Here is a 57,671-nt window from a genome sequence, read left to right as displayed (position 1 = left end):
GGACATTTACCTGCCTCTTTTATTAATTTTTCATCACTTAAAAGATAAATTTGCTCTAAAACAGAAATTTTCGAATAATCAGTAATGTCCAATCCTTCATTAGTTAAAATAATAATCAAATCGTAAGAATCAAATTTTTCAAAAAAGTTATTTTTCAAAGCACCTTTGCTTAAAGATACCTTAACATCATATTTCTCAGCAATATCAACTAAATCTACAACTTTTAAAGGTTTTACAAATGAATCAAAAATATTTTCCAAACTAGAGGATGTATAATTATACTTGAAATTGATAATGTCTCTTAAATCAAAACTAGATATGATTCTATTCACTAAAGTCTCCTTATCCCCATTCGCATCAGCAATTTTATATCTCAAGAAATTATATAAGAACTGATTATCTACACAATACTTTAGGAATAGGTCTAATTTAATTGAATTATTTTGTGATTTTAAGCTATCTTCACTTAAATCATCATTTTGAATGATTTTATCATCCAAATCTGATTCTTCTTCTATATTTTCATCAGAAATATGATTATTACTGCTTATAATTTCTTCTGTTAATATTTCATCGTCTGAAATATAATCATTAGAATAAGAACTATTTGACTCAATTAAACTAGCAATATCTTCTAATTCATCGATGGAGGAGTCCTCAATATCAGTTTCATCCATTAAAATATCACTATTTTCTAAAATAATTTGCCTTTTAGAATATTTTTCTTCCAATTTCTTTCCACAAGTAGGGCAAAAATAAGCAGGGCCTTGTGGTATTGTCTTATTACAGAATGGACAAATATCTAAATTTTCAGAATTAGTCAAAATAAAAATCCCCCATTTTTACATAAATAGTATTATACCTTTAAATATACTATATAATTTATTGAATAAAATACTTTCTAAAAAAATTAATAGATAGGGGAATAAAAAAGTAAATTAAAAAAATTAGTCTTCTTTTTCAACAATAGCTGAAATATAATCACCTAAACGCTCTACAACACCAACAACAAGTGCATTACCCATCATAAAGTATCTTCTACGTTCAGTCATTGCTTTAGATTCAATATTAGTCCAATCATCTGGGAACATTTGAATTCTTTCTGCTTCAACTGGTGTCAAAGTTCTTAAATTACCTGATTTAACATCTTTAACTACATGAGAACTTCTATTTGTTGTACTTTCACTAGTTAGCATAGTTCTTGCTGGAACATCTAATTTATCAGGAAATGCAATTTTACCTTCTGAAAAATAGTAAGTTTCACCATTAGGTCGTTTACGAGGAACTTTCTTAGATCCTTTCAAATACTTCCATTTTTCTAATTTTTCACCTTCGAGATAATATTTCTCATCAACTTCTCCTTTTTCAATAATATCTCCTAAAGTGGTTACATCTTCACATTCTACTGGAGAAGTCTTAAAGGTGTAAATATTTCCATTATGCATAAGACCGGAATTATAGAAATGGAAATCAAAATCATCACTAATAGCTACAAGATCTTTAAAATCTTTCTTTTTGATTGAAGTTTTACCAAATTCATCATTAGAAACTTCTTTCCCATCTAAATTCTTATCAGTGTTAAATTGAATTGGGAAATTCTTTGCAAAAATTCCTTCCTTGTAAATTAAATCCTCATAATCTACATTATCCATCTTTTTATAATAATTAGTAGACTTATGATAAGCAAAAATAAATACTCTTCTTCTCTTTTGTGGGAATCCATACTCTGCAGCATTAATTACTCTCCATTCAACAGAATACCCATAATCATTTAATGTTCTAAGCATTACACCAAAGTCTCTTCCTCTTTGGCTAGCAGGTGATCTTAGTAATCTATCTACATTTTCTAGCAAAACAAAAGGAGGCCTTTTTTCCTCTAAAACTTCAGATATTTGCCACCAAAGAACTCCTTTTTTACCTTCAATTCCCTTTTCACCAGATAAAGAACGAGCAACTGAATAATCCTGACAAGGGAATCCTCCAACAAGAAGAGTGTGATTAGGAATTATCTTTTTATCTACAGTAGCTATGTCCTCATTTACATGATTCTCAGATTCACCGAATCTTTCAACATAGCAATCAAATGCAGCTTGTGATTTAGTGGAAGGTTCCCATTGATTTGCCCAAACAAAGTCCCAATTGTCTTCCTCTTGGACTTTTCCATCCTTAAGGCTTACATGATTGAATCCGCAACGGAATCCACCAACACCTGCAAATAATTCAACTACTGTTTTATCCATAAAAATTCCTCTTATTATATTTTATAAATTTTAATTTATATACTTATATTTAACTTTTAAATAAAAAGAACCACTGGAAGTCCATTTGAAAACTAATATTTATGTATAATTAACTATAAAACAAAATATTAAGTAAGGGGATTAAAATATGAAATTTGATACAATTGAGGAATTACTTCACTACACAGAAGCGATTAAAGGTAAAACATTTAATGAAATAGATTCAGAACACCTACTTGAAAACACCACAAATCTAAAAGGAAATAAAGGTGTCTTAGGCCAAGTTGTAGAAACCGGTTTCTATAAATATCCTATAAACACTGACCCTAGAGCTGATTTTGATAAAATTGGAGTTGAACTAAAAGTAACAGGTTATAAAAAGAACAAAAAAGGTGAAAAATCAGCTAAAGAAAGAGTTTCCCTAAGCAAAATTGACTTCAATAAAATAATCAATGAAGAATATGAATACAGCAAATTAATCTATAAAAATAAAAAAATCCTATTCATTTGGTATTTCTATGAAAAAGGAAAGGATATTGGAGATTTCCTAATAACAGATTACCAATTATATGATATGGGCCAAGATGAAGAAACAATTAAAAATGACTTTTACATCATAAAACAAAAGGTAAAAGATGGCCGTGCTCATGAATTGTCTGAAAGTGATACATCATATCTTGGGGCTTGCACTAAAGCTAGAACATCTAAAGACAGAACAACTCAACCAAACTCTACTATACCTGCAAAGCCAAGAGCATATTCACTTAAAAATTCATATATGACCGGTATCCTAAACAGTATAGAAACAACCATCAGCTTTGATACAAATGAATTTAAAACTGTTGAAGAGTATGTTTTAGATAAATTACGGCCGTATATTGGAAAAAGCCAACTTGAGATTTTAGAGGAAATAACTGGACGAACATACAAGGAAAAAATACCAAAAAATCTCAATAAAATGATAACTGATAAAATCATTGGAAAAGATGATGAACTTGCAGAAAAAGACGATTTATTCAAGAAAACAAGTTTCATTATAAAAAATTCACCTATTACTCCAAAGGGAACATATAGGGAAAGAATGTCTTTTAGAAACCTAACTTTAAGTGAATTTGAAGACACTTGGGAAGATTCCTATTGGAAGTTGTTCTTTGATGAGACAACCATATTGAATATTCTATGGAAAGAACCAAAAGCAGGATCCAAAAATGGAGAAAGAATTTTAGAAGGAGTAAATAAAATAAGTTTCAATGATGATGACTTGGATTCAATTGAAACAAGTTATAATATGGTAAAGGAAACCATTGAAAAAGAAGATGTGAGTTTATTGCCTTATCCTAACTCATTTGAAAATCAAATATTGGAAATAGGGCCAAAGGGTCAAAAAAGTGATGATGCTTATAATACTTTCTTTAATAAGGATGTGACTAAAACATGTTTCTTTTTGAATAAAGAGATATTATTTGAAAAGAATAAAAAATGACTAATATTAATTCTCTTTAGTTAAAGTTTTAAAATAATTGCTTATATCATTATTACGAACAAAGAAACTTGTGATTAATGAAGTAAAATTATCTGTACTAATTTCACCATCAGCTCTGAAAATCTTAACATATTGTCCATAATTCTTAGAATTTTCATCCCAAAGATGAATATCGTTTCTGTTTAAAAAATCCAGTTCTTCATATATTTTTACAGACCCATCACAATGAATTATCTTTTGGTTAGTAATATCATAAATAGCATGAAAATATCTACTACCTCTATATTCGATTTCTTCAAATTTAGGTAATTCTTCACAAAAGAAATGTAATTTATTCTCTCTTTTATTCCAATAAAGTTCAGTGATGGTATCATTTTCTAAAAATCGGGCTTGAGTAATATCTTTAATTTGACTTAATTTTTCCCAGTCTAACTGTTCACCAAAAACAGTCATCTTATAAACAGCATCTATTGGATTTATCGCTAAAGGGTCTAATCTAATTTTAAAAGATATATTTTCATCTTTTAATTTATAAATTTCTTTCGAAAGCCAATAATTTGAATTTCCATCACTAATAGGTAAACATAACATATATTTATTTTCACTATTATATTCTAAAATGTCATGGAATAAAACTAAACCATCCTTATCTACAGTTAATTCTTCTAAATCTTTTAAATTATAGGGTTTATTAGTAGTCTTTAAAGCAATTAATCGAATTTTAGGAATCAAATCTACAAATTCATTTAAAATGTAATATTTTTTTAATTCTAAAATAATATCCTCTTCTTTTACATTATTTAATAAAAAATTTAATTTTTGTTTTTCTTTTTCACAAAATTTCAATAATTGCTCATTTTCTATTTTTAATAAATCTTCACTCAAATCCTCTTTTGGGATATGCTGAAAAGAATATGGATGCATAGGTAAATTTAATTCCAAAAAATATTTTAAACTATTAAACATCATATCACCACCTATAACCAACTATCTAAAGAATTATGTTCGATTAAAGAAATAGGATCTTTAATCTCTAGATTCTTATGAAATTGATTTACATGTTTAAGATATCCATCAAAGTCCTTCTGTGATTTAATTGTTGTCATTGGAAAAATTGAAACTTGTTGACTCCTAGCATGATTAAAAGGACTATTAAAATTATAAGGTTCTTTCCATAATCTTTTAAAAAGAGGATAAAAATCTGCAGCTATTTTAATTTTATTCTTATTTTTAGAAACCCCAAATAAGATTTGATTAGAACAACCTAATATTAAATCTATTAGCTGAATAAGGTGTGCATTCTCTTTTTGTTCAACATCATCATAAGCCTTATGATTAGAACTGATAAATTCAATTTTATCTGTTTTTACATTAATCCGCTTATTTTTTAAGAAATGTAAAGAATGCCAGTCAAAATAATCATGCACTTGTTTTTCATCTGCAATGTCATGATAAACATTATTTATTGTAAAGTCAAAATCTTTAAAGTAAAATGATTTTGCGGATAATATGACTGTCCTAAAAAAACGATTATAAATATTTGTAGTATCCTTATTAACACCAAATGTATCAAAATCTAATTTATCTAAATCAAGATACAATATAGAAAAATATAATAATTTATCTTTATCTTCTTTATGTTTATTGTGATTTACAACGAATTTAATCCATCTTTCATATATTTTCAACTTGGATTTAGCAGTGCTTTTCTCAATTTCATTAAAATGAATCTCAAAATTATTTAGGTTATGATATTTCTCTTTACATAGATGTTTACAATCTTCAAAATCCCATGTCCAAGTTCTAAAATCTTCATTTAAACATCTTAAATCAGATAATTTTTTTGATAAAGTATGTTTATATGAAACTGGAACAAATAAACAACCAATTCCAAGATATTCTTTGCCGTTATCATCTTTGATATGTGTTTCATCTGCAAAGATTTCAAATTCCATAATAAATCTATAATTGTTATATTTAAAAAATATTTTGAGAGCATATGAAAACTATTTTAAAAAAATATTTTTAGAAATTTGAAACAAATGAGCTACTTTTAACAATTTACAATTTTTCATAAAGCATATTTTTTCGAAATCAATGAAATATTTATATGAAATCACAAATAACGAAATCAATAAAATATTACAAAATGATTAAAATATTGACCCAAAATTAAAAAATTAAAATTATAATGTAAATCACGAAATGATTATAAAATTATTATTAGATAGAAAAAAATTTATTAATCTCTAAATTAAAAGAAAATTTAACTAATGAAAAAGGGATAATATGAACTACTGTTTCAACTGTGGAGCCAAGCTAATAGAAAAAGATCAAAAGTTCTGCATAAAATGCGGAACCAAATTAGTTGAACACGAAGATAAATACAAAGACTATCTAAAGGAATCCCACAGCAAGTACAATCAAAGGGAAGGGGAATCCTATAACGATTACCTTGAAAGAATCAACTCACCAGTGAAAAATAAAATAGCTACTGAAGAGAAAGAAGAAGATTACATTGACTATGACCCTCTTAAAACATATAAGGAAAACAATCCTCAAATAAACTATCCTAAATCAGAAAGAGAAGATGATGATTCATATGAGACAATAGCTGATGAAAATAGAAGAGAAGTTATTGTAGAGGGCATGTTCGGAAAACCTTCAGTGTCCACAGAAGGAAACTTTATAGTTGAAGGAATGTACGGCCGGCCTAAATACTACATCGATGGAGACATAATCAGGGAAAACAATCAATTCGGTAGGCCAGCATATAGAATAGACGGCAACTATATAAGAGAAGGAATGTATGGAAGGCCTAAGTACTATATCGATGGCGATCTCATACGTGAAAACAATCAGTTTGGTAGAGTGGTTGGTAGAAGAAAGAAATAAAAATCACCACAACAATTTTTTAATTTAATAAACAAGTTTACCATATAAAACTATACATAAATTTTCTCCTCTAATTTTGCTTATTTTTTATTAAATCATTATAATTTTTCATTATAATTAAAATATTGACTTTTAAATTTAGAAAAGCTTTATATAATACCATATACAAAGTATTTTTAAAAATAAAGAAAAAATAAAAAAGCAAAAAGAGGTGAGAATATATGAGAAAAATAGATGAATTCAGAATGGAAATGGAAGAACCTAAAAAGATATACACAGAAGAACTGAAAAGATTTATCAAAAAATACGATTTCCTAGGTGAACCAATACTAATAGAAGATCCTGATATAGACACAGTGGATTACATATACTATTTGAATAAGCTAAATGGAACACCCGAGGATGTGTTGGACTCAGCGCTTAATGAAATATATGCCCATATGGTGAATTTTTCCATATCCAATGGAATAGATGAATTCAGTGAAAATGCATATGTTTTTTATGCCAGCGCCAGAATACCAAACAGGTTAGAGCAATTCAAGCTAGAAATGGAAGGGCCAAAAAGGATATACACAGAAGAATTAAAAAGATTTGTAAAAAAATATGATTTCCTGGGTGAAATGACACTGGTGGAGGAACAGGACATAGAAACTTTAGACTATCTCTACTATTTCAACAAGCTAAATGGGAGTGAAAAGGAAATTCTGGACTCAGCACTTTCAGAAATTTATGAGCATATGGGTGAATTTTCAAGGAAATCCAAAATTGATGAATACTGCAGAAATGCAGTCATCCTGTTTAGGTGATATTAAATTATGATTTCAATTTAAGCAAATTCTCTTTCAATAGCTCATATATGCTTTCTGCACCAATAATCTCATCATCACTGACATTCCAGCTTGAAGGATACAATATGAATGGCTTGGATTGGTCTCCACCAACACCACCATGGCTTCCAACCAATTCCTCAAATGCACATACCTCATCTGACTTCTCATCATAAAAACTGTTAACCAGAATATCCGGTGTATGCTCAAATGAACTTGTTCTTTTCAAATGTCTGACAATATTATCTCCAAACCCAGTAAGTGGATTTTCACCATCAATCTTGTCGCTATCCAGGTAGTAGGTTCCATTCTTACCAATGGCCAAGTCTCCATGTTCGGCAGAATTGACTAATATAAAGCCAACATACTCATTATTTATGATTCCTGGTATCAGTTCAGGGAAATAGCTGTTAAGTTCCTCATAAGTCAATCTTTTGCTCCATTGTGTCAAATAGATCATTGCAAGGTTTCCTGAAGCCAATACGATGACTTCAGAGTCGCTTAATTCCTGAGCTTCCTTTTCCTCTTTGGCTATTTTCTTTTCCTTTCTAGCAAATGGAGTGTAGTCACCTACAAAATGGTCATCGTTGGAAGTCATTTTTGCAAACATAGACATGTCTTCCGGAAGCAATGACTTGACAAAGTCCTCAAAGCTTTCACCATACCTTTGGGTGAATGTGGCGCCATTTGTTTGGCCGTGATCTGATTGGATAACGAATTGATAGTCTCTAGGGGAATACTTGTTTGCATCAATCAAGTGCTTGACCTGCCTGTCCATCTGCCTTAAGGCAATCCATGCATCACTATCCCTAACTCCGGAGTGGTGAGCTATCTCATCATAACCCAAATATGTTGAGTATGCAACGTCAATATCCCCAATCATCATGTCTCCAATCAATGTTGAAGTGTTGATTTCCCTCATGAAGACGTTTGTTGCAGCTCTTGTTGGAATGTAGACTATTCCACGCTTTATTCTTGGCTTGACATCCCTTAATGAATGTGTGATTTGAGACCAGATTTCACGCACCATATCCCCAAGGAACAAGGCGATGATACGTGCAAAATTGCTTGGATTGGAAAATACGGAATACCATGCCTTATTGTAGAGTTTCTTGAAGTCCATTATCTTACTGAATGTGAATATCACATTGTCAGTGTCTCCTGAAAATAGGTTTGATCTGCTTGCTCCATTATCCACAAGCAATCCATCCCCATTTGAGATTCTCTCTTCCAGTTCAGGGACTTTAGTGATTCCAGAGCATTGCATCATCTGATTGCCATTGGCCTTTTCTATCCATCTGAATGCAACGATGCCTTCATTGTTTCCATGAAGGATTCCGGCCTGACTTGCACCTGTTTGGGAAGAAAGATCAGTTTCCCACATTCTAAGAGTGTACTCCTTGCTCTCAATCATTTCCTTAACTGTAGGCATCTCTCCCCTTTCGACAGCTTCACGGAGAACTTCATAAGCAAGCCCATCGATTTCAACGATTATCACTCCAGGATAATCCTTGACTTCAGCTTTCCTTTTCTTTTTCGCATCATTAAAGACAGATCGGTAATATGAGCTGTCATCATCAATTGTTATGAGGGAAGACAGTATGGTTGTAACTGCAGCCATACCTAATGGTGCAAGTATTATTGCAGGGCCTTGGATTTCTATTCCAAACAATGGTGCGAATTCCTCAAGGAGAAAACCGTTTAGTATCAATGTTCCAAATCCAAAGGTCAAGACCAAAAACGGCATCGCTATTCTTGTTAGCATAGGCCAGAGAATTGAATTGATTAAACCGATGAATAGAACTAAAAGGAGTATGTCATCAAATGAACTTAACTTTACTCCCAATCCTAAAAAACCTATTAGGTAAATTCCCAGGACGTTTCCGATAAATACTATTAGACTTCTCTTAAAACTTCTTTTTGGAGTTTGCTTTTGGTTGATAATTTCCATATTAATCCGGCCAGATATTATTTTTAAATATTTTTCATTTGAAAATAAGTTATATAAAATATATTAGGTGAGAAAAGTATTTAAAATATATTGAAATTAGATTAAAAAAAATAGGTTTTTGGTAAAAAATAAAGTATTATCTACATGTTGTGGATTAAAAATAATATTTTTAAATTAAGATTTGATTAAATTAAAGATAGCATCGATTAAAATAATATTTTTTAATAATTTTATAATTTTATTAATCATTGATTAAATTAAATGATATTTATTTTTTGTTGGTTTTATTAATATGAGGGGACTTACCAAAAATAAAAATTAATTAAGATTTTTAATAAAACTAAATATCTCCAACAATATCATCAAATATGGAAATTAATTCATCTGTATAAGAAATTTCATTATTAAAACACTCTAAAATTGATTTAGTCAAGACAACCTCTTTAATCTGACCATTTTTCTCAAATTCATCAAATTTTAATCTTCTTAATCCAGCAGATAATCTTTTTCCATCTACTTCAACTCTTCCCTCTACATTAACATCCAAAGTTTTCTTTGTCTTATATTCTATAGTAAGTTTAGAATCTTGATAAATTTTAATATCACAAGGAATATTCTTATCATCATTATCAAAATAATAAAGACCTGAAGGTATCTCAGTAGAATCTACTTTAAATCTCTTCTGTAATCTAGATGGGGATTCTGTTTCTTCACGGAAATAAATCGGTTTATCCCCCTGTTCGACAACTTGAGAATATTTTTTCAAGTCTTTACCCTTATAAATACCTAATAAATAATATGAACCCAATTCATTATTTTTCTCTAATTTTACAGGATTTTTAATGATTCCTTCTTCATTTGATATTATAAAATCATCATGAGAAGATGAAATGAATTCATAATACTCATTATTTTCAAATAATTCATCATCAAATATTGCAGATAAATAACCTTCTTCTAAATGTGATTCAACTATCACATAAAAATGATTTTCATCAAATTGAGTGTAAGGTATAGTCACTAAACTTTGATTGCTACGGAATGTTTTCATTTCAATAAAAGGAGTATTTTCTATCAATTGCCACTTATCAGTGTTAAATTTTGCAAAAGGATAATAAACACCTTGTTTATCCACTAAACCTATAATATCTGGTGCGTTTTTAGATTCCCCTTTTGTATAAAAAAAAGTATCTGTTACTACATCATAGTTTTTATCTTCTAAAAGTTTGCTAAAAATTAAGAATTCTGGAGCTTTATTCATCCAACGATCAATAAAACCTCCAAGTAATGCTTGTTTAGATGAAGATTGTTCCCTTTTAAATTCATCCATATTATATTTGCATATAATCCAATAAATTGTTTTTTTAAAGTATTCTTCGGTTAATTCTACTTCAATTTTTTTATTTTCCAAACCCATATTAAACACTAATATTAAGTTTGATGAAATATTAATATATTTTTTTCGAAATAACCAATTATTCATTAAATGAATCTAAGATTTCAGTAACTGCTTGATCAATCCAATAGCTAGCTATAGGAGGAACAGCCTCACCTATTTGCGCTCTAATCTCAGTTGTTTTACCATTAAACAAATAATCATCAGGGAATGTTTGTAAACGAGCTCTTTCCCTATTTGTTAGTCCTTGGCGATTGTATTCATAATGATAACCACCTGTTCCGCCCCCACCATAAGCTATAACAGTTGGAGAAGGAATCAAAGGATGTAATCTTCTATAAATATTACTCATTAATCCTCTAATTTTCCATTCAGTATTTTCAACAGCTTTGAAATTATAAAAAGGAGGTATATGATGCATTCTAGCTGTTACAGTTCTATTTTTCTTAGGTAATTTATTAGTATCATCCAAAAATTGTTGTTGATCTACTTTTCTGCCATAGAATCCTAAAATTTTAAGAATTTTTTTATGTTCTTCCATAGCTAATTTAAATTCTTTTTCATCAAAACAATCTATATTATTAGCATTTAAATAATCTTTAATTATATCAAAAGTTAAATTTTTATACTCTTCTTCCCATTTAGGCCTTATTTCATTGTCGATTCCTTCCATGCATCCATTATATTCTTTCATTATTTTAACATATTTTTCATTAAGCTCTGTTAAAATTTGACCTTCAAAGGTCTCTAATGGTGTTAGAGGGTATTTTTCAAGTAAAGGATTAGTTAAATATTTATTTATAATTTTATCAACTTGTTCTCTATCTGAAATTAATTCTTTTTTAATTCCAATAATAATTAAACGTTTTCTGGATTGTGGTGCACCTATTTCACTAAGATTTAAAATTTGATTATAAACCAATTCGTATCCTTCATTTTTAAAGTCTTCTTGAATAGCTTCATAGGCTGCTCCTTTGTTTGCTGATACCATACCTACTACATTTTCAAAAATAAAGGCTTTTGGTTTAGAATCTCTTAAGATTCTAAGATATTGTTCGTATAATTTACCTCTTCTTACAGTAAACCCTGCTCTTTTATCATCTCCACGTAACACACTAAAATCCTGACATGGAGGGCCACCAGTAATAATATCAGTTTCATGACTAATTTTTAAATCATGAATATCACCACAAACCCCTACATTTTCTTCATTAGAATAATTGTCTAAAGAAACTAGAGGAATCTTATAGTGATCTGTATATGTTCTTAAATGTGGTTCTAATATTTCATTGGAAGCTATTAATTCATAATTGCCATTATGATGAAAGCCCCAATCTAATCCACCTGCACCTGTAAAAAGACTTATCATTTTTCTTGTCATAGTATCAACAATCAATTATATAATTTAATATTGTTTTTGGAAGTTTATAAATCTTAAGAGTGCAGTTGAAAACAATTATTTAAAAATAGTTTACTGTGCTTAAAAAATAAAATAAGAATTAATAATTCTTAAAAATTCCATACAAATAATAAACAAGCATTAAAAATAAAATATCAAACCAAACTTCAAAAAACCTCCTACAGGACTATCCTATAAATCCACATCTGAAGGCCCTTATAATTAATCACAATCAAATCTTCAACATTACCATAGAAATATAAGATTCCCCTTTGACCCCCCCGAATCGTACCAATTCTCCTCTATATCAAAATCCATTAGTGAATTGGTCGCATATGTGAAGTCATGCATTGATTTTCTGAGAAACTTCAATCACTCCTAATTTTAGTTTACCATATAAAACTATACATGAATTTTCTCCCCAATTTAACCTTATTTTCACCTAAATCATTATAATTTTACATATTAATTAAAATATTGGCCTTAAATTTTAGAAAATCTTTATATACTACCATACACAAAGTATTTTTAAAAATAAGGTATAATGGAGGTGAAAAGAATATGCTTAAAATCGATGAATTCAGAATGGAAATGGAAGAACCAAAAAAGATATACACTGAAGAGTTGGGAAGATTCAGCAAGAAATATGATTTTTTAGATGATTTCACCATTGTAGAAGAGCCAGATATTGATACCGTTGACTATATCTACCATTTCAACAACATAAATGGAACCAGCAAAGAGATTATAAACTCCGCACGTGATGAAATGTATAATCATATGGTTAAATTTTCAAAATCCAATGGAATCGATGATTTCAGTAGAAATGCACATATATTTATTAAGAGGTAATTAGATGGAGATTGAAGGATACCCTCAATTTCAGTTATATTTGTTGACTTTAAACCTTTTGATGTTAAAGGATCAAATAGTCCCTAAAAACTGTGATGAGTGGTGTGTTAATGCAACAATAATCAATCGAGCTTACTATAGTTCATATCTTTACTGCTTATTATGGTTAAAGAAAATTAAAAGATTCGAACCAAAACCACCATGGACATTCGAGAAAAAGGAAAAAAGAATCGGTGAACATAAGCAAGTAAGAGATGCGCTATATGACTTTGGAGAAGAAGATATTAAAAAAGAACTAAGTGATTTGGCCTCTTTAAGAAAAAAGGCTGATTACGAACCTTTTTATGATATTAGTTCAAAAGAAGTCAATGATGCGATTGAACATATGGAAAGAATATTCAGACAACTTGAATTCCAATAGCTATTTTTTTTTAAATATTTTGAAAATTACGAAATGATTTTAATATTGACTCAATCTTATTAAAAAATATCCACAAGATCATCGCTTAAAGATAATATAATAATATAAAAAAAGAGTGAATAAGAATTAACTTATTCCAATGAATCAACAACTATTCTTGCAGGATTATCATCCACAGTCAAAGGATCTTCAGTTGATGGTCCTGAACTTGCAACTAAAATAGGAGTTCCTTTTCCATCATCACAGATGTAGAAAAATCCTTGAGCGTCTAAGTAAGTGTAAGCATATGGAGTTACATTAAAGCTTCCAGCTTGGAAAGCATCCTCGCTTACTAATTTACATCCAGTAGTTTCCAAAAGTGACATGAAAGAATCAACATCAGCTACTGAATCCAATTTATAAACAATAATAGGATGATCCTCATCAACTTGCATTGTCACCATTTCATCAGTCTTATCTGTCACTTGATATCCATCAGGAATGTCAAAGGTATAGTCACCTAATGACTCATAGTCATCTGCAGCTGCAATAGCTGTCATGCTTCCTACCAATATCAAAATCATTACGCTTAAAAATATGTTTTTGAATCTCATATAATCAGTCCTTTTTTAAAGCTGGTATTAATGATAATATTTCTTTAGAAATCCGTATAAATAATTTATTTTTTTTTAAGATTAATAAGACATTGCATAATGCTTTTATGGTCTTATATTTAGAACGATTGCTTTTTGAAAAAAACGATATATATTTAGTTAACTATTTATTACGAATAGTAAATCACTTATTTAAACCAACAAAGCTTATATAAGATTAAAATCATAATATAAGCAATCAATCATGCTTTAATAAGCAATTGAAAAGAGATGATACAATGGGAATATATGAAACAATTACACTAAGAAGCCACAGATTCGATAAAATCATAGAACTATTGGAAAATGCATGCGAAAAGTCCGATGATTTCAATGAAATTCAAGAATACTTTTCACTTATAAGGTGCATAGAGGAAGAAAGAAGCGCTAATCGCTCTAAAGCAAATAAGGATTTCGCAAATGAAATGGAAATGAATCTTTAGGCACTGTTGATATGATTCGGTGAAATTATTTTAATCTCATTATAATTTAATAATATCTTTAAAAAATTGTATAAAAGTTGTAAATTACGATTTAACTATTAAATAATAATTAAAATCGTCATTAAAAGTATTTAAATAAGATAAAATTCAAAATAAACATAAATATTAGTTTATGGAGGATTTTAAATTATATTCATGAAGAAAAAAATACAGGAGATAAAGACAAAATAGAAGATAAATATTTCAAGCAAAGCATCCCTGGATTAAATCGATTATTGAATGTACTTGGCATACCTGGGGAAATTGTTAAAATTCTTCCAAATGAATATCAGAACTATAGAGATGAAACCAAAACAATGGATCTGGTATTTGATTTGAAATCAAAGGAAACCTTAAATCTCGAATTTAAATCAACATATGTAAAAAAAGAGGACATAGAAAAATCTCTGGACTATGCAACGTATCTTAGAATAAAATACAAACAGAAAACAAACAGCTACTTCATCAGCACAGTACAGAAGAAAAATAACGAATACGAAGATGAGTGGCATAACGAAAACAAGTATAAAATTCCATTAAAGACTTTTAAGGAATTCAGTGGAGAAGAGCATCTGGAAAATTTAAAAAATCTATTGGAAAAGGGTGGAATAGATGATGAAACCCAGGAACTTAATGATCTATTGCTGATTCCATTTATGGAATCGGACAAATCACCTAAGGAATTGATTGTTGAATGCATTACATTAGCAAATCAGATAAGAACTGTAAACAGAGACAAATTAAATGACATTAAAAATTTATTATTGTTTCTAGCTACCAAATATACTGATACGGATGAAGAATTTGATGAAATAGAGAGGTTGGTGAAAATGGAAGGCGGAATGATACAAAACACAGTAAAACAAATGAAAAGAATATATGGAGAAAAAGGGATAGATAGTGTTGCAATAGAACTTGAAAAAATCGGAATAGAATCAGAACTTATAGAAAAAGTAACAGATAAAGCAAAAAAAGAAATACAAAAGCAATGAAAAAAGAAATTAATATGATTAAAATAATAAAATGATTGAGATTTAAAGACTTGTGAAGAAATTACTTTTTTAGGAGATTGCATTATTTTAATCATATCGTGTTTTTGTGTGTGTTATGATTTGTGTTTTAAGAGCGATAAATAAAATGTCTTTAGCAATAAAATTGCATATTAAGGAGGGTATCGTTTTTAAAAAAAGAAATTTTAGAAATGATTAAAATTTCTTCTTTAGAAAAAATATAACGATTGTTATATTTCTCTATACTATAATATAACAATTGTTATATTTAAATGTTTCGATAAATTAATTTCATTTGGAAAAATTGTTTTAATTTCGTTATAATATTAAAAAACATTTGAAATCTCATATTTAAAAAAACTAATCCATTTAAATAAGATAAACTTTAAACTAGGGTTATTTATAGATTATCTTGGCGAAAAAATGAAAAATAATGAAAAAACAGATTTAGAAAAAACTGAAGACAAGTACTTTTGCCTTCTATATCCTGGAATAAACACCATTCTTGAAAAATTTGGATTTCCATATAAAATAGTGAGACCATGTCCAACCAAAATCGTAACATATGATGGAAAGGAAAGAATGGCAGATTTCTTTGGGAATTGGACAATGAGGACATAATTAGTTTAGAGGCACACTCAACTGCAATAAGAAAGGAAGATAAGGAAAAATTTTTTGACTATGCATGTTATATGAGCACCAAATATCGAAGAAAAGTCCACACATTAGTCCTCAACACTCATTATAAGGACAATGATGAGCTTATTTTCAATTGGCACAACAATGACGGGTTTACTATACCTTATAAATCGTTTAAGACCTTGGATGGTGATAAAACTATAAATAATATAAGTTTGAAAAATAAAAACAACGAAGAGCTTAGCAAATCAGAAATAGGGGATTTAAGAATACTTACATTCATGAAATCAAAAAGATCACCTAAAGAATTGCTAATCAAATCAATCGATCTTACAGTCGATGCAAAAATGAATGAAACAGAAAAGTTACACACAGCAGTTCTCCAATCATTTTTAGCTAAAAAATTCATAACCGATAATGAAGAATATAAGGAAGTGATGAAAATGATAGATGAAAGTGCACTGGATTTTAAAGGAATACTGGGAAGAAGAGACCGAATATACTATGAAGAAGGGCAAAAATCAAGAAACTACCAAATAGCAAAAGACCTCATAAAAGAAGGACTAGACGATGAAACAATAAAAAGAATAACAAAACTAAACCAAAAAGAGTATGAAAAACTAAAACAACAATGCTCAAAATAAATCTTAAAAAAACAGTACTAGAAAAAAATGTAAAAAAATATAAAAAAACAGTAAAAAAACAAAAGACTTATCACTAACACGTAGTGATAAGAATTTTGGTCCAGGTTTTGCGCTCCGAAGGAGCGGAAAAGCTGGGTCTATAATTCGCTAATAGCTAATTCGATGTCTTCAGCTTTAACGGTTTTACGTTTTGCTAATTCTGCGAATTTAATAGCTTTTTTAGCAACTTTAGCAGCTTGTGCTTCTACGTAAGCGTTTAATTCTTTTTTAGCGTCTTCGCTTACTCTTTCAGCACCAGCATCTTTAATGATTCTTCCGATAGGAGCTACAGGAATTGCCATAAATATCATTCTCCATAATTTTATTTTAAAAAACTATACTTATTACTAATGCAATAATTAGTGTAAGCTTATTCAGAGTTCATATTTTTAAAAAATACTAGCTGAACAAGCTTTTTTTCATAAGTACAATAATATCTTAATATTTACTACTATATAAAGGTTTCTAAAAAATAGCCCTTATAACGCCCTTAATTAACAAAATATGATATATTAGAATATAGAATTTGAATTCAGTAATTGTAATGATTTATAATTAAAAATCATAAACTATATATACAACAAATAAAATTCTAACTATTCATATGGCATATAAAAAATTAGTTTATTAAAACTCAAACTAAACAAAAGTAAAAATTAATTTTTTACATATTACAAATGATTAAAAAATATTGAAATTTTTCAAAAATCAACTATGTGAAAAAATTCAATAAATTGATTAATATTATATAGAAATAAAACTAAAATAATTGTAGATAAAAAATATCAATAGCTTTGATAATAAGCTAGTCTTTAGATAAAACAATATGGATGAAATCATGAAACTTAAAATTGCAGTGCCGTCTAAGGGCAGAATCAGTGATCCTGCAGTAAGAATCCTGGAAAAGGCAGGACTTGGCCTCAAGGACAGCTCAAACAGAAAATTATTCTCACAAACTTACAACGAAGACATAGACGTGATGTTTGCACGTGCTGCAGACATTCCTGAATTTGTGGATGAAGGAATCTGTGATATGGGAATCACAGGATACGATCTCATAGAGGAAAACGATGCAGATGTTGAAATACTCTTGGATTTGAACTTTGGAGCAACAAAATTAGTTCTCGCTTCACCTGATGACAGTGAAATAGAAACAAAGGAAGACCTAAAAGACGGAATGACAATAGCTACAGAGTTCCCAAATCTCACTAGAAAGTACCTAGAGGAAAACAACTTGGACATCAAGATTGTAAAGCTTACAGGATCAACTGAAATAGCTCCATTCATTGGAATAGCTGATGCAATCACAGACCTTACAAGCACAGGAACTACACTCAACATGAACCATTTGAAGATTGTTGATACAATACTTGAAAGCTCAATAAAATTAATAGCTAACAAGAACTCATATGAAGAGAAGAAGGATCTTGTGGAAGCTGTAAGCACCTCCATTCAAGGTGTGCTTGAAGCTGGAAGAAAGAAATTGCTTATGATGAATGTAGCTAAAAAGGACCTATGTGAAGTTCAAAAGGTCATGCCTGCAATGAGCGGACCAACCGTATCTGAAGTGTTGTCAAAAGAGGAAACAATGGCAGTTCAGGCAGTGGTGGCTGAAGATGAAGTGTTCGAGCTTGTAAACAAGCTTAGAAATGCAGGAGCACGTGACATTCTTGTAGTTCCAATAGAAAGAATCATTCAATGATTAAAAATAATTTTTTAATGGTTAAATTTTATTATTATTTATTTTCAGTGATTTAATGAAATTCCTAAGATTCAAGAACAAGGCCGACAGTCTAAATGAAGATAAAGAAATAAAATCAGGTTTCCTAGACGATGAAGGTAAGGTCATCGAACTAAATGGAGACATTCTAGACTACTTCAATAAGGACATAAAATTCATTTTATACAATATGGTATCATCACACGGCTTAGATGACATTGAAATACTATCCCCAACTGAACCGTCTAAAATAGTCTGCATTGGCCTCAATTACAAGGATCATGCAAAGGAATTGAATCTAGACCTACCTGAAAGCCCTGTAATATTCATAAAGCCATCCACTACAGTAAATAGAACAGACAACATAATCATCTATCCTAATGTGTCAAAGCAAATAGATTATGAAGGAGAGCTTGCGGTTGTAATAGGAAAAACAACCAAACAAGTTAGTATAGAAGAAGCGGATGATTGCATCTTCGGATACACAATAATAAATGACGTTACAGCAAGGGACTTCACCCTTGGAGATGGCCAATGGACAAGAGGAAAAAGCTGTGACGGCTTTGCTCCAATGGGACCATATATAGAAACAGACCTTGACCCATTGAATCAAAAGATCATAACCAAGGTAAATGGAGAAACAAAGCAAAACTCAAGCACTTCACAAATGATCTTCTCTCCACAGGAAATCATCTCATACGTTTCACAGACAATGACATTGAATCCAGGAGATGTGATAGCTACAGGAACACCTCCAGGTGTAGGTGAAATGAAGGCAGATTCAATAGTTGAAGTGACAATAGAAGACATTGGAACATTAAAGAGCTATTTAATCAAAGAAGAATGAACAAAATTGAATAAAATAGATAAATTATTATAATACTTTAGAAATATTATAAAACAGAACACCTTTTTCAAAAAGGAGTTCTTAAAAAAGAGGTGAAAATATGGAATTAAATAAAATTTGTTTATGTGCGATCGTATTATTCTTTTTATTCCCAATAATAGGATTCTTTATGCACCACTTTTGGAAAATGTTAATTTTAGGAATCATCATTTCCATTATTGTTGGAATCATCGGATGGTTCAAAGGAGACGAAATAGCTCCTTAAGTGTCCTTTTTATATAGCCTGGTGAAAACATGATTATAGAGATCATAATAATAGCTATACTATTGATGATTATATTTGGGCTATTGAAATGGATGATGAAAATCGGCATGAAAGTGTTTATCATAGCAATTCTTGTATTCATCATCATGGCATTGCTAGGATACATATTCTAAAACATGTGAAAGAATTAAAAGGTTTTTAATCTAATTAAAAACTTTTTTTCATTTTTTTTAAAGTAAAATTAATATTTCTATTTTTTTCTTTTTATTTATAAGACCACTATTCCAAGTGTAAAATTTAAGGAGCGTAATAATATATTTGGCCATGAAAACCTTATTTCATTAAAGGATTTTGAAAAGGATGAAATTGAATTCATCTTAGATGAAGCAAGCAAACTTGAAGATGTTGCTAAATCAAAGAAGTTATCCAGAGAGCTTGAAGGAAAAATATTAGGACTCTTATTCTACGAACCTTCCACAAGAACAAGACTTTCCTTTGAAGCCTCCATGAAAAGACTTGGAGGGGAATGCATTGAACTTGGGGACACATCAATCAGTTCAGTGGCTAAAGGTGAAAGCATAGCAGATACAGCAAAGATGTTTGAATCATACTGTGATGCAATTGTAATAAGACACGACCTTGAAGGAGTGTCACGTTTCCTCTCAGATATCGTGGATGTTCCAATCATAAATGCAGGTGACGGTGCAGGCCAACACCCAACCCAGACATTATTGGACCTTTACACAATCAAAAAGCACTTCGGAAAAATAGACGGATTGAACATAGCGCTTCTTGGAGACTTAAAATACGGCCGTACCGTACATTCACTCTCATACGCTTTGGGAATGTATGATGTTGAGATGACATTTGTCTCACCGGACCAGCTTAAGATGCCTAAGGAAACATTGCATGACCTTGAAGAGAACAATATCAAGTTCAAGGAAACAAACAACCTTAAGGATGTCATTGATGATGTTGATGTCCTCTACGTTACCAGAATCCAAAAGGAAAGGTTCCCAGACGAAGAGGAATATGAAGAGATCAAGGGAGCTTACCTGATCAATAAGGAATTGCTTGAAGGAAAGGACCTTATTGTAATGCACCCACTACCAAGAATAGATGAGATTGCATATGATGTTGACGATACAAAGTACAACAAGTACTTTGAACAGGCTGCAAATGCAATTCCAGTAAGAATGGCTATCCTAAGAAACTTGATTACTCATAGGTATGAGTAATTACCTTTTACTTTTTTTATTTAAATTATTCAATAATATAATTATTTCATTATAGATTTCTTCACTGACACCTACATTTTTCATATAGAATTTGCTATCATAATCGGCGTAATTCCTAAATCTTCTTATTTTTCTCAAGTTTTCACCTAAAGCCTTCTCATCACCATAAGATTTTTCCAATTCATTTATTAGAAATGAATGAGAATCATTCGAAGGAACTGTTCTTTGATATTTATCTTCATAATAATTCTTCACTAATCCAAAAGCTGCATAATAAAAACGGCCTACAGCAGAACGTTGATACTCTTCCTTTTTGGAAATATTTTTCATACAGTTTCCAACATCATAAAATTTATCCCAAGTGAAAGTCAAAACAATACCTCCACTAACAGCAAACGCTTTACCTTGCAGTTAGAGACTTTCAAGCCATCTATTTCCCTTTCTAAATCATGCAACTTTTTACGATTGCTTTTGAATTCCTTTTCATCACCATGAATGCATAGCATCAAATCTTCCAAATCCTTTATTTCCGGATCTGTTGCATATGATAATGAATAGAAATAATCTGGAAAATAAGATTCAAGCAAAGGATAGACTTTCTCAATTAATTCCAATAATCCAGTATTTGAACGAATAAAATCAATAATCTCTTTTTGATTGATTAATTTAAAATTATCTAATATGCAATCTCTTTTATTTTCTTCAATTAACATACTATCACTTGTATCAAATCATATATCAACTAAAAGCAATGGCTTAACATTGCAATTAGAAACTTTCAATTTCTCTATTTCATTTTCCAATTCTTTTAATCTCAAACAATCCTCATCATAAACCTTTTCATCACCATTGATAAATAGCATGATATGCTCGAGATTGATAATTTCAGGATCTATTGAATATAATAAACAATAAGAATATTTTGGAAAATAGATTTTTAGCAAAGGATATGCTTTTTCTATTAATTCCAATAAGCCATTGTGAGAATTAATAAAATCAATTATTTCATCACGATTTACTAACTTAAAATTATCCAATACACACCCCTTATTGTTTTCATGGATTAACAAAATATCACCTTTTTAAAAATTAATTAAAATTGTTTATTTCTTAAATAAAAGTTTAAAAAAAGTTATATTTAAAGTTAACTAAACAAAACAGTATTTTTAACAAAATTAAATCAATATTATAGTAATATAGTAAAATTAGAGTGATTTAAACAGATATAGTTTTATATAGTAAACCATGCTAAATGTTTTAAAAAAGGAAAATGTAAAATAAATAAAAAAAGAAAAAAATATGGAATAAAACCCTAAATCTATTCATTGCTCTTCAAGGATTCAACCATATTCACCTTCTTGATCTTTCTTGAAAATGCCAAGTTGACAAGAACAGACAATCCAAAGGTAATGAGGAAACTGACTATGAAGTTCCATAAGTAAATGTTGATTGGGAAGCAATACTCATCACCAGTTGACCCCATCATGATGCCCATCAAAACATAAGCTCCAGGAATAGCTAGAATAAATCCAATAGTTGAGAACCATAGGTTTTGAGTTAACAAAAGCCTTCTCAAGCTTTTTGAGTTGAATCCAAGAACCTTGAGTGTCGCAAGCTCCCTTTGAATCTCAGTGAATGACAATAGACCTAAATTGTACAATACCACAACTGCCAAGACAATTGCAAAGGTAGTGAGGACACTGACCATCAAGTCCAATGCTTCAGTCATTGTGTTCCATCCCTTCCTGATGTCTTCACTTGTTGTAATGCTGCTTACTCCAGTATAGTTTTCTTTCACGTTCTTTTTGGTCAATACAACATTTGTGCTGTAGTTGTAGTCATCCCCTCCAATCTCATCAAAGACTTCAGGAGACATTATCAATCCTTGGCCAAAAGGAATTGAGTATGTTTCTGTAATCTCTGAATCAATCCATTTAGGGTTTCCTGCAACATGCCATCTTACCTTATCCCCAACCTTCAATCCGAGGACTTCAGCCATCTTGTCTGAAATGGCTATTCCATCAGGATCAAGATGCATATAGTTTCTATTGGCATCTGTTACCTTGTAATACTCTGAATCGTTCATTACCGTAAGGGTTCCTGTCTTCTTGATTCCCTTATACTTCAACTCAATGGCCTCTTCCCGGATTCCTTCACCGCCAGTCTCATCCAGGATATGATCCAATTGTGAATCTGTGATGTTTTCTTCTAATAATAGCTTTGAATTGAAGTTATAGATTTGATTGTACTGCCAATCCTCAACATCATTGATTGAATCGACCATTCCGAATGCAGACATTACCAAAAGGGCACATGCAAATACACCGAAAACGCTCATTATCGCTCTGGTCTTGTTCCTTTTTGCATCCCTATAGTTCCATCTTTCATTGAAGCTGAATCTTTCCCAAATCTTGGTTCTTTCAATAAGGCCGGAACTTACAAGTTTTGGAGCCTTTGGCCTGATTGTTTCTGAAGGATTCTCATCGCTGATTCCCTTTACTGAAATGTAGCTTATCAATACAGAAGAGACTACCATAAGTCCTGCAACAGCAAAGAAGCTGATGTCCCATGAAGGTCCCCAGCGAGGAAGCGAATAGGTAGATGACATTGTTGGATAGAATAGATAAGGTATGGTCAAAGGCCCTACAACAAGACCTATAACAGAACCGCTTAATGACAATACGAATCCATAAGAGAGATAGTGAAGGATTATTGACTTGTTGCTGTATCCCATTGCCTTTAAGGTTCCTATCTGCATCCTCTGAGCTGAAATGACACGGGACATTGTTGTTACCAAAGTCAAAAGTGATACAAGAACGAAAATGGCTGGAAATATTCCTGAAAACATCTGGTGTTGGGATATCTCATCCTGCAATGTCTTTATCCCAACATTATTGTCACGGTCGACATACTGAACATAGGCCTTTTGGCCCAATTTATCCTCCAATGCAGACTTGAAGTCCTTCTCATCCAATTCCTCATAGCCATCAAGAGCTATTGTATTATACACAATGTCAAAATCAGCGCCTTTAGATGGGATGTAAGCAAAGCCCACTTGAGAAAAGTCAGGAAGCAAGCTACCTTCCTGGATATAATAGACATATTCCGGAGAATACATTATTCCCCTAACTGTTTTAGACACCTTATTTCCATCGAACTTTAAGGTGATCTTATCTCCAATATCCAATTTACGGCCATCTGCAAACCTTTTGTCAATCCAAATTCCTTCCTCATCATTAGGGTCAAAGTCTTTCCCCTTGAAAAGGTAGAATTTGGATATGTTTTGATTTCCCTCTACAACATGCAAAGTAATCTCTGGGTCTGATGAGTAATTGGCAACCGTATCCACTACCATCTCCCTTTGGGCATCCTTGATTTCTTCCATGGATTTAATATCGGAAAATACATCGTCACTTATTTCCTCTCCATAGATCCACCCATCAGCTAGGTTTGTATTCTCATAATAGCTGTTTGATACATCCACCATACCTACAACTTCACCGCTAATTCCTGTAAATGCAAAGACTCCTATAAGAGCCATTAAAAAGATAGAGAGAAACTGGGCCTTATGATCCTTGAAATCACGTAGCATTTTCCTATATAGCATTTTCATATTATCACTTTTTTAAAAATAGAGGAACTAACATCAATAATTTATCACTTTAAAAATAGAGTGAATCAACACTCTACATATCTCTAATTGAAATAAAAATTCTTACCACTCTATCTCATGTATATCCAAGGGATTTTCATTGACAGTGATGCTTTCAATCTTTCCGTTTTTGATTCTAATCAGCTTGTCTGCAGCTTCGGCCAATTTTGAGTTGTGGGTTACAATTACTACAGTTGTGTCCTTTTCATGGCACTTGTTTTGAAGCAATGAAAGAATCAATACACCTGTATTGGAATCAAGCGCTCCAGTGGGCTCATCACATAAGAGCATCGCAGGCTCCTTTGCCAAAGCCCTTGCAATTGACACCCTTTGCTGTTCACCACCTGACAATTGGGCAGGGAATTGATTTCCATGGCCACTAAGGCCAACGGATTCAAGAATCAGATCACCTTTAACATCAATATCTGTGATATCCTTCATCAATTCAACATTTTCCTTTGCTGTCAAGTTTGGAATCAGGTTATAAAACTGAAATATGAAACCAACGCTTTTGGCTCTGTATTTGGTAAGCTCATCATCATCAAAATCTACAATGTTTTGCCCGTCAACTATTATCTTTCCGCTTGTAGCTGAATCCAAGCCACCTAGCAGATTCAATAAGGTGGATTTACCTGCACCGGATGGACCTAAAATAACAACGAATTCCCCTTTTTCAATCTTAAGGCTTAAGTTATCCAAGGCCTTCAATTCATGGTCTCCGCTTTTATAGATTCTGGATACGTTTTCAAATTCTATCATTGTTGACATGTCAACCCTCATTTTAATGATTAATTAACAAGATTTTATCAAATTAAATTGTTCTCATCATAAAGTTTGTTTCTTAAATTATATAAATTTTTAGGTATACCAAAATATTATATGATATGAACACTCAATTTTATTTCGAATGAATTATAAATCTCTAAAAAAATATTTTATACAATCTTTTAAACAATATAAAACTTCCCATTAATATTATAGAAAGAATACTTAATATACTTAACAATTCAACTAAAAAAATATTTAATAAAATAAAAATCATATATTAGGATAGGAAGATAAACTTTTTATAATAAATTCAAACAGGCATCATATTATGACTAGCACAATAAGAGAAGAGATAAAGAAAATCATTTATTTTATCGTTTACTTGATTCTAGAGGTAAGCATATTCTTCATCATAACTAAAACCCTTGGAGGAATATCAATACCAAACTTCAGAACCGCATTCATAGTCATAATACTCCTTTCTTTAGTAAACGCCATATTATGGCCTCTTTTAAGCTATTTTTCACTGAGATTCATTGTGGTTACACTTGGATTCGGAACATTCCTTATCGACGGAATACTCCTTTACTTCATAAGCCTATTCATTCCTGGAGTTTACATCAGTGGAATATCCTTATTTTCCGTTCCACTGCTGATTGGACTCATATCCTCTCTTGTTTCACTTGTATTGAACATTGATGATGACAATAGCTATTACCACAACATCTTGGAAAAGGAAATGAAGGCAATCTACACCGAAGCTAATGAGAAGGAAGGTTTCATATTCCTTGAAATAGATGGGCTTTCCCATCATACATTAAGAAAGGCATTGGAAAATGGAGACATGCCTACCTTATCCAAATGGCTAAGTGATGGAAGCCATAAGCTTGCAAGATGGGAAACAGACTTGTCAAGCCAGACATCCTCATCACAGGCAGGGATACTTCATGGAAACAACAATAACATTCCAGCATTCCGTTGGGTCGAAAAGGAAAAGGACAATCGCATAATATCCTCTAACGGAAGGACTAACTCTGAACTCATTGAAAAGAGAATATCAAATGGAAAAGGCCTGCTTTCAAACAATGGAGCAAGCAGAAGCAATCTCTTTTCAGGGGATGCAACAGACCACATATTGACTTTCAGCAAATTCGCAATTTCCAAAGCAATCAAGTCAAGAAGCTGGTATTACCTATACTCAAAGCCTTATGCAATCACAAGAATCCTGATACTCTTCATATATGACATGATCATGGAATTTGCATCAAGGATGAGACATTTGTTCAAGAACATACAGCCTAGATTGAAGTGGAGAGGATTTGCATACTATGTGGCACGGGCAGGTGCAAATGTGGCCATGAGAGAAATTACAACACTCACCTTAATTGGGGATATCCTTGCTGGAAACCACAATGTGATTTATGCAACATATATGGGCTATGATGAAATAGCTCACCATTCAGGAGTTGAGGATTACGATTCATTTTATGCACTTAGGCAAATAGACAGGCAATTCAAGCGTTTGGAAAAGGCAATGGAAAAATCTGCCAGAACCTACAAGATAATTGTATTGTCAGACCATGGCCAATCCAATGGATTCACATTCAAGGAAAAATACGGTGAAAGCTTGAATGATTTGGTAAAGGATCTCTTGCCTGATGACATTACAGTTCACAGTATTCTTCACTCAAATGATGACCACTTTAGGGAAAAATACTCTCTAAAGCCATATGTTGAAGACAATCTTGAAAAGGTGGATAGAAGAATTGAAAAATCCATAGACAACACAAAAGAAAAAATAGACACAAGAATAGACAACACCAAGGAAAGAATAGACAACACAAAAGAAAAAATAGACACAAGAATTGATAATACAAGGGAAAGAATAGATTCAAGGCTTGACTTTGAAATAAGCCCACGTGAAAAGTTCAATGAGATAAAAAACAACTCCTCAACCTTAGAGTATTTCAATAAACTGAAAAGCGAAAGAAGTTTCCTAAACAGCGATGAGCCATTCGCCAAAAGACTTAATAACATTTCAACTGACTTGAACTTGAATATGCAATTTTCAAAAAAGACAAAAGTGAGTGAGAAAACCGCTCAAACATTGGTTCTCGCTTCTGGAAATTTAGGATTGATTTATTTTACAGACTGGTCCAATAGAATGACATATGAGCAGATAGAGGATGCATTTCCTGGACTCATCAGTGGATTAGCCCATCATGAAGGAATAGGATTCGTTATGGTGAAATCTGAGATATATGATACAATAGTGTTTTCAGATGATGATGTGCTTTACCTTGACACAGAAGAGTATTATGGAAATCATTTCCTCGACAGGTTTGGAGAAAACACCATCAGAAAGCTTAAAAGAACAGATGGATTCGCACATGTGCCAGACATTTTGGTAAACAGTGCATATGACATTGACAGTGATGAGGTCTATGCATTTGAGGAATTGATCGGAAGCCACGGAGGTGCTGGAGGAAACCAGCAATATCCATTCATCCTATATCCAAGTGAATGGTCATTGGAAGAGGAAATATTGGGTGCTGAAAATGTATATAAGTTCTTTAAAAGTGAAATGGAAAAGTCCTGGAATGAAAAATAGAATAAAAAAGAATTAGGTCTTTTTTAAAATAACTAATCAATAAAACCAACTATTTTTTTAAATTAAATCAAGTTTAATACCTAAAAACATTATAAATAACTATTCAAGATTAAATCAAACTCAAAAGACCTAAAGACACTACAATCAAAATCAATGTGGATATTGAATCTGTCAGACTTGTAGATAAAGGAATGACAATATTATCCGGATCGAGCCCTCTTCTATATGAAATTGTAGAGATATAGAAGACTACAAGCAACATGACTAAAATCAGGATCATACCTGCAATAAGGCTTATCAAAATGGATTGAAGGTATCCGACACCAATGTTATTGAAAGCTATTGTAGAGGATTCAGCCAAGAATCCAATTAAAGGATACATTACAACAGCTAAAGTTACAATAGCTATGAAGTTTTCCATTGTATGCTTTTTAGGTCTCAATACCGGATCGATTAAACCGGAGTGAAGACCTGAAGACAATCTTGCACCTAATATGCTTACCAAACCGCCACTTTCACCAGAGAACAATGGAACCAATGTAAGCAATGTTTGATTCTTAAGGAGTGTGCTAAGTGAGTTGTTCAATATTCCACCTGCAACGGTTCCCAATATGGAACAGAAGAACAGGACTGGAGTGGATTGCCTAACGATATGCCTTACTTCATTGTCAGCAGTGTATCCTGAAATCAATGAAACCACTGTAATCAAGATAATGATTGCAAACAATACCATCTTGACGATTGGATTGAAACCTATTAGATTAACAATCAAAACACTTAAAATGATTGCAGGCAAGGTAAAGAAGTCTCCAACCGCTGCAATGAATGGTGTTGTGATGTTATCTGGATCCCAACCCCCTTCAAAACTCTTAAGTGAAATGAACATTGTAATAGGGAGCATGATGACTGTAGAAATCAATCCGGCTATAAATGAAATCAAGACAAAGTCGAAAAGGCTTATGCTTGGGAAATTGAATATTATACAGATTATTTTTGCAATTGCTCCAAGCAATACGGAAAGGACCATAGTCAAGATAATTGATGCTGTAATGTTTTCATCCAAAAGGTCTGACCTTTTGAATTCAGGAGATATTGTACCAATGTGGAGGTGAGTGCTTAACCTTGAACCGAAGGAGCCGAAAATGTTTCCTCTCATACCAATAGCTCCTGGAATGATTACCATAAGGCCAGGATAGGTCTGTAGGAAGAATTCCATGTTTCCTAAAATGATACCTGCGCATAAGTCACCGACAGCACAAATGGAAAGGGCTATAAGGCTTTCCTTCAAAACAGAATCAGTGTCAGCTAAAAATTCTCTTATATAGCTTACAAAACGTGCTGGAAGTGAAACGACGAACTTTACAGCATTAAATAAAAATAGAATGACGCCAACAACCAATGTGATGATAGATTCCCCAAATTGACGTACCATCTTCATTAGACTTTTCAATTGGTTCACCTCCCATCATCATAGTGTCACATCCATACATATTAAATAAATAATTTTTTAATTGAAATCAAATCATATAAAATCTAAATACACATAATTAAATTTAAATCAGCTCTAAATTAATCATCATCAATGAATTCCTCAATGTTTCCTAAATCCTCTAATTGCATTTCTCCATCAGCAAGCTTTTCAATGATTTCAGTTCCTGTTTCGGATCCTTTAGCAATCAAAACGTCTCCTGCAAGGATAACGGTGTTCTTGTCAGGCCCGTAAATCCAGGAATCTCCACGTCTGATGGAAATGATCCTCATACCAGTACGGTTGAGCAATAGTAATTCTCCTAAGGATTGGTTTGCTAAAACAGAACTTTCTTCAACATTTACACGAATGATGTTCCTTTCGGATTCTTCCATAACCATTTTGAATACAAGGTGTGGTTCAAATCCTTTTAATGTCAAGTCAGCTAAATCCTTTGCAGCATTACCCATGGATTCAGCAGCTTCTGCAATCTCAAGCAAGGTAGTCAATTTCTCTGCATCCTCAAGGGAACGTGCAGCTACAAGAGATTGCTTCTTAATCTCATAATTCATGCTGTTTAGTCTGTTTTCAAGGGTCAAGACCTCTTCTGCTGCAGCTTTGTTGTTGAATAAAACAGCAGAATAAGCCAAATCAACCATTAATTCCGACATATCTTTCATTTCAATTAAAATATCTTTTACACTTGGCATTTTTAAAACCTTCTTTATTTTAATATGTAATAAATAAGCATTATTCGTTATATAAGTTAAAAAGTTAAATTAAAAAAATATTAAATTAAAAATTATTTTAAAGTTTTCAATAGACATTCACGTCTCAATTTCAATAATTCCATATGCTTAGTTTTTAAATCGTTCTTGTCTTCCAAAATGTCTTCCAAACCTTTTCTTACAGCTTGACATGGCTCTTCAAGATGAATCCAATCACAGTGTTGACAGCTCCAAACATCCTTGTTCTTGATCCATTCACCGCCAGTCAATCCATCAGCACATGGATAGAAAGGACAATAGCAGAAATCACATGCCTCCAATGCCTTATGGCATGGCAAATATTCACAATCATAGTCAAGGCCCTTAGGGGTTTCATCCTTCAAATACCTTTCAAAGAAATCAATGTTTTGTGAAATGAACTTAGGCTTGACTATATATTCACATGAAGTGACCATATAATCATCAAGCTTGTAAGTAAGCCTGTTTCCTATAATCAAAGTGGAATCCTCTCTAATGCTTTCCTCATTGATGTCCTTGAAGCATGAAATTTCATATGAATATCTTTCATTCACAATTCCTAGCAATAATTCATCGTTGAAATCATTGACTATTTCCTTAAGCAAGTTGAAATTGGTCTTATCTCCTTCCTCGCCAATTGGATTGTGAATAAACAATACAAAATCATTCTTTAAAGCTGACTTAATCTTATTCTTAAGCTCTTTGTCACAAACAAGAGGATTGTTTAAGTCAATGGATACGAAATCATTAAATGGAGCTCCCAATACAGCTGAACTGTAATCTATTGGAGAAACGGCAGGATAGATCTTCAATTCAACATCGTCATACTTTGTACTGATTTGAATCAAAAGATTGGCTATGCCATAAATGTTTCTTTTGTTGGAGCATATGAGAGCAACATTCTTTTGAGAAGACCTTGAAATGGCCAATTCTATTTTTGAATAGGATTCCTCAAGTTTAGAATAGATATCAGAAGTCTCTTCAAAAGACTCTGACTCATCCAAACCAATAATCACTTCATTATTGGACTCATCAACAACCTCTGACTCATCTAAATCATTTACAATGATTTCCTTGTCTTTAATATATGTATCCAAGTCACTTAAATCAAGATTATCGTAATTGACTATAATATCAGATTCAATTATGGCATTGAATGCATTTACAGTAATGTTTCCTATATCAGAACCCATGCTAATAAGATTAATCATCATATCACCTTTTTAGGGACCTTAGTTATTTTTTTATCTTTTGAAAAAAACCTTTAATAAATAAAATGATTTAGCTAAAAATAGCTAAATTAAAACAAATAGAATAAAGGTGCTAATAAATCGCTTGTGGAATCACTGGAACCTCCAGATGAACCGCCACCAGATGAAGAACCTCCACTAGATCCACCTGAAGAAGAACCACCAGATGAAGAACCTCCACTAGATGAGGAACTAGATCCTGAATCAGATGAGCTGGAACTGGAACTACTTGAACTGGAACTGCTGGAACTGGAACTGGAACTGCTTGAACTTGATTTGTATTTTGAGCTGGAACTTGATTTTGAGCTTGAATTAGATTCATCCAAGATGGAATAGCTATTGTCATTAGCATCAAATATTTTCAAGATTGAATCAACCTTTAAAGTGTCCAACTTAACTTCAATTCCATTGATTGTATGTTCAGCAGTGGCTGTAGCAATGATTTTATAATCTGGCTCACCGTTGATTATGATGGAACCTGATTTTCCGCTAGGCTTGGAATAACCGAAAGCGGTTACAGTTACTTCGAATTCTTCCTTGTCAGTATCATCAGTGGTTGTGATTGTCATGTTCTCTACATTGACACCATCGACATCCGCCACCTCTGAAAGCTTATCAGCCAATTCAAATTTATTTGTTACATTGATTTGGTCCGGATCTTTTATAAGCAATCCGCCAACATTCTCAGGACTGAAAAATGAAGTGACAGTGCTGACTTGCATATTTATTAATTCTCCTGGATCAGGAACCTCTCCAGTTGCTAAAGTATAGGAACTGAAAAGCCCTATTTCAAAAAATACAAAAAATAACAATATTATAAGTATTATTCTTGAAATTTTCATTTTATATACCCTTTATGAATTAATTTTTTAAATTTTTTTATTTTTTAAATTGATTAAATTAACTTTTATAATCATTTTTATAAGCAATGTATATGTTCATCACCAAAAACAAAAGTTTTCATGAGCCTCAATAAGTTTTAAATGCGATGAAGATATATTGTTAGTATCTTATAATGATATAGTTTATATTATTTATATATAATAAGATTATCGAAAAATAATGCAATATAGATTATTTTATTAACAATAAGAAGATAATATAAATATAAGATTAAATTAAAAATATTAACGAATGTAATGGAACTCTCAAAGGCGAAAATCACAAAAAGAAATCGTGTGATTTTGCCAAGGAAAAGGAAGTATAAAATATGACTGCTGAAATTCTTATTAAATTTGCAAGGAAAGGGATAATCCTATCTCCAGAGGCTTATGATTTAATCAAAAACTCTAAAAATCCTATAAATTTAAGTTCAGAGATTATTGTAAAATTGAAAAGCGGAAATTATTCTAATGAGATGGTTCCAGTTGATGTAAACACCATTAAAAATATGGAAGGGCTCAATTTAGAAATGCAAGAGCTAAGTGATATCACATCAGGCCCTGCAAAGCAAAGCCAAGCAATAGAAAAAAAGCCACTTGAAACCAAGCCACCAGAGATAAAAACCCAAACACAAGCTAAAGAAGAAAAACCAATAGCTACAGAAACTAGTGCTCAAAAACCAGAACCTGAAACAATTGAAACTGCTAAAACACCAGAAAAAGAACAGCCAAAAGTAAATCCTGGTTACGCTAGTGAACATGTAGTGAAAATTGAAGATTCAGAAGTTTCAAAAGATGTGGAAATAAAATACAAAAGAAACCTTACTGAATCCAAAGTCAATTTTGATAAATTCAAGGTCCTCAAAGACACAAGCAATAAATCTTACACAAGCGGTGAGATTGGAAACCTAATAGAATACTTCCAAAACAGATACAAGAAACTATCTGGAATATTGGAAAAGAGGCCTGAACTTAGAACCTGGCAAAAGATCAATGAAATCACTGAAAATCAGACCGACTTGAACCTGATTGTAATGATTACAGATATCAGAAGCACCAAAAACGGCCATTACCTGATTGAAGTGGAAGACGATACCGGTTCAATGCCTATTTTAGTAAGCAAGGACAATGATGATTTGATAAGGGCTGCAAGAAACCTTATGAGAGATGAAGTCATTGGAGTCATTGCACAGAAAAGAGCTGGACCAAGTGAAAACAGATTGGCAATTTGCCAAAACCTCATTGACCCAGACGTTCCAAGAAAGGAAAGGAAAGAGGTTGATTTCGGTACTGTATTTACTTCAGACATTCATATAGGAAGTTCTACATTCCTTGAAGATGCATTTGTAAGATTCACTAGATGGCTTAATGGTGACTATGGTAGCGAAGAGCAAAGGGAAATGGCCAATAACGTTAAGTACATGATTATCGGTGGAGATATTGTAGACGGAATTGGAGTTTATCCAAACCAAGATAAGGAATTGGCAATTAAGGACATTACAGCTCAATATGATGAGGCTGCTCGTTTGGTTGGTGATATCAGAAGTGACATCAAGATCATCATCACTCCTGGAAACCACGATGCTTCAAGAGTTGCAGAGCCACAGCCTGCAGTGCCTGAAAAGTACGCTAAATCATTATACAAGCTAAATAATGTGGAATTCCTATCAAATCCAAGTACAGTAAGCTTGGATGGCCTTGAGGTATTGATTTACCACGGAAGAGGAATAGATGACATGGTGATGGGATCAAATGACTTCTCACACGAGCGAAATGACCTCGTAATGAAGGAATTCCTAAGAAAAAGGCATTTGGCTCCATTGTATGGTGAGAGAACTCCACTTGCTTCAGAACTTGAGGATCATTTGGTTATTGACTCTGTACCTGATGTATTGCATACAGGACACGTTCACATTAACACCTATGCAAACTATAAGGGAATTCACTGCATAAATTCAGGTACTTTCCAGACTCAAACAGAGTTCCAGAAAATTTACAACATCGTGCCAACACCTGCAGAGGTTCCTATCATTGATGTAGGAGGAAATTACAAGCAATTGAAATTCATTGATTAAATTAATTGTAATATCTTATCAGATGTTTGACTATTTAATAGCTATTTTTATCTGCTTTTTTTATGAATTTTGATATTTATTAAGGATGATAATATGGAAAAGGAAATTGTAAAATCCGTAGTGGAAATGTCAGCTTATGTTTTTGAAAGAGGATTGGTCTCTGGAAAAGCGGGCAATGTAAGTGCAAGATTCAAAGGTGAAAAGGGTGATATTGTAGCCATTACACCTACCTTAAAATCCCTTGCAGACTTAAGGGAAGAGGACATTGTTCTCGTGAATGAAAAGGGTGAACTCCTAACCAAAGGAAAGCCATCCTCTGAAGTGGGAATGCACTTGGCAATATATAGGAATAAGCCTGATGTTTATGGAATCGCACATACCCATTCACCATATGCTACAGGATTTGCATTTTCAAACAAGAAAATAAAGCGTCTTGAAGGATTTGGAGCTATTAAGTCAGAATACCTTAAGGACATTGAATACTTCAAGCCAGGAAGCAAGGAACTTGCTGAAGCTGCAAGTGAAGCTCTAAAGACAGAGGATGCAATCATCTTGAAGAACCATGGAGTCATAGCAACTGGAGAAACCGTGAAAGAAGCTGCTGCTCTCGTTGAATTCGTAGAGGAAATAGCTAAAACACAGTTTGTGACTCATGTCTTGAATTCAATTGAATAGAAGTTTATTGAAATCAAATCAATCATGATTTTTTTCTCGTTGTAAAAGTTTATATACATCAAAAATAAAATAGGATAGTATGAAAATAGAATTTGATATTATTGGAACAATCCATTCCCCATTTAAAGAGTTAGAAGGAATGCCAATCCAACCAACTGGTGCAAAAGGAATTAAAGGGAAAATATGTCTTAAAGATGAATTCAAGCCTGGATTAAAGGATATTGATGGTTTTTCACATCTAATACTTATCTATCACTTACATAAGACAAATGGAAATGCTTTGGAAGTAAAGCCATTTATGGACAATAAAACACATGGAGTATTTGCTACAAGATCTCCAAAAAGGCCTAACAATATTGGAATGACTACTGTAAAATTGGATAAGGTGGAAGATGATATATTATACATTTCAAATGTGGACATTCTTGACGGCACTCCACTTCTTGACATCAAGCCATATGTTCCTCAGCTATTTGAAGACACTTTAGTTGATGACATCAAGATTGGATGGTTTGAAACAAAGCATCAAAAGGCTAAAAACCAAAAGGCAGATGATAGATTCTTCAAATGAATTTATCCCACCTTCTTTTTTTATGAATTTTTTAAAAGTTTGATGTATGACGAACAAAATATGAGAAAATTTGATTTAAAATCAGTTGAAATGATGAAAAGGCTTAAAAAATAAAAAAATAGTAGATAGCATTAATTAAGTATTTATTAATTATTAACATCCATCCCTGATATTAAATAATTAGTAAAAATTCCTTAATTAAGTATCCGTAATTTAAAGTTCGAAATTATGATTATCAAGTTGATAATCGTCCTTATTTTTACTTCTATATCCTAATGCAATAATCAATATTACAAGAGCAACCGCAAATACTCCAAGCAATTGACTGTTTTTGGCAGTTGGAGGTGTGTTCTTTTCCTTTGTGATTTCATAAGCACTTATTCCTTTTGAAGCGCTTCCTCCACCATTCTCACCTGAATCGCCATTTCCTGCATTGGACTGGCCGGATAATATTCCAACACTGATGCCGCTGCCAGTAAAGTTACCTTCCCCGCTTCCGGAACCTGTTGATGAACCAGAGCCGCTTCCAGTTCCATTTCCAGTGCCTGAAGGACTAGCCCCTTCCTTTACAGGGAGATCCACTTTGTCTTGATCTTGACTAGGTTTTTGCTTATTTGAAACTACTTTATCCTCTAAAGTTACAGTAAAGGTATTGCTTCCAATAGTAATCTTTATCACAGATCCAGCAGGAAACTCATCCAAATCCAAACCATCCAGATTCAAGCGGCCATCCTCACCAACTTCAAAGGAACCGTAATCCTGGCCATTGACATTAACATTGTCAACTGTAAACGCACCGGCACCAGCAGGTTTATCTCCTTCATACAATTGGCCGAAAAGTCCGTTTTCATCTCCGCCGAACCCCATGGAGAGATGCTTGAACTCGTCAGGAGTCAATGCTCCACCAAAGACCAAAGGACAAATATGACCCAATCCATAAGCTCCATCATTGTCTAGGTACCAATTTGAACCTATTTCCACTGGAGGACGAAGAACCTCTGCAGATTTTGCATCCCAACATTGGTTCATCCCAACAGTATTGTATTCATAGTTCATCTTTGCATATTTGTCAGCCCCATATTTCTTTCCAAATACAATTGCTGCGCCGGTATTGTCTTCACTCACATAAACTGTGTCTCTTGCCTTTGCAAACATGATTGTATTGTGTGTAATGTTATCCTCTGTGGAATATGAGTTTGCATAGATGTTTATGCAATTTAAACTTATGTTATTGCCCATTATCTTATTACGGGTGGTATATCCTTCCAATCTCAATCCGCTGACGGCATTGTCGATAATCTTGTTTTTCAATATGCTGTTGGCCTTGGAATTTTCCAAATGAAAGCCATCCAATCCATTGGAATAGACCCTGTTGGAAGTGATATTGTTCAAGACAGCATATTCAGCGAAGATACCATCATGGCTATTAGAAAAAATCCTATTGTTGGTAAAATTGGACCTGTTAAGATTGTTGAGGTAAATCCCATCATAATTGTCCTTTATAATATTCTCTTTTACTGTCAAGTATTTTGAATTGTTCAATAAGATTCCAGCTTTTTTCCCATGGGATATTGTATTTCCAATTATGCTAATGCTTGAACCACCTTCTACTATAATATCATAGTCGGCATTTCCAACAATGGTCAAGCCCTTTAAGGTAGAGCCGCTAGCCAAATTGGTGAAATAAAAACCGAAGGTATTTGCAATGCCCATACCTTGGGCTTTTGCTGATATTGAATCAGAAGTGTAAATCCTTGAATTCTTATTTGAAACAATATTCAGCTTCTTATTGACAACTATGGAGATATTGTTATAGGAGTTATCATTGAATTGAATGGTGTCTCCACTTTTCGAATTATCGATAATACTTTGTATCTCATCGTTAGTCGCTGAAGAGTGAATATTATAGAGTGATTCTGTAGATAGGACATCCTTTTCATATTGTGAAAGATCATCGTTTCCAGTTACAATCAAGGTATTATCATTAGTTATAGACGTTTCATCCACTTCTGCAGCTGATACTAGATTAATAAAAGTAAAAATCAAGATAAAAATAAAAACAAACCATAATATATGATTTATTTTTAAATTTAGGTTTAATTTTTTATTATTAAAACTCATAATACCATTTCCTAATATAAAATGATTAAATACTCTTAATAAAGTCTATTTTTATTAAAAAGTATAATAATGTTTTATATAAGAAGTATTTTAATTTATCTTTTTATTTATATTTAAATATTACTAAAAAGCATGAAAATTCTAATAAATTAAAAATTAATTAAAATTAACTCTTATTAATTGATTTAAATAAAAATCTAAAAGTTTATATAAATTAATTAATAAAGTTAATGTAAGGTACATTATGTAATAATTTACATATCAGTATCATAAAAATTAATTTTAATTGTCTTATCAATTGAAAAATGGATAATTAATCTTAAAAAACTAAATATAATTAATATTGGTGAAATATTCATATTTTACCATATATTTTTATTTTATAAAATAAATTAAGGAGATAATATGAATAAAAAGATATTTCTTATTGCAACATTGCTCCTTCTTACTATTGTTTCACTTGGAACCATTTCTGCAGAGGAAATAGATGATAATGTCATTTCTGATGACCCTTCTGCAATCGAAGTGGGAAATGGTGTCAACGAAGATGTTGTTGATGAAGGAGAACGCACCACCATAGAAATTGATTCGTCTATGGGCAATGCTGCAATTCAAGAACAACTAAACAGCATACAAAATCATACAACAATTAACTTTGCTTATGGAACTTATGAAAATACCAACTTGACAATTGGTAGTGACGGTGAAAGATTAAGTGACATTATCATCAATGGTAATGGTGCAACCTTAAAGGGAACCCCAAAACCTGGTAGCGGTGATCCTACTCAACAAGGAGACCTTAATAATTATGTGGGAATTTTCGAAGTAAAAGGAATAGATGGATTTACCCTTAGCGGATTTAACTTCATCGCAGAAGGACAAATAACCCAAATCACCCCAAAAAGCCCTTCATGTGTAATCATTTATGCAACCAAAAATGGTATAATTGAAAACAACAATATTACTGGCGGTCGTTTTGGTCTTTATGTAGGTAACAAGTTCCAGAATGGTAATGACAGCGCATCAAACTATGATACCATAATCAGAAACAACACAGTTACCGGTGTGGCTGATATGGGTATAATCAACTTTGGTTCACCTCGGTCTAAAATCATAAACAACACAGTCATTAATCCTGCAAACCATGGTATTGACGTAAGACATGGAAAAGGACCTAATGTTTTGGTTCAAAACAATACAGTCATAGGTGCTAAGGAAGGTATTTACCTCATGCACAGTATTGGTCACAATGCAACCGAAAATAAGCTCATTGACTGTGATGAGGGAATTGTCTGTTTCGGTTCAAAAAACATAATAATTGACTATAACAACTTCACAAATACAAGAATCAGAATATTGCTTTCCTCAGGATATTCAAACATCAATGTTGGAGAACATAACGACTTTGGTAAAAACCCTGATGTTCCTTTCCCTCCAAGCTTCGCATACTATATTGTAAGAGCGGATTCAGATTATGTAAACAGTACCAGCGGTACTTTCAGTGAAGGAGACAATATTGTCAATCCAAACATTACAAAAGTCCAATTCTATTATGTATCTGAAGAGGGAGACACTATAAACATTACAGAAGGTTCAATTAATGAAATTGATCCTAAGGCATATGGATTAAACAATATCATTGTAAAAATATGGGTAGATGACACTAACCCTATAGCTGAAGGAACCGTCGTAAAAGTAGCTATTGACGGTGCAGAAACCAATATGACAGCAGATGCAAGCGGTGCAGTGAATGTTGACTTAAGCACCCTTGGCGGCGGACAACACTATGTGACTGTCAACTATGCAGGTGATGACACATTTAAAGGATGCAGTTGGAGCGCTGTTTTCAAAGTTCCTGTTCCTGTAGTTACCCCTAAAGCCACTACTATTAATGCAACTGCTATTACCGCTACCGCTAAAATAGCTAAAAACTTAGTTTTTACTTTAAAGGATTCTAATGGAGCCATATTAGCAAACAAAAAAGTTAAAGTTTCAGTAAACGGTAAAACCACAACCGTTACTACCAACTACAAAGGTCAAGCTACAATCAAAGTTAACATGACTAAAGCAGGAACCTACTACTACTCCTTATGCTTCCTTGGTGATGACTCAGGATGCAAAGCTTCCTTCACTACTGTAAAAGTAACTGTAAACAAACAAGCTGTTAAAGCTACTTTTGCTAAAAAGACCCTTAAAGTGAAAGCTACCAAAAAAATCAGCTTCACTCTTAAAGATGCTAGCGGCAAAGCTTTAGCTGGCAAAAAAATTACCTTTAAAGTTAACAAAAAGACTTACACTGCTAAAACCAACTCCAAAGGTGTGGCAACTGTAAAAATAGTTATCAAGAAAAAAGGTAAATACACTGCAACCGCTAAATTTGCAGGAGACAGTGCATACAAAGCTATCAGCAAAAAAGCACGTATTACCATAAAATAAGTTTTTAAATTAGATTTTTGAGTATTCTCAAAAATCTTTATTTCTTTTTTTTTTTAATGTTTTAACTATATTGAAAAACAATAACTTTAAAAAAATTAATATTGTTTCAAATTTAACGAACTATCTCTATTTCCAATAAAAAAAGATAGAAGAAAATCATTCTTCTACCATAATCAGCTTACCATTAGAGTCCTGATACACCTTACCCATTTCAGTATATCCTTTACCTGACTTATTGCTCACATCAGGTGTCTCATTGAGCTGCTGACCTTGATCAACTTCACTGACCTGGCTCATCTGCTCCATTACATTCTGCTTCTCCTCTTGGGTCATGTCAGAGAAAACAACACCCTGCATATTCCAGGAAATTACCAAAAAGACCAAAAGACCGACCGCAATAACCAGCATTGCATCAACTAGATTTGCAGTTCCTGCCATAGGATCTTCACTGTCTTCAGACAATCTCTTTCCACCTTGACGACGCACCACATTTACCACCTTAAAAATTGACTGGATATTTTGAAGAAATATATGTCATTTTGATTCATTTTCCTCTCATTTCATCCTCTTTTTTCAATCTATCCAAAACTGTATCTGCCAAAGCATCCAAATTGGAAAGATACTGTTCATACCATCGTCTGCGTATTTTTCCAGCCACATACGCTACAGCACCTGCACCAATACCTACTACTGTAGTGTCAAAAGCAACTATGATTGCACTTGCAAGAGTGTTTACATCTCCGCTTCCAAGTGCAGCAAGACCTGGACCCATTGGAATCAATGTACCCATCAAACCAAGAGTAGGTCCAATCTTGGTTACAATATCTGTCTTTTGAAGGTTTTTCTCAATCTTGTCCTGTTCCTCTTCAAAAAGCTTTCTTGCAAGAGCACGTCGGGTATCTTCTCTTAAATCTTTGGATTTTGCAATTTCAATCAAAACAACCTTTTGAGAATGCTGAATATGAGCATCTTTTATAATGCCTTGAATGTCATCAACATCCTTGCAATTAGCTATTTTATAAATCAGATCCCTGATGAAATTTACAGGTACTTTCTTGTGAGAACTGTATTCTGAGATAAGGCTTCCTATAATGTATATGGCAAATACTGCAAAAGCCAATAGGAATATGATTACAGGTATCTGCAAGCTCTGAGCAATAACATTTAATGCGGAAGTCAATAAATCGCTTCCTGGAATTACTGTTACCATTTAACCACCAAAATATTAATTAATAAGTATAATATTTAATTTAAAAAAATAATAAGTTTTTAACTATTCAACTAAAATCTATTAGAAAATTCTTTCTTCTTGAAACTATTATTCCAATAGCTACAATTGCGCAAGCTATTGCAAATGTAAGTGTCAATGAATTCAATGAAGGAATTGTCATGTATTTCATTGATTTGTTGAATACTTGAATTATATTAGGAATCAATATGGAAGACAATAGGAAATAAATTCCTAAAAATAACATGAAGTTTCCAATGATAATCGGATAAGGCTTTTTAAGGAATTTAATAATTACATTAGATGCAAAATAACCTGTGATAATTACCAAAACCATAACTACTGCAACATATTTGCTTAATGAAAAGGCACCAAAACCAACTGTAGGGGCTGCCATAATTATGCTCGCTAAAATAGATCCAAAATAGCATGGGCAAGGAGCTACCAATATCATTCTAGTGGTCCTCATGGTGTTCTTTTCATGTTTTTTCCATTCTTTAATAGTATAAATGCCTGCAAAAATCATGATGAACGCCATTATCAAGAACAAAATAGAATTGTACGAATTTATAAAATAAGTTATTTGACTTGTGTATAGGGAAGCGATAGCTGACAAAAGCATTATTCCCCCACCATAGCCCAATGCAAGAATAGTTAAATTTCTCTTGGATATTTTTGCCAAACCGCTAGCTATCCCTAGCTTTGTGCCAAAAAGGATAACAGCTGCAAAAACACCTACTTGCCATAATGCACTAAACATTTCCATTATTACACCCATTAATTCAAGAATTATAAAAATATTCGATGTAATAATTTATGTAATACAATATATAAATATATTCTTATCAATAAAAGAAAAAAAGTTTATTTTTAGATAAAATTAAAAATAAAGTATATTATGAAGTTTTATTAATATGAAAATAAGTTACATTCAATGGAGTATTTCAGTTTATTTTTACAAAAACCTTATCTTTGCTTTTAGACTTGCTGGATAATGCCAATCCATATTCAATGATCTCATTATCTTCAGTCTTTTTTACAGGGTAATCTGATAGAGAATATTCCCCAATCTGCTTGCCGTTTAAATGACTCAATTTCTTAATGACCTTATTGATTAAAATCAATTCCTCTTTTTTGAAATCCATTTCAGGCCCCTTTAGGGAAAAGTATCTGTTCATAATCTTTCCGCATGGTAATCTTCTCTTTCCTAAGCTTATTTTGTTTTCCTCAACCAATTCCTCTATCGCCATTTCAAAATGAACAGGTACAGGACCTCTTTCCTTCTTTATGTAGGATTCATTTGTTATGGATTGATTGAACTCCTTATAATAATTGAAGTCTGAAAAGTAAAGCAGCTTGTGAAGCACTGTTCTTCCAACGGTGTTTCTGAAACCGCACTTGTAGATTATGAAATGCAATACGTTTTTGAATTTATCCTTATCAAAGTCCATTTTAAACCCTCTTTGAATTTATATATCACATATGCATTATTAAAAACTTTTTATTTTAACTCATAAAACACCAATAATCATTTATTAATATTAAAAAATTTTTTCGACTACAAAACTTAAAGAAGATAATCATTTCTTGATTTACTAACAATATACCATAAATATATATACTTTAAAAAGCATATTTTATATTGTTATTGACTATTTACTTTTTTTGAAACTCATTTATACTTATTTTGATAATATTTTCAAAAATTGATGAATAGGGAGGAATTATAATGGTAAACGAAACTTTTGAAGAAGTATCCGCAATTTTAAAACATATTATGGAAAACCCAAGTGTACCACGTAATATCAGAAGAGCTGCAGATGAATCTTTCCAAACATTAAACGATGAAAGTGAAGATCCAACTGTAAGAGCCAGTGCTGTAATCTTAAAGTTAGATGAAATCAGCAACGATCCAAATATCCCAGTTCATGCAAGAACCTTAATTTGGGAAATCTTATCTAAATTGGAAGCAATCACAGTTTAAATTTTCCAATTTAATTATTCTTTTTTTTACTTTTTTTAAATTATTTGAATTATTTTTTACAATTCTCTATTTTTTTCAATAATTTATCATTATTTTTCATTTTCTATCAAATTTTTAAAACAATTATATTTGCTGTAATTTTCTCTATTTCAAATAGGTCAAATTACAGGAAACCTAGACATGTATTTCAAGTGTAAAATTAAGAAAGTTTTGCATTGATTTCATTGCTTCTTATCAAAAATTCCTACAAATTGATAACCTTTATAAGTAACGGATTTCATAAAATAATGTACATGCTATTTTTATAGGGGTGAAATGTATGAACGAAGAAAAATTCAATGAAAAATATGTAACTGTAATCTGTTTTAACCAATTTCATGGAAAGAAGATATTTAAGATTGGTTCTATTTTAAAGCTCATTAAAGAGCCAGATAACAACCACGACTCAGAAGCTATAAGAGTTGAAATGAGATATGCCGGCAAAGTGGGATACTTGGCAAATAGCACTAAAACCGTTGTTAGAGGCACAATGAGTTCAGGAAGGGTTTATGATAAGATTGATGATGAAAATGCATATGCGATTGTAAAGTTCATTTCCCATCAAAATGTAATTGCTAAAGTCATCGAAGAGGATGAGCTTGCTGAACTTAGAAAAGATCCTGAAAATGATGTTAATTTCATTTAAGGCATTTTATTAAAATTTAATTTTTAAATGTCCATAATAAATTAGTTTGAATAGTATAAAACAAACATGGGGTGATGATGTGGAAAAGACAAACAAAAACATTGAAAACAGCGAAGCTATTGAAGATTTAAACAAGATTGAAAACATTGCATTTATTGACATAAACGGCACTAAAATATCCATTGAACTATTGGAAAGCCAAAAGTATGAAAATGTAGAGGCAATTCCAATTAAGAGTGATTACTTTGGGAAAAAGGATTTCCTTACTCTTAAGAAAGGATATGAGATGGGCCTTGTTGAAATCAAGGAACTTGAAAATTCTACAGTGAATACCGTTTTATGCAAAAACGATTCAGTTGCTCCACTAATATTGATTGATGGTGATGAAATTACCGGTGCAATGCAAAACCGTATAATAAATGACACTTTGCTCATTCCAGCCAAATCAACAATAAATATTCCAGTCAGTTGCACTGAACACGGAAGATGGCACACTAAAGGAGAAGGTGCCGAATCAAGAACCTTCAAGCCATCATTGTACTCTGCAAATCACAGTACAAGAAGCAGAAAATCAAGAGCTTCCTATGAAGAACGTGACTATCAAGGGGAAGTGTGGGATTCCATTAGTGAATTTGAATCCAGATCCAATTTCAAGTCAATGACCAGCGCATTGAATGACAGCTATGAAAACCTTAAGGATAAGCAAAATGACTACTTGAGCAAATTCCATATTGAAGATGGTCAAAATGGTGTTATCTTTATAGTAAACGGTGAAGTTAAGGGATTGGAATTGTTCTACAATCATAGCATTTACAAGGAGTATCATGAAAAGCTCTGCAGAAGCTATATCATAGAAGCTATTGTTGAAAAGAAATCTGTAGACAATATTGACAGATTGGAACTCATGAAGGTTTTGGAGAACATATCACAAAGTGAGTTCAAGTCTAAAAAATCCATAGGTCTTGGGGACAATCTCAAGTTTTCAAATGATTTCGGATCAGGTTCTGGCCTTGTATGGGAGGATGAACTGATTCACATGACTTTCTTTAAGGATTTTGTAATAAATGAAGTTATTATCTAACTTCATTTCTCTTATTTTTATAAACTCTTTTTGCATCAATTAATCACTTAGAAAGTAATATCCTTTTGCACCATACTCTTTTTTATATGATCAATAATTGAATTAAATAATCTTAAATCAAATAATTTTGATTAAACTAATAATAAATAAACTTTTTTTAAAAATAATAACGTGAAAAAATAAATTAAAATAAGATAATTTCTTCTATAACTGAAGAAGAATCAAATCCATAAATACGAAAAAGAAAAATATTGTAATCAAGAATATGCTAAGTCTTGCAATGTCTATTGCCTTGTCAATGCATTCCACTTTTAGGGGATGCAAATTATCACCTAATGTATAGACTCCCTCTTTTTCAAGTTGAATGTTCAAAGCTCCTGCTACAGTAGCCATAGTGTATCCTGAATTTGGACTGTCACAGTTTCTGGCATCCCTTTGCATAATATAATATGCTCCTCTCCAATTGAGAGCTAAGAATGCTGCAGAGATTACTATTAGAAATCCGGATATCCTTGCAGGAATGTAATTCAATATATCATCAAAATGAGCTGGAACAAATCCAATATTATAAAGCTCATCTGTTTTGTATCCAAGCATGGAATCCATTGTATCGACAACTCTATGGATCAATGCTGCAAGTATAGCCAATATGACAACAGTGAAATCATTGAATCCTAAAAGGAATGCTATTATACCAACGATTGAATAGTAAAAAATAGTTGAAACATAGGAATCAGGAATGTTTTCGGTTAATGTTTCAATAACAGCTGATATGATATGCTCCTTATTCAATTCACTTGTCTTTCTGCTTACCAAATAGCTTACAGCTTGACGTGCCTTGTTTAGATTGTTATTTTTCAAGTCATGACCTACGTCACGTGCAGAGTCAAGGAGCAGCTTAACTGAAAATGTGGATGACAACAATAAAATAGCCACTAATTTGAATAGGTATATCATTCCATCATTAAGGTACATGAAATGCTTTATGAGTAGCATTGGCACTAAAACAATAAGTGAAGAAACAGCTATTACACAGATAGAAACAATAAGTCCTGATATCTTATTGTCATATCCTATAAGATATTTCTTGAAAAAGCTGATGATGCTTCCAATCCATACAACAGGATGCAATTTTGCAGGAAACTCTCCTATCAATAAATCAAATGCCAAAGCAAAGAGCAGTATTGTAAGCAGCATATAAATTGAATTTGAGTAAAGTTCAGTTATCATTAAAATTAAATATATTAGCAAACTATATATAATTTATTGATATGATAAATTTATTAAAAAATTATTGGAAAATAAATAAAAATCATATAAATTTTTAATTGAATTTTAATATTTAAACATTTAATATTCATATTTATTTAATGGGATGATAATATGGCAATAGATGAAGAACAAGTCAGAAACTGGTTAATGGAAGAGGATCTTATCCGTGAAAAGATATTTGATGAAAACGCTAATTTCCATTACATCATTAACTTTCCAAACAACAATGCAATGGACATAATCAATCCTAAAGGAAAACCAGATATTCTATTGATTGGATGTGCAACTGAAGTTTCACAGGAAGAGCAGAACATTATTAAAAGCAGTCCTAAAGACATCAATCAGGAATTCATTTGGAAGATAAGATTTGCATTGAATGAAATGCTTCTTGATTTTGAATTGGACCATCCAAATGATCAATTGAAAAGATTCATCATCACAGATGACATATTTGGAGATGGACTCTCAAAACATGTTTTAATCAAAACAATAAAGAAAGTGTTCAAGGGAAAGCTTCAATGCATATGGATTCTTGGTAAAACCTATGGATCTATTCAAAATAATGACATTCCTGAATTATAATGGATTAATTCTGATAACAATAACATAATTATTAATTTCAATATTAAATATAATTATTTTAATTGTTAAAAAACTAATTTTTATTTTATTAATTTATTTTTTTATATTTTTTTTATTATCATTATTATTTGTTATTAAACTGTGAATTTTATTTAATTATTTTACGTCTTATTTTTAGTTATTTTTTCTTTAATTTCAATGATTTAACAACTTTATTTTCCATGATTTTTAGAGAGTGAGAGATGTATTTCTAGTGAAACGATTTCGAGGGTCTTGAAAGACTCGACGGGTCTATTTCAATTGTATTCAGTTGAAATTCAAGTCTCTATCTTTTTTAAAAAAATTCCTCATTAAAATTCTTTTTTCATGATTTAAAGACCAATTAATCTTTTTTAATTTTTTGATGTAAAAATTTTACACTTGAAATACATCCCTTCATTTTCGTTTTTTACCAATTTTCCTTTCACTTGAAATGGTACTCTCTGTCTTTTTTTAACCATTTTCTATAAATAATTAACTCTACAATGATTTAATTTTACTTAAATTATTTTATAACGATAATCATTCTGGAATATTGAAAAATAATCATAAAATTCAATTTATTTTAAAAAATTGTATCAAATCTGTTAAATTATTCAAATTTAAATAAAATTTTGACTTTATTTTAAAATAGACCACTATTTCAACTGTAAAATTTATTTTAAACAATTTTAATTTCTTTATTACACTTGCAATTCAGCTAATATTATTAAAGTTTTTTCCATTGTTTGAATTTTTGAGAATGTTCCTTAAATTTGAAATTATAAAAAAGTTTAAATATATAATCTGATAAACAATAGTAATACAGTTGAAATTTTACTATTGAATATGAAAATTTCTATTTTTTTAATATTATTTAACTTAATTTTTCTAAAATTTCAAAAACACGATTTTAGATCTTATGCTTAATTTTTATTAAAAAGGGTTTATAATATAAAATTCGCCAACACATTAATCGAATTTTAAAAAACACATAATATTTATGAGATGATTATATGAGTGACAACATTTTCGAAGGGCTTGATGAATACTTGCCTATGGATGACAATATCTTTAAGGATAAGAAACCTTTGGATCATCGTTTCTTACCTGATAACTTGCCACATAGGAAAGAACAGATTACATCTATTGCTAGATACTGGGTAGAGGCATTGAAAGGCACTACTCCATCAAACATTACTATTTATGGGAAAACAGGAACCGGTAAGACAGCAGCCGCAAAATTTGCAAGAGAGCAATTGATTGAAGCAGCTCGTGACAAGCCTGTTTCCATTTCAGTGGAATATGTCAGATGCACTGATTTCAATACAGAGTATCAAGTGCTCACTTACTTATGTCAAAAGCTAGGAAGGGAAGTTCCTAATCGTGGTTGGACTAAAGGGGAAATTGTAAATGCATTTAGAGATGTATTGAAAAGAAATGTATTTGGAAGGAACCGTATCTTGATTGTCATTTTAGACGAAGTTGACATTCTTCTTGAGAAGGATGGTGACGGCTTATTATATACCCTTACCAGAACAGACAACATTGCAATATTGTCAATCAGTAATTACCTTAACTTCAAGCAATTCATTAAGCCAAGAGTTGCAAGCAGTCTAATGGATAAGGAAATAGTGTTCCCACCTTATGATGCAGAGCAATTGGCTGACATCTTGAATGAAAGATCCGAACTTGCATTTTATGAAAACACTCTTGAAGACAGCGTAATTCCATTATGTTCAGCTATGGCTGCTAAAGAGGAAGGGGATGCAAGATATGCACTTGACTTATTGGAAAGCGCAGGAGACATTGCAATTGACAAGGGATCTGAAAAGGTCTTAGGCCAATATGTACGTGAAGCTAAAGATGTCATTGAGTACAATAAGGTCAAGGATGTCATTGTTACATTGCCTACCCAACAGCAAAGGGTTCTTGCAGCTATCTTAAGATTGACTCAAGAAGGAGAGGAAATCACTTCAGGTAAATTATTTGAGGCCTATAAGGAGATTTCAAAAGGAGATGCTGTTACCTATAGAAGAATCTTTGACTTTGTAAATGAGTTGGAGATGTTAGGAATCATTTCCACAAATACTGTTTCCAAAGGCAGAGCTAAAGGCAGAACCAATATCATTAGCTTGCAAATTGATACAGATCTTTTGGAAGAGAATTTGTATAGTGTTTTATAGCCCAGCTTTTCCGCTCCTTCGGAGCGAAAACCTGGACCAAAATTTTTACCTCCAACTTGGGAGTAAAAATCTTTTTTCTTTTTTTAACTATTTTTTCAATTTTTATAATTTTTTTATTATCATATACTTTTAATTCTATTTATACCCTGCTTTTAATATGAAATTCACATCTTGAACTCTAAAGTAATCATAGTTCATCTCATCATTAGATATTAAAACATCTGTCATGTTCTTTGGAATGGCTACTAAAACTGTTTTAAAGTCATCAATCCTATTTTTTAAAACATTGAAGTGTATAGAATAAATATTCTCTGAGGAATTTTCCAAATCTTCCATAAGGAATGGATTTAAGTCAATGACTTCCTGATTTAGTATTTCCTTATTTTCATTTGTTCTATTTAGACTCTCTAAAATCCAATAAGTGCCAGTGTTTTTAACAGATTCATCGCTTATCAGATAATAGTTATATTCATCCAATGATTCTTTATAGACTCTAAAGTTTTTACATAGCCATAGAGATTTTCCTTCATTTGAATGATTAGTTAAATTAGGATTACTGTCATGATTACAAAACATATCTTTATTGTAATCATCTCCATACAGTTCAAGGTCATTGAAATTATAGACTACAAAGTTTGAATAAAAATCACATTTAACTGTTCTATTCACTGTCACAATCTCATTATCATTGACATTATCATCTTCATCATCAAAATTGTATCCCATTTCAATAGGCTTTATTTCACTATTTAAAGGATAAATGGCCATTGAACTTCTGACACTATCATTAAAGAGATTTCCATCGACAAGTGAATCGTAATTGTTTTTTATCTTAATGAGCTTATTATAGGAAATTGCATTTGACATTATCATTTCATCACTTGCACTTTCACTGTAGAATTCACTATTTTCCACATTTTTATTCTTGATTGCAAGACCTGGAATAATCTTTTTTGACACCATCCCATTATCCGACCCAACATCCTCTTGCCAATTTTCAGGATTTCCAGGATTATTCAAAAGATAATCAGACGATTCGATTGCAATTCTTTCAAGTGATAAAATCTCTTCCTCACTTAGCATTTTTTCATTTAGGCCATCGCTTAAATTAGCTACCACTCCTATTATGAAAATAAGCAGTATGATAGATAGAAGCAGTTCACTGGAGTATAGAAGGCCATATTGGTCTTTGATTAAATCTTTCATCATATCGAAACCCCTAAAAGCCACCCATTCCATACTTGACCTTATGGCCATGAGGGTCAAGATAGAGAATCTCATTCAATCCATTTTCACTATTGTAGATGACTTCAACTCCTGGATAAATGTCATCACTGAATATTACATGGTCAGATCCGCATGCTGACACACGGTCTGTTTCATTAGTCTTTTGAGGATTTATAAATGTTTCAAAACCGTAATGCTCACATCCGCTTTTCCCTTCAAGCCTGCATAGGTAACATGCTCCATCCCTGCTTTCGTGATAATATCCATTGTCCCTGCAGTTTTTCATAATCCTTCCTTTGTCATCTCCATGATGCTTGTAAGGGTCATATGGACATTTCCTTATAATCAGTGGAGAGCTGGAATTGATATAGTAAGAGTGATTTTCAACACCATTTTCCCTTAAAAAATCAGATAATGAATTAGCATAGCTGTAAGAGGTTTCATTGTAGGAAAGGCCGTAATAGCTTTTCAAATAAAGAAGGGGAACGGGATCCTTTAAACCAATGCAATCAACATCAGATGATACAATCCTTTCAAATGAATAGTCTCCTTTCACACTAAAAATATGAGTCTTGAACTTGTATGAGAATGGATTTGATGTGTTTTCAATAGCTATCAATGATGAATTGATTTGCATATGGTAGTTATCATAGTATTCCTGGTTCTTTACACTTAGCTTTTCATCAATGATTTTCTTCAAATCGCTTTTGGAATCTAAACATGGCCTTTTGTTCTTTATAACCTCTTCACTTAAGTCTTCCATTGCCTCATGTTCAATAAGTGGAAGGTTTCTTATGTAGTCATCAAGAATATATTGGTAATTATTGGATGATACGACCTCTTTATTTTCATTCTCTTGACTAATTGCAGTGTTTAAAATGATTATAGACAATATCAAAAAGCCGATTAGAAGTAGACTAGTGACTATGATTGATAAATTTCCATCATTATCCTCTAAAAAATCTTTTCTAATCGAATCATTTTCAATATCATTTGTATTTTCATTATTTTTATTGTTAAACTTCATTGATTGCTTTATTATTAAAAATAATATTTAAATATTACTCAATTTTAATTTTAATCTTTTTAAATCATTATAATTTAATAAAAAGAGTGTAAATTACTTTTTCATTGTAATTTTTCACTGTTGTTGCAATTAAGGATTACTTTAAACTTTATTTGGTAAAGAATAGCCATTAACTTAAAACTTTATTATAGATGAATTATAAATAGATTAATGTTATTATAAAGATAATATTTATTAACTAAAAAATTAATAAATATTTAAAAACTACTTATGAAAAATTAAAAGAAAAAAATTAATCATTTTTATCATGCTTATTATATTAGGAGGAATTTAATGTCTGATACTGTAAGAACCTGGCGTCATATCCAACAAAGATATAACCTTGTTGGATCCAAATGTACTACTTGTGGTCAAGTGTTTTTCCCACAAAGAGTAATCTGTCCTGATTGTAGAAGAAAAGGAAACATTGAAGATATCCAATTTTCAGGAAAAGGAAAAATATTTACCTATTCTGTAATTAGAACACCTACTTCTGACTTCAAGAAAATAGCTCCTTATGCTGTAGCTATCATTGAACTTGAAGAAGGTGCTAAAGTAACTGCACAAATCGTTGACGCAGATGTTGATGATATTCAAATCGGAGACCCTGTAGAAATGGTCTTTAGAAAAATCCGTGAAGACGGCCCTGATGGTGTAATTTCATACGGATTCAAATTTAAAATTGTAAAATAATTTTTTAAATAGCTTTTTAGCTATTTATTTTTTTATAAACCTTGAGTAATACTTTTTTTCAAATTATTATTATAAAGTAATACTTTCTTATTATTATCAAAGATTAAAATTTATTTAGATATGTGTTTAAAAATACGTAAAACTGTGATATTATGAGTAATGAAGACACTGCTGTATTATTGTTAAGCCATGGAAGTACTCTTCCCTATGCAGAGGAAGTTTTTAAAAAGATATGCGCTAAGTTTAAGGCAAAGACAGAATTTGATGCTGAAGTAGGATACATGAAAGTGGCTCGTCCAAACTTACCTGAAGCCATTAACATTTTAAAAGAACGCAATCCTAACTTAAAACGCATTATAGCTACTCCAGTATTTTTAGCTGCTGGAATTCACACTAACATTGACATACCAATCATACTTGGTCTTGAAACTAAGGAAACAGATCCAAGACAACCGGATGGAATCTATCCTGAAGGACATTATTTATACGGCCTTGAAGAGGTTGATTTCGATGGAGAAATTGATTTGCTCGGTCCTATAGGCCCTAATCCAAAGCTATTAAAAATAATCAACAATAAAATAAGCGGTGCACTTGAAGAATCAGAGCTTGACGCAGATGCAAAAACCGGAGTATTGCTAGTTGTACACGGAAGCAGATTGAATTACAGCAAGGAATTTATCACAGACCTTTTCGGACAATTTGAAGCTCAAACTGAATATCCATGTGACTTTGGATTCATGGAACTTGTAGACCCTAACATTCCAACTTCAATAAATAAGCTTGTAAGCGAAAATGAAGTTGACCGATTGGTTGTCGTTCCTGTATTCATTGCTCCTGGAGCACATACTACAAGGGACATTCCAACTATTTTAGGATTCATAGAAGATGATGGAACTGGCCATCACCATCACCATCATCACGACCATGGACATTCTCACTCCCATGACCATGAACACAGTCATGACCACGACCATGATCATGGCCATAGTCATTCTCATGGACATCATCACCATCATCATGGACATGATGATGTCAAAATGGAATTTGATGGGGAAATATTATACCCAGACCCAATCTGTGATGATGACATCCTAATTGAAATCCTTGAAGACATAGTTAAAGAGGCATTAGAATAATCGTTTCTAATTCCTTATTTTCTTTTTTTTTTAACATGCTGTATTGTTTTCAATACTCTTGTCTTTTTTATCTTTTTTTAATTTCTATTCTTGTTTAGTAAAATTATTATTAGTCTTTTTTTAAATATAATATTAAAAATAACAAACTCGATTATGGGGTATTTTATGCATAAGAAATTTATGGATGAAGCAATCAAGGAGGCCGAAATATCATTTTCAGAAGGTGGAATACCTATTGGTGCAGTCCTTGTAAAGGATAATGAAATAATATCAAGAGGCCATAATAAGCTTATTCAAAACAATTCAGTGATTCTTCATGGTGAAATGGATGCAATTGAAAATGCAAAGGGCCTTAATTATGAGGATTATAGAAAATGCATCCTTTATACAACCCTTTCACCTTGTCCAATGTGTTCTGGAGCTGTACTCCTATACAATATTCCAACAGTGGTAATAGGTGACAACACAACCTTGATGGGTGCTGAAAGTCTCTTGAAGGACAATGATGTAGAAATCATCGTTTTAAACGATTCAAGATGCAAGGAGCTATTTGAAAAGTTCGTAATGGAAAACCCTGGAGTTTGGGAGCATGAGCTTGCAAAGGTAGGAAACACTACAGAGCTAAAGAAATGAATGAAGTGATAATATGGAATCAGTCATTACAAATGAAAAGGATGAAAGGTTCATTGAACTTACAAGGCAGTTGGACAATGAATACTTTTTCAAGCTTGGAGATGTAGTTGAAAGGTACTTAGACTACAATGCCTTGACAGATCCCCATATTGTAATTCTTGCCTTGAATTGGGGAAAGCCGATTGCTTGTGCCAGCTTCAGATTGATTGACAAGGATACAATTGAAATCAGAAGGGTGTATGTCAAAAAGAGATACAGAAGAAAAGGGATTGCATACAAGCTTATAAAGCAGCTTGAAAAACTGGCAATGGAAGAGAATTTCAAGTACTCTGTTATCGAAACAGGCCGTGACAACGAAGCAGCCATCAATCTATATAGGAAATTGGATTATGAGATAGTTAATAATTTCGGTATCTTTGAAGGAGACGATTTGTGCATATGCATGAAAAAACAGTTCAAATCAATGATTTTCTAATTGAATCCTATTATCCTAAGATTATTTTACTCTTTTTTTTAATTTTTTATTTAAGAATATTTTTTATATTAAAAAAATCAAATAATTTCATATGAAATCAAGCCAAATCAAAGTCTCTGAAATTGGTGAGAAAGGCCTTATTGAAAGAATCATAGAAAAATCCAAATCCTGTTCCTCTTGCGGATTTGGCAATGACATTGATTTTTCCAATTTCGCAACATCAATTGGAGATGACTCTGCACTTACAAACGTAAATATGGATGACAATAGCTATTTGGTCACTTCTACAGACATGCTTATTCAATCAAGCCACTTCCCAAAAGGCATGACTTATTTTCAGATGGGATACAAATCAGTAGTGGTTAATGTAAGCGACCTTGCAAGCATGGGTGCAGAGAATATTGGATTTCTATTGAACATAGCCATTCCAAAGGATATGCTGCTTGATGACTTTGACGATTTGATATGTGGGGTCATTAGGGCCTGTGACAATTATAACAATCCCCTCATAGGGGGCGACACCAATGAGGCAAATGAAATAATAATCTCAGGAACAGCCATTGGCCAGGTTGACAAGGACAAGGCATTGATGAAATACGGATTTGAAAAGGGAGATTTGGTTTGCATAAGCGATGAATTGGGATATGCTGCAATTGGATTTGAATTATTGTCTCTTAAGGAAAAAGATCCGAATCTATATCAGGAAAAGACCGATGAAATCAAGGAAATAGATTCTACAATCATTGATTTGGCTCTTCTAAAGGCATTAAAGCCAGAAGCGAAATATGATGAAGGCCATATTTTAAGGGAACATAATACAGCCAACAACAGAATATCTGCAACAGACATTACAGATGGCCTTGCAAGCGAATTTTATGAAATATTGAATTCTGACAAGAAGTATATTAAGCTTAATGACAGCATTTCATCAAATTCCTATTCCAAAGGAATAAGAATCTATGAGGAAAAGCTTCCTGTTGAGGATGAATTCAAGGAAATAGCTGATATTTTAGGCTTGAATTACCTTGACCTATTCCTGCATGTAGGAGAGGATTTTGAATTTTTGTTTACTATAAACAAAGAATTAGATGATCAATTGTCAAGAGAAATGCATTATTATGCTATAGGTGAAATCACTGACAATAATACAGTTGAAATACTACTCTCAAATGGTCAAATTCAAAAAATAAGCTCAAGAGGTTATCAACATCTCAAATAGACAATGCTTAACCTAGTTTGATTAATTGAATTTATATCAATCATTATAATTTCTAAACAATTATCTCAGGTGTTTTTATGATGAAGGAATCCAGCTTTTACACTAAATTATATGAAGGGAATTCGTCAAGTGAAAAACCAGTCAAATGCAATCTATGCGGAAGGATGTGTAAGATATCCAATGAAGGTTTAGGATTCTGCAACACTCAAAAAAACATCGATGGAAAATTATATTCTTTAAATTATCATAGAATGGCTTCATGCCATACAGATCCTATTGAAAAGAAGCCTTTGTATCACTTCTTGCCAGGCTCTTCAACATACTCAATAGGTGGTTTTGGGTGTAATTTCTCATGTTTGAACTGTCAGAACTATATGCTTTCAATGAATTCTTATGATGAATTCAACTCAACTCAAATACTACCAGAAACCATCGTTAAAAATGCTATTAATGACAATTGCCTATCGATTTCTTGGACCTATAATGAACCTACGCTATACTTTGACTTCGCCCGTGAAACCTCTTTGATTTCACATAGAGAAAATCTTAAAAATGCATATGTTTCAAATGGGTATATGAGTGAGGAATCATTAGAGGAAACAGTGAAATTTATCGATGCCTTTAACATTGACTTGAAGTTCTTTGATGACAGGCTCTATAGGGAAATTTGCGGCGGTAAATTGGGCATTGTTCTTGACAATCTAAAAATCATTTATGAGGCGAAAAATAAATATGGTACTCATTTGGAAATAACCACTCTTTTGATCAATGACTTGAATACAGATGAGGACCACATAAGATCAATCTGCAATTTCATATTGGAGGAATTGGGAGAAGAGGTTCCCATTCACTTTTCAAGGTTTTTCCCAATGCATAAGATGAGCGATGAGAGTCCAACGAAAATAGATTATCTTTTAAGAGCTAAGGAAATAGCCATTGATATGGGAATGGAATATGTTTATTTGGGAAACATGCCTGCTGACAACAATACCTATTGCCCTAATTGCGGTGAGCTTTTGATAGCAAGGGAAAGATATTGCAACAGCGATAAAAATAGAATAAAGGATGGCCATTGCATTAATTGTGGCCATAAAATCAATTTAATTTTTGAATAATTTTTTTAAATTTATTTTTTTTTAGTTTTAATAAATTTAATTTTTGAATAATTTTTTTAAATTTATTTTTTTTTAGTTTTAATAAATTTTATTCTTGATTTATTTTTTTAGGTTTATTTTTTAGTTCTAATTAATTCAATGATCTTTTTAGATGCGTTTCCATCGTCAAATGGATTGAACTTTTCATTCCATTTCTTATATTTTTCACCGAATTCTGATGCATAATCCTCTTCGGTGTAATTTTTTATGAAATCAATCATTTCATCATTGGTTTCGCATATAGGCCCGGGGACTTCTGCAACCATATCGAAATAGAAATCTCTTAAATTGTTTTTATAATTTTCCAAGTCATATGTGAAGAATATCATAGGCCTTTTTAAAATGGAATAATCAAACATCACTGATGAGTAATCTGTTATCATCATATCTGAAATCAAGTATAATTCCTGAATATCCCAATCAGCATCGCATTCAATTACAAAATCATCATATTTGCTCCAATCAATGTTTTCTTTTACTAAATAATGGAATTTAACGATTAAAATGTAATCATCCTTCAATTCCTTATACATTTTGTCGAAATCCATTTCTGTAGCGAATTTGTATTCTCCTTTTGCATAATACTCATTGTCTCTCCAGGTAGGAGCATAAAGAATAATCTTTTTATCTTTAGGAATATTCAATCTGGTTTTTATCTCCTCAATGTCTTCCGGCTTGTTTTTGTTTATTAGAATGTCATTACGCGGATATCCAATTTCCAGCATCTCACCCTTAAAATCGAAAGCTCTTTTGAAAATCTCAGAGGAATAGCTGTTTTGTGAAATCAGATACTCCCAC

At 31.9% G+C, this 57,671-nt stretch carries 57 protein-coding genes (2 of these 57 cut by a window edge); 30 read left to right on the top strand and 27 right to left on the bottom strand.

The features are described from left to right. Together ACJMLB_RS03965 and dcm are read right to left on the bottom strand one after the other, a co-directional pair. Positions 1-824, bottom strand: partial view of a hypothetical protein gene (locus ACJMLB_RS03965; protein WP_405323845.1) — the 5' portion only. 103 nt of this gene lie to the left of the window's left edge; the window shows 824 of its 927 coding nt (coding positions 1-824); it begins with the start codon at positions 822-824; the stop codon falls past the left edge of the window. 123 nt (positions 825-947) lie between these two features. Continuing rightward, positions 948-2,240, bottom strand: a complete 1,293-nt coding sequence (dcm, locus tag ACJMLB_RS03960) for a DNA (cytosine-5-)-methyltransferase (protein WP_405323843.1) — start codon at positions 2,238-2,240, stop codon at positions 948-950. 148 nt (positions 2,241-2,388) lie between these two features. On the opposite strand from dcm, the gene ACJMLB_RS03955 reads away from it, so the two are divergent. Then, positions 2,389-3,723, top strand: a complete 1,335-nt coding sequence (locus tag ACJMLB_RS03955) for a Sau3AI family type II restriction endonuclease (RefSeq protein ID WP_405323841.1) — start codon at positions 2,389-2,391, stop codon at positions 3,721-3,723. Between the two features lie 6 nt (positions 3,724-3,729). Here the strand turns inward: ACJMLB_RS03955 and ACJMLB_RS03950 are convergent, their stop codons facing one another. Together ACJMLB_RS03950 and ACJMLB_RS03945 are read right to left on the bottom strand one after the other, a co-directional pair. After that, positions 3,730-4,689: a hypothetical protein gene (locus ACJMLB_RS03950; RefSeq protein WP_405323839.1), complete on the bottom strand. Its 960-nt coding sequence runs from the start codon at positions 4,687-4,689 to the stop codon at positions 3,730-3,732. A gap of 11 nt (positions 4,690-4,700) precedes the next feature. Then, complete coding sequence (locus ACJMLB_RS03945) at positions 4,701-5,678, bottom strand: hypothetical protein (RefSeq protein ID WP_405323837.1); 978 nt, start codon at positions 5,676-5,678, stop codon at positions 4,701-4,703. A gap of 334 nt (positions 5,679-6,012) precedes the next feature. Here ACJMLB_RS03945 and ACJMLB_RS03940 point away from each other — a divergent pair, with 334 nt between their 5' ends. Next, positions 6,013-6,618, top strand: coding sequence for a zinc ribbon domain-containing protein (locus ACJMLB_RS03940; RefSeq protein ID WP_405323835.1), 606 nt, complete (start codon positions 6,013-6,015; stop codon positions 6,616-6,618). A gap of 221 nt (positions 6,619-6,839) precedes the next feature. Further along, complete coding sequence (locus tag ACJMLB_RS03935; protein ID WP_296856149.1) at positions 6,840-7,424, top strand: hypothetical protein; 585 nt, start codon at positions 6,840-6,842, stop codon at positions 7,422-7,424. 7 nt (positions 7,425-7,431) lie between these two features. On the opposite strand, the gene ACJMLB_RS03930 is transcribed toward ACJMLB_RS03935, so the two are convergent. The 3 genes from ACJMLB_RS03930 to ACJMLB_RS03920 all read right to left on the bottom strand — a co-directional run bounded on the left by ACJMLB_RS03930 (position 7,432) and on the right by ACJMLB_RS03920 (position 12,173). Next, entirely contained in the window at positions 7,432-9,396 is a 1,965-nt protein-coding gene (locus ACJMLB_RS03930; RefSeq protein WP_405323833.1) for a phage holin family protein, read from the bottom strand. A 340-nt stretch (positions 9,397-9,736) separates the two neighbouring features. Then, the gene (locus ACJMLB_RS03925) at positions 9,737-10,813 is read right to left on the bottom strand and encodes a hypothetical protein (RefSeq protein ID WP_405323831.1); all 1,077 of its coding nucleotides are present in this window, start codon (positions 10,811-10,813) and stop codon (positions 9,737-9,739) included. Positions 10,814-10,871: 58 nt separating this feature from the next. Continuing rightward, complete coding sequence (locus ACJMLB_RS03920) at positions 10,872-12,173, bottom strand: DNA cytosine methyltransferase (RefSeq protein WP_405323829.1); 1,302 nt, start codon at positions 12,171-12,173, stop codon at positions 10,872-10,874. Between the two features lie 579 nt (positions 12,174-12,752). On the opposite strand from ACJMLB_RS03920, the gene ACJMLB_RS03915 reads away from it, so the two are divergent. Beyond that, positions 12,753-13,043 (top strand): hypothetical protein, encoded by a 291-nt coding sequence (locus ACJMLB_RS03915; RefSeq protein ID WP_296870409.1) that lies wholly within the window; start codon positions 12,753-12,755, stop codon positions 13,041-13,043. Positions 13,044-13,047: 4 nt separating this feature from the next. Continuing rightward, a complete protein-coding gene (locus ACJMLB_RS03910) occupies positions 13,048-13,464 on the top strand; it encodes a hypothetical protein (protein ID WP_296870407.1) in 417 nt (138 codons plus the stop codon). A gap of 131 nt (positions 13,465-13,595) precedes the next feature. Here ACJMLB_RS03910 and ACJMLB_RS03905 read toward each other — a convergent pair whose 3' ends face one another. After that, positions 13,596-14,057: a hypothetical protein gene (locus ACJMLB_RS03905; protein WP_405323827.1), complete on the bottom strand. Its 462-nt coding sequence runs from the start codon at positions 14,055-14,057 to the stop codon at positions 13,596-13,598. A gap of 278 nt (positions 14,058-14,335) precedes the next feature. On the opposite strand from ACJMLB_RS03905, the gene ACJMLB_RS03900 reads away from it, so the two are divergent. From ACJMLB_RS03900 to ACJMLB_RS03885, 4 genes are all read left to right on the top strand, one after another. Further along, a complete protein-coding gene (locus tag ACJMLB_RS03900; RefSeq protein WP_296856659.1) occupies positions 14,336-14,539 on the top strand; it encodes a hypothetical protein in 204 nt (67 codons plus the stop codon). Positions 14,540-14,814: 275 nt separating this feature from the next. Further along, on the top strand, positions 14,815-15,570 hold the full coding sequence (locus ACJMLB_RS03895) for a hypothetical protein (RefSeq protein ID WP_405323825.1): 756 nt from the start codon (positions 14,815-14,817) through the stop codon (positions 15,568-15,570). Positions 15,571-16,011: 441 nt separating this feature from the next. Further along, entirely contained in the window at positions 16,012-16,209 is a 198-nt protein-coding gene (locus tag ACJMLB_RS03890; RefSeq protein WP_296856655.1) for a hypothetical protein, read from the top strand. Then, the gene (locus ACJMLB_RS03885) at positions 16,191-16,871 is read left to right on the top strand and encodes a hypothetical protein (protein WP_296856653.1); all 681 of its coding nucleotides are present in this window, start codon (positions 16,191-16,193) and stop codon (positions 16,869-16,871) included. Before ACJMLB_RS03890 ends, ACJMLB_RS03885 begins: the two co-directional genes overlap by 19 nt. A gap of 137 nt (positions 16,872-17,008) precedes the next feature. Here the strand turns inward: ACJMLB_RS03885 and ACJMLB_RS03880 are convergent, their stop codons facing one another. Then, on the bottom strand, positions 17,009-17,212 hold the full coding sequence (locus ACJMLB_RS03880) for a histone family protein (RefSeq protein ID WP_292787827.1): 204 nt from the start codon (positions 17,210-17,212) through the stop codon (positions 17,009-17,011). Positions 17,213-17,748: 536 nt separating this feature from the next. Here ACJMLB_RS03880 and hisG point away from each other — a divergent pair. The 5 genes from hisG to pyrB all read left to right on the top strand — a co-directional run bounded on the left by hisG (position 17,749) and on the right by pyrB (position 20,980). After that, complete coding sequence (gene hisG / locus ACJMLB_RS03875; RefSeq protein WP_405323822.1) at positions 17,749-18,612, top strand: ATP phosphoribosyltransferase; 864 nt, start codon at positions 17,749-17,751, stop codon at positions 18,610-18,612. 55 nt (positions 18,613-18,667) lie between these two features. Continuing rightward, the gene (locus tag ACJMLB_RS03870; RefSeq protein ID WP_296856648.1) at positions 18,668-19,477 is read left to right on the top strand and encodes a fumarylacetoacetate hydrolase family protein; all 810 of its coding nucleotides are present in this window, start codon (positions 18,668-18,670) and stop codon (positions 19,475-19,477) included. Between the two features lie 100 nt (positions 19,478-19,577). Then, a complete protein-coding gene (locus ACJMLB_RS03865) occupies positions 19,578-19,742 on the top strand; it encodes a hypothetical protein (RefSeq protein WP_296856646.1) in 165 nt (54 codons plus the stop codon). Positions 19,743-19,771: 29 nt separating this feature from the next. Further along, the gene (locus ACJMLB_RS03860; protein ID WP_292787820.1) at positions 19,772-19,915 is read left to right on the top strand and encodes a hypothetical protein; all 144 of its coding nucleotides are present in this window, start codon (positions 19,772-19,774) and stop codon (positions 19,913-19,915) included. 141 nt (positions 19,916-20,056) lie between these two features. Further along, complete coding sequence (pyrB, locus tag ACJMLB_RS03855) at positions 20,057-20,980, top strand: aspartate carbamoyltransferase (RefSeq protein WP_296856663.1); 924 nt, start codon at positions 20,057-20,059, stop codon at positions 20,978-20,980. On the opposite strand, the gene ACJMLB_RS03850 is transcribed toward pyrB, so the two are convergent. The 5 genes from ACJMLB_RS03850 to ACJMLB_RS03830 all read right to left on the bottom strand — a co-directional run bounded on the left by ACJMLB_RS03850 (position 20,981) and on the right by ACJMLB_RS03830 (position 25,400). Further along, entirely contained in the window at positions 20,981-21,352 is a 372-nt protein-coding gene (locus ACJMLB_RS03850) for a HEPN domain-containing protein (RefSeq protein ID WP_295607196.1), read from the bottom strand. Then, complete coding sequence (locus tag ACJMLB_RS03845) at positions 21,349-21,693, bottom strand: hypothetical protein (protein WP_295607199.1); 345 nt, start codon at positions 21,691-21,693, stop codon at positions 21,349-21,351. The genes ACJMLB_RS03850 and ACJMLB_RS03845 overlap by 4 nt, the downstream gene beginning before the upstream one ends. An 18-nt stretch (positions 21,694-21,711) precedes the next feature. Beyond that, a complete protein-coding gene (locus tag ACJMLB_RS03840) occupies positions 21,712-22,050 on the bottom strand; it encodes a hypothetical protein (protein WP_295607202.1) in 339 nt (112 codons plus the stop codon). Positions 22,051-22,298: 248 nt separating this feature from the next. Next, a complete protein-coding gene (locus ACJMLB_RS03835) occupies positions 22,299-24,593 on the bottom strand; it encodes an ABC transporter permease (protein WP_295607205.1) in 2,295 nt (764 codons plus the stop codon). A gap of 102 nt (positions 24,594-24,695) precedes the next feature. Continuing rightward, positions 24,696-25,400: an ABC transporter ATP-binding protein gene (locus ACJMLB_RS03830; RefSeq protein ID WP_295607209.1), complete on the bottom strand. Its 705-nt coding sequence runs from the start codon at positions 25,398-25,400 to the stop codon at positions 24,696-24,698. A gap of 328 nt (positions 25,401-25,728) precedes the next feature. On the opposite strand from ACJMLB_RS03830, the gene ACJMLB_RS03825 reads away from it, so the two are divergent. Continuing rightward, entirely contained in the window at positions 25,729-28,011 is a 2,283-nt protein-coding gene (locus tag ACJMLB_RS03825; protein ID WP_405323817.1) for an alkaline phosphatase family protein, read from the top strand. 109 nt (positions 28,012-28,120) lie between these two features. On the opposite strand, the gene ACJMLB_RS03820 is transcribed toward ACJMLB_RS03825, so the two are convergent. The 4 genes from ACJMLB_RS03820 to ACJMLB_RS03805 form a co-directional block, all read right to left on the bottom strand. After that, on the bottom strand, positions 28,121-29,449 hold the full coding sequence (locus ACJMLB_RS03820; protein ID WP_405324075.1) for a magnesium transporter: 1,329 nt from the start codon (positions 29,447-29,449) through the stop codon (positions 28,121-28,123). 131 nt (positions 29,450-29,580) lie between these two features. Beyond that, positions 29,581-30,189, bottom strand: a complete 609-nt coding sequence (locus ACJMLB_RS03815) for a potassium channel family protein (RefSeq protein WP_296870466.1) — start codon at positions 30,187-30,189, stop codon at positions 29,581-29,583. Between the two features lie 92 nt (positions 30,190-30,281). Continuing rightward, the gene (locus ACJMLB_RS03810) at positions 30,282-31,436 is read right to left on the bottom strand and encodes a cysteine-rich small domain-containing protein (protein WP_405323815.1); all 1,155 of its coding nucleotides are present in this window, start codon (positions 31,434-31,436) and stop codon (positions 30,282-30,284) included. A gap of 89 nt (positions 31,437-31,525) precedes the next feature. After that, positions 31,526-32,317, bottom strand: a complete 792-nt coding sequence (locus ACJMLB_RS03805; protein ID WP_405323813.1) for a hypothetical protein — start codon at positions 32,315-32,317, stop codon at positions 31,526-31,528. 368 nt (positions 32,318-32,685) lie between these two features. Between ACJMLB_RS03805 and ACJMLB_RS03800 the strand changes: the two genes are divergently transcribed. From ACJMLB_RS03800 to tsaA, 3 genes are all read left to right on the top strand, one after another. After that, positions 32,686-34,431 carry a DNA-directed DNA polymerase II small subunit gene (locus ACJMLB_RS03800; RefSeq protein WP_405323811.1) on the top strand — a complete coding sequence of 582 codons (1,746 nt, stop codon included), beginning with the start codon at positions 32,686-32,688 and terminating at the stop codon, positions 34,429-34,431. Between the two features lie 93 nt (positions 34,432-34,524). Beyond that, complete coding sequence (locus tag ACJMLB_RS03795) at positions 34,525-35,106, top strand: class II aldolase/adducin family protein (RefSeq protein WP_405323809.1); 582 nt, start codon at positions 34,525-34,527, stop codon at positions 35,104-35,106. Between the two features lie 79 nt (positions 35,107-35,185). Next, a complete protein-coding gene (tsaA, locus tag ACJMLB_RS03790) occupies positions 35,186-35,677 on the top strand; it encodes a tRNA (N6-threonylcarbamoyladenosine(37)-N6)-methyltransferase TrmO (RefSeq protein ID WP_405288535.1) in 492 nt (163 codons plus the stop codon). A gap of 213 nt (positions 35,678-35,890) precedes the next feature. Here tsaA and ACJMLB_RS03785 read toward each other — a convergent pair whose 3' ends face one another. After that, the gene (locus ACJMLB_RS03785) at positions 35,891-37,684 is read right to left on the bottom strand and encodes a nitrous oxide reductase family maturation protein NosD (RefSeq protein ID WP_405323806.1); all 1,794 of its coding nucleotides are present in this window, start codon (positions 37,682-37,684) and stop codon (positions 35,891-35,893) included. Positions 37,685-38,203: 519 nt separating this feature from the next. Between ACJMLB_RS03785 and ACJMLB_RS03780 the strand changes: the two genes are divergently transcribed. Further along, positions 38,204-40,234 carry a NosD domain-containing protein gene (locus ACJMLB_RS03780; protein WP_405323804.1) on the top strand — a complete coding sequence of 677 codons (2,031 nt, stop codon included), beginning with the start codon at positions 38,204-38,206 and terminating at the stop codon, positions 40,232-40,234. A gap of 156 nt (positions 40,235-40,390) precedes the next feature. On the opposite strand, the gene ACJMLB_RS03775 is transcribed toward ACJMLB_RS03780, so the two are convergent. The 4 genes from ACJMLB_RS03775 to ACJMLB_RS03760 form a co-directional block, all read right to left on the bottom strand. Then, positions 40,391-40,672, bottom strand: a complete 282-nt coding sequence (locus tag ACJMLB_RS03775) for a DUF2149 domain-containing protein (RefSeq protein ID WP_405324073.1) — start codon at positions 40,670-40,672, stop codon at positions 40,391-40,393. A 106-nt stretch (positions 40,673-40,778) separates the two neighbouring features. Then, on the bottom strand, positions 40,779-41,444 hold the full coding sequence (locus ACJMLB_RS03770) for a MotA/TolQ/ExbB proton channel family protein (RefSeq protein ID WP_405323802.1): 666 nt from the start codon (positions 41,442-41,444) through the stop codon (positions 40,779-40,781). A 67-nt stretch (positions 41,445-41,511) separates the two neighbouring features. Further along, on the bottom strand, positions 41,512-42,228 hold the full coding sequence (locus ACJMLB_RS03765) for a DUF2162 domain-containing protein (RefSeq protein WP_405323800.1): 717 nt from the start codon (positions 42,226-42,228) through the stop codon (positions 41,512-41,514). A 178-nt stretch (positions 42,229-42,406) separates the two neighbouring features. Next, a complete protein-coding gene (locus ACJMLB_RS03760; RefSeq protein ID WP_405288526.1) occupies positions 42,407-42,913 on the bottom strand; it encodes a Panacea domain-containing protein in 507 nt (168 codons plus the stop codon). Between the two features lie 278 nt (positions 42,914-43,191). Here ACJMLB_RS03760 and ACJMLB_RS03755 point away from each other — a divergent pair, with 278 nt between their 5' ends. The 3 genes from ACJMLB_RS03755 to ACJMLB_RS03745 all read left to right on the top strand — a co-directional run bounded on the left by ACJMLB_RS03755 (position 43,192) and on the right by ACJMLB_RS03745 (position 45,212). Beyond that, entirely contained in the window at positions 43,192-43,446 is a 255-nt protein-coding gene (locus ACJMLB_RS03755; RefSeq protein WP_405323797.1) for a UPF0147 family protein, read from the top strand. A 319-nt stretch (positions 43,447-43,765) separates the two neighbouring features. After that, positions 43,766-44,131: an HIRAN domain-containing protein gene (locus tag ACJMLB_RS03750; protein WP_295607242.1), complete on the top strand. Its 366-nt coding sequence runs from the start codon at positions 43,766-43,768 to the stop codon at positions 44,129-44,131. Between the two features lie 79 nt (positions 44,132-44,210). Next, complete coding sequence (locus ACJMLB_RS03745) at positions 44,211-45,212, top strand: ARPP-1 family domain-containing protein (protein WP_405323795.1); 1,002 nt, start codon at positions 44,211-44,213, stop codon at positions 45,210-45,212. Between the two features lie 204 nt (positions 45,213-45,416). Here ACJMLB_RS03745 and ACJMLB_RS03740 read toward each other — a convergent pair whose 3' ends face one another. Continuing rightward, on the bottom strand, positions 45,417-46,442 hold the full coding sequence (locus ACJMLB_RS03740; protein WP_405323793.1) for a cobalamin biosynthesis protein: 1,026 nt from the start codon (positions 46,440-46,442) through the stop codon (positions 45,417-45,419). 153 nt (positions 46,443-46,595) lie between these two features. Between ACJMLB_RS03740 and ACJMLB_RS03735 the strand changes: the two genes are divergently transcribed. Continuing rightward, positions 46,596-47,066, top strand: a complete 471-nt coding sequence (locus ACJMLB_RS03735; RefSeq protein WP_405323791.1) for a DUF2299 domain-containing protein — start codon at positions 46,596-46,598, stop codon at positions 47,064-47,066. Between the two features lie 1,034 nt (positions 47,067-48,100). After that, the gene (locus tag ACJMLB_RS03730) at positions 48,101-49,270 is read left to right on the top strand and encodes a Cdc6/Cdc18 family protein (RefSeq protein ID WP_295607257.1); all 1,170 of its coding nucleotides are present in this window, start codon (positions 48,101-48,103) and stop codon (positions 49,268-49,270) included. Between the two features lie 135 nt (positions 49,271-49,405). Here the strand turns inward: ACJMLB_RS03730 and ACJMLB_RS03725 are convergent, their stop codons facing one another. Both ACJMLB_RS03725 and ACJMLB_RS03720 read right to left on the bottom strand, forming a co-directional pair. Beyond that, positions 49,406-50,479: a hypothetical protein gene (locus ACJMLB_RS03725; RefSeq protein ID WP_405323788.1), complete on the bottom strand. Its 1,074-nt coding sequence runs from the start codon at positions 50,477-50,479 to the stop codon at positions 49,406-49,408. A gap of 10 nt (positions 50,480-50,489) precedes the next feature. Continuing rightward, complete coding sequence (locus ACJMLB_RS03720; protein ID WP_405323786.1) at positions 50,490-51,524, bottom strand: hypothetical protein; 1,035 nt, start codon at positions 51,522-51,524, stop codon at positions 50,490-50,492. Between the two features lie 333 nt (positions 51,525-51,857). On the opposite strand from ACJMLB_RS03720, the gene ACJMLB_RS03715 reads away from it, so the two are divergent. The 6 genes from ACJMLB_RS03715 to amrS all read left to right on the top strand — a co-directional run bounded on the left by ACJMLB_RS03715 (position 51,858) and on the right by amrS (position 56,834). Next, positions 51,858-52,256: a Zn-ribbon domain-containing OB-fold protein gene (locus ACJMLB_RS03715; protein ID WP_292776890.1), complete on the top strand. Its 399-nt coding sequence runs from the start codon at positions 51,858-51,860 to the stop codon at positions 52,254-52,256. A 152-nt stretch (positions 52,257-52,408) separates the two neighbouring features. Continuing rightward, positions 52,409-53,392 carry a sirohydrochlorin nickelochelatase gene (cfbA, locus tag ACJMLB_RS03710; RefSeq protein WP_405323784.1) on the top strand — a complete coding sequence of 328 codons (984 nt, stop codon included), beginning with the start codon at positions 52,409-52,411 and terminating at the stop codon, positions 53,390-53,392. 165 nt (positions 53,393-53,557) lie between these two features. Further along, positions 53,558-54,025, top strand: a complete 468-nt coding sequence (locus ACJMLB_RS03705; protein ID WP_405323782.1) for a nucleoside deaminase — start codon at positions 53,558-53,560, stop codon at positions 54,023-54,025. Positions 54,026-54,038: 13 nt separating this feature from the next. Beyond that, a complete protein-coding gene (locus ACJMLB_RS03700) occupies positions 54,039-54,500 on the top strand; it encodes a GNAT family N-acetyltransferase (RefSeq protein WP_292607534.1) in 462 nt (153 codons plus the stop codon). A 91-nt stretch (positions 54,501-54,591) separates the two neighbouring features. After that, the gene (gene thiL, locus ACJMLB_RS03695; protein ID WP_405323780.1) at positions 54,592-55,719 is read left to right on the top strand and encodes a thiamine-phosphate kinase; all 1,128 of its coding nucleotides are present in this window, start codon (positions 54,592-54,594) and stop codon (positions 55,717-55,719) included. Between the two features lie 77 nt (positions 55,720-55,796). Then, positions 55,797-56,834 (top strand): AmmeMemoRadiSam system radical SAM enzyme, encoded by a 1,038-nt coding sequence (amrS, locus tag ACJMLB_RS03690; RefSeq protein ID WP_405323778.1) that lies wholly within the window; start codon positions 55,797-55,799, stop codon positions 56,832-56,834. Between the two features lie 113 nt (positions 56,835-56,947). Here amrS and ACJMLB_RS03685 read toward each other — a convergent pair whose 3' ends face one another. After that, on the bottom strand, positions 56,948-57,671 hold the 3' portion of the coding sequence (locus tag ACJMLB_RS03685) for a CDP-glycerol glycerophosphotransferase family protein (RefSeq protein WP_405323776.1). It continues 488 nt past the right edge of the window; 724 of the gene's 1,212 nt are visible here — the last part of the coding sequence; its start codon lies beyond the right edge, outside the window — the gene reads right to left on this strand; its stop codon occupies positions 56,948-56,950.

The sequence above is a fragment of the Methanobrevibacter sp. genome, assembly GCF_045114555.1.
GTDB lineage: Archaea > Methanobacteriota > Methanobacteria > Methanobacteriales > Methanobacteriaceae > Methanobrevibacter.
Note: the sequence above shows the minus strand (reverse complement) of the source record. Positions and strands in the feature narration are given on the sequence as shown.

Excerpts from the sequence above, each read along its gene's own strand:
- ACJMLB_RS03880 (WP_292787827.1), bottom strand. The coding sequence starts at position 17,212 with ATGGCAATTCCTGTAGCTCCTATCGGAAGAATCATTAAAGATGCTGGT.
- ACJMLB_RS03860 (WP_292787820.1), top strand. The coding sequence starts at position 19,772 with ATGATTATAGAGATCATAATAATAGCTATACTATTGATGATTATATTT.
- ACJMLB_RS03705 (WP_405323782.1), top strand. The coding sequence starts at position 53,558 with ATGCATAAGAAATTTATGGATGAAGCAATCAAGGAGGCCGAAATATCA.
- amrS (WP_405323778.1), top strand. The coding sequence starts at position 55,797 with ATGATGAAGGAATCCAGCTTTTACACTAAATTATATGAAGGGAATTCG.
- ACJMLB_RS03725 (WP_405323788.1), bottom strand. The coding sequence starts at position 50,479 with ATGATGAAAGATTTAATCAAAGACCAATATGGCCTTCTATACTCCAGT.
- ACJMLB_RS03915 (WP_296870409.1), top strand. The coding sequence starts at position 12,753 with ATGCTTAAAATCGATGAATTCAGAATGGAAATGGAAGAACCAAAAAAG.
- ACJMLB_RS03770 (WP_405323802.1), bottom strand. The coding sequence starts at position 41,444 with ATGGTAACAGTAATTCCAGGAAGCGATTTATTGACTTCCGCATTAAAT.
- thiL (WP_405323780.1), top strand. The coding sequence starts at position 54,592 with ATGAAATCAAGCCAAATCAAAGTCTCTGAAATTGGTGAGAAAGGCCTT.
- ACJMLB_RS03715 (WP_292776890.1), top strand. The coding sequence starts at position 51,858 with ATGTCTGATACTGTAAGAACCTGGCGTCATATCCAACAAAGATATAAC.
- ACJMLB_RS03820 (WP_405324075.1), bottom strand. The coding sequence starts at position 29,449 with ATGAAGATGGTACGTCAATTTGGGGAATCTATCATCACATTGGTTGTT.
- ACJMLB_RS03760 (WP_405288526.1), bottom strand. The coding sequence starts at position 42,913 with ATGGACTTTGATAAGGATAAATTCAAAAACGTATTGCATTTCATAATC.
- ACJMLB_RS03740 (WP_405323793.1), bottom strand. The coding sequence starts at position 46,442 with ATGATAACTGAACTTTACTCAAATTCAATTTATATGCTGCTTACAATA.
- ACJMLB_RS03935 (WP_296856149.1), top strand. The coding sequence starts at position 6,840 with ATGAGAAAAATAGATGAATTCAGAATGGAAATGGAAGAACCTAAAAAG.
- ACJMLB_RS03930 (WP_405323833.1), bottom strand. The coding sequence starts at position 9,396 with ATGGAAATTATCAACCAAAAGCAAACTCCAAAAAGAAGTTTTAAGAGA.
- ACJMLB_RS03910 (WP_296870407.1), top strand. The coding sequence starts at position 13,048 with ATGGAGATTGAAGGATACCCTCAATTTCAGTTATATTTGTTGACTTTA.
- ACJMLB_RS03805 (WP_405323813.1), bottom strand. The coding sequence starts at position 32,317 with ATGAAAATTTCAAGAATAATACTTATAATATTGTTATTTTTTGTATTT.
- ACJMLB_RS03730 (WP_295607257.1), top strand. The coding sequence starts at position 48,101 with ATGAGTGACAACATTTTCGAAGGGCTTGATGAATACTTGCCTATGGAT.
- ACJMLB_RS03865 (WP_296856646.1), top strand. The coding sequence starts at position 19,578 with ATGGAATTAAATAAAATTTGTTTATGTGCGATCGTATTATTCTTTTTA.
- ACJMLB_RS03795 (WP_405323809.1), top strand. The coding sequence starts at position 34,525 with ATGGAAAAGGAAATTGTAAAATCCGTAGTGGAAATGTCAGCTTATGTT.
- ACJMLB_RS03920 (WP_405323829.1), bottom strand. The coding sequence starts at position 12,173 with ATGACAAGAAAAATGATAAGTCTTTTTACAGGTGCAGGTGGATTAGAT.
- ACJMLB_RS03815 (WP_296870466.1), bottom strand. The coding sequence starts at position 30,189 with ATGCCAAGTGTAAAAGATATTTTAATTGAAATGAAAGATATGTCGGAA.
- ACJMLB_RS03765 (WP_405323800.1), bottom strand. The coding sequence starts at position 42,228 with ATGGAAATGTTTAGTGCATTATGGCAAGTAGGTGTTTTTGCAGCTGTT.
- ACJMLB_RS03800 (WP_405323811.1), top strand. The coding sequence starts at position 32,686 with ATGACTGCTGAAATTCTTATTAAATTTGCAAGGAAAGGGATAATCCTA.
- ACJMLB_RS03750 (WP_295607242.1), top strand. The coding sequence starts at position 43,766 with ATGAACGAAGAAAAATTCAATGAAAAATATGTAACTGTAATCTGTTTT.
- ACJMLB_RS03945 (WP_405323837.1), bottom strand. The coding sequence starts at position 5,678 with ATGGAATTTGAAATCTTTGCAGATGAAACACATATCAAAGATGATAAC.
- ACJMLB_RS03835 (WP_295607205.1), bottom strand. The coding sequence starts at position 24,593 with ATGAAAATGCTATATAGGAAAATGCTACGTGATTTCAAGGATCATAAG.
- ACJMLB_RS03780 (WP_405323804.1), top strand. The coding sequence starts at position 38,204 with ATGAATAAAAAGATATTTCTTATTGCAACATTGCTCCTTCTTACTATT.
- ACJMLB_RS03925 (WP_405323831.1), bottom strand. The coding sequence starts at position 10,813 with ATGGGTTTGGAAAATAAAAAAATTGAAGTAGAATTAACCGAAGAATAC.
- ACJMLB_RS03890 (WP_296856655.1), top strand. The coding sequence starts at position 16,012 with ATGAAAAATAATGAAAAAACAGATTTAGAAAAAACTGAAGACAAGTAC.
- ACJMLB_RS03700 (WP_292607534.1), top strand. The coding sequence starts at position 54,039 with ATGGAATCAGTCATTACAAATGAAAAGGATGAAAGGTTCATTGAACTT.
- cfbA (WP_405323784.1), top strand. The coding sequence starts at position 52,409 with ATGAGTAATGAAGACACTGCTGTATTATTGTTAAGCCATGGAAGTACT.
- ACJMLB_RS03950 (WP_405323839.1), bottom strand. The coding sequence starts at position 4,689 with ATGTTTAATAGTTTAAAATATTTTTTGGAATTAAATTTACCTATGCAT.
- dcm (WP_405323843.1), bottom strand. The coding sequence starts at position 2,240 with ATGGATAAAACAGTAGTTGAATTATTTGCAGGTGTTGGTGGATTCCGT.
- ACJMLB_RS03810 (WP_405323815.1), bottom strand. The coding sequence starts at position 31,436 with ATGATTAATCTTATTAGCATGGGTTCTGATATAGGAAACATTACTGTA.
- ACJMLB_RS03755 (WP_405323797.1), top strand. The coding sequence starts at position 43,192 with ATGGTAAACGAAACTTTTGAAGAAGTATCCGCAATTTTAAAACATATT.
- ACJMLB_RS03905 (WP_405323827.1), bottom strand. The coding sequence starts at position 14,057 with ATGAGATTCAAAAACATATTTTTAAGCGTAATGATTTTGATATTGGTA.
- ACJMLB_RS03900 (WP_296856659.1), top strand. The coding sequence starts at position 14,336 with ATGGGAATATATGAAACAATTACACTAAGAAGCCACAGATTCGATAAA.
- ACJMLB_RS03735 (WP_405323791.1), top strand. The coding sequence starts at position 46,596 with ATGGCAATAGATGAAGAACAAGTCAGAAACTGGTTAATGGAAGAGGAT.
- ACJMLB_RS03845 (WP_295607199.1), bottom strand. The coding sequence starts at position 21,693 with ATGTTAATTGAAGAAAATAAAAGAGATTGCATATTAGATAATTTTAAA.
- ACJMLB_RS03830 (WP_295607209.1), bottom strand. The coding sequence starts at position 25,400 with ATGTCAACAATGATAGAATTTGAAAACGTATCCAGAATCTATAAAAGC.
- ACJMLB_RS03870 (WP_296856648.1), top strand. The coding sequence starts at position 18,668 with ATGAAATTCCTAAGATTCAAGAACAAGGCCGACAGTCTAAATGAAGAT.
- ACJMLB_RS03825 (WP_405323817.1), top strand. The coding sequence starts at position 25,729 with ATGACTAGCACAATAAGAGAAGAGATAAAGAAAATCATTTATTTTATC.
- ACJMLB_RS03720 (WP_405323786.1), bottom strand. The coding sequence starts at position 51,524 with ATGAAGTTTAACAATAAAAATAATGAAAATACAAATGATATTGAAAAT.
- ACJMLB_RS03940 (WP_405323835.1), top strand. The coding sequence starts at position 6,013 with ATGAACTACTGTTTCAACTGTGGAGCCAAGCTAATAGAAAAAGATCAA.
- hisG (WP_405323822.1), top strand. The coding sequence starts at position 17,749 with ATGAAACTTAAAATTGCAGTGCCGTCTAAGGGCAGAATCAGTGATCCT.
- tsaA (WP_405288535.1), top strand. The coding sequence starts at position 35,186 with ATGAAAATAGAATTTGATATTATTGGAACAATCCATTCCCCATTTAAA.
- ACJMLB_RS03955 (WP_405323841.1), top strand. The coding sequence starts at position 2,389 with ATGAAATTTGATACAATTGAGGAATTACTTCACTACACAGAAGCGATT.
- ACJMLB_RS03775 (WP_405324073.1), bottom strand. The coding sequence starts at position 40,672 with ATGGCAGGAACTGCAAATCTAGTTGATGCAATGCTGGTTATTGCGGTC.